This window comes from Cohnella zeiphila, assembly GCF_014212055.1.
Taxonomy (GTDB): Bacteria; Bacillota; Bacilli; order Paenibacillales; family Paenibacillaceae; genus Cohnella; species Cohnella zeiphila.
Map to the genome: position 1 here is coordinate 1 of NZ_JACJVO010000048.1, position 56,535 is coordinate 56,535.

Sequence of the window (56,535 nt, forward strand, 5' to 3'; positions counted from 1 at the left end):
CCGCCGCTCCGCGGGCGCCGCGGCGGCGGGAACCCCCGGCCGCCTCCGCAGCCGGCCGGGCGAAAGCGGTCTTGACCGCGGGCTGCTGGACGCGCACCTTGTCGACGATCTGCACCGTGAACCGCTTCACCTGGTTCATGAACTGCTCCGCCGACGCCTGCCCGCGCGCGATCTCGTTCAGCCGGCGCTCCCACTGGCCGGTCATCTCCGGCGACGTGAGCAGCTCCACGCCCGCTCCGCGGATAAGCTCGACCGCCGTGCGGCCTTTGGCCGTGATGACGATCTTCTTGCCCTGCATGTCGATGTATCCGACATTCTTCAGCCGCTCGATCGTCGCCGCCCGCGTCGCGGGCGTGCCGAGCCCGCTGTCCTTCATCGCGTCGCGCAGCTCCTCGTCCTCGATCTGCTTGCCCGCGCTCTCCATCGCCTTGAGCAGCGTTCCTTCCGTATACGCCTTCGGCGGCTGCGTCTCCTTCTCCTTCACTTCGGCGTCGGCGCAATGCACCGGCTGCGAAGCGTCGAGCTCGAAAACGCCGTCCGTCTCCTCTTCCTCGTCTTCTTTCTCCTCGGCGTCGGCCTTTTTGCGGCTCCCTTTCCTTTGGGCCGATCCGCCGCCCTCATCCGCTCCGCCCTCGTAGATGACCTTCCAGCCGAGCGAGAGCAGCTGCTTGATCGTCGTCTTGAAGCGCTCCTCCTCCACGAGGGTCAGCACCGTATGCACCTTATACTCCGCCGCCGGATAGAAATGCGACAGGAATCGCCGCACGATCAGGTCGTAAATTTTGCGCTCGTCCGGGCTGAGCGCGCCCGCCCGCTTCATCGTCGGCAGGATCGCATGGTGGTCTTCGACCTTGGCCGGGTTGCACACCGCCTTGTTGTTCTTATGGACGAAGCGCTTCTCGGCCTTCTCGCAGATGGACGCATACTCCTGCGTACTCCGAAGCGAATCGAGGATGCGGTGCATCTCGGGAATGTTCTGATCGTTCACGTAGTTGCTGTTCGTGCGCGGGTACGAGATGACCTTGTGCTTTTCATAGAGCGCCTGAGCCGTGTCGAGCGTCTTTTTGGCCGAAAAACCGTACTTGCCGTTCGCCTCCCGCTGCAGCAGCGTCAGGTCGTACAGCCGGAACGGATATTCCTTCGTATCCTTGACCTCGTAGTTCTCGACGACGCCCGGCTTGTTCTTCACCTTCGCCGCGATCTCCTCGGCTTTCTTCGGCTCGGTGATCCGGTCGCCCTGCCACAGTCCGCGATAAATCGTCGTTCCCTGCTCGAAAACGCCGCGGACCTCATAAAACTTCTGGGAATCGAACGCCTCGATCAGCTTCTGCCGGTCGTAGATGAGCGCCAGCACCGGCGTCTGCACCCGCCCGACCGACAGCAGCTCGTTATGCTTCGTCGTAAAAGCGCGCGAGCCGTTCATTCCGACCAGCCAGTCCGCCTCGCTGCGCGCCCGCGCCGCCTCGGTCAGGTTGGCGTACTCCGTCTCGTCCTTCAGCTCCTCGAAGCCCCTGCGAATCGTCTCCGCCGTCAGGTCGGAGATCCACAGCCGTCTCGCCGGATGGCGAAGCTTCAGATGCCGGCGGATAAGCGAGAAAATATGCTGCCCCTCCCGCCCGGCGTCGCATGCGTTGACGAGCGAATCGCACCGCTGCGCCAGCTCCTTGATGATCGCCAGTTGATCCTTCGTTTTCGGATTCGGCAGCAGCTTGAATTCCTCGGGAATGATCGGCAGGTCTCCGAAATTCCACTTCTTGTACTTCTCGTCGTACCGGTCCGGCTCGGCCAATCCGATCAGGTGGCCGATCGCCCACGTAATGATGTACCGCTCGCCTTCCAGGTAATTCCGCTTGTTCTGCGCCTTCGGCTCGATGACCGACGCGATGTTCCGGCCCATGTCCGGCTTCTCCGCGATGACCAGCGTTTTCACGGGCATGTTCCTTTCGGGTTCCTCTTTTCTATTATTCTACCATACCGTTCTTGCATTCGGCCTGTCCTGCTTTACGGATCGCCGATCCCCCGGCTGCCGTTCGCCGCCGCGTATCCCCAAAGGGACCGACGGGCAAAATGAGGCAAACGTTCCGGAACGAAGGGGATGGGCCATGGAGACGATCGGGATCACGACGCTCCGGACGCTGCTCGGATTCGCGTTCCTGCTGCTGCTCACGAGAATACTCGGCAAGAAGCAACTCGGGCAGGTTACCTATTTCACCTATATCACGGGGATCGCTCTCGGCAATATCGCGGGCGAGCTGGCGGTCTCCCACAGCATAAGCGTCCTGGCGGGGATGACCGGACTCGCGGTCTGGGCGATGCTGACGCTGGCGATCGAGCTGATCAGCCTCAAATCTCCCAAGGCGCGGGTGCTGCTGGACGGGGAACCGGCAATCGTCATCAAGAAGGGCCGGATCGAGGAGAGAGCCCTTCGGAAAAGCAAGCTGAACATGGACGACTTGACGATGCTGCTGCGGGACAAGGACGTGTTCAATATCCGTGAGGTCGATTACGCGATTTTTGAGCCGAACGGCCGGCTCAGCGTGTTGAAGAAGCAGAAGGAGGAGTCCGTCAAGAAGAAGGACCTGCAGATCGCGCCGCAGCCCCGCCCTTACCTGCCCACCGAGCTGATCGTCGACGGCAAAGTCGTCGCCCGGAATTTGCAGGAATGGGGCCTGAACCGCGAATGGCTGGATCGCCAGTTGGAGAAGTCGGGAGCTCGTTCGGTCGAAGACGTATTTTACGCGGAGCTGGAGAGCGACGGCAGCTTGTTTGTCGCAGAGAAGCGGCAGGGTCGAGGAAGCGGCGGCCTGTAGGGTACACCCCCTTAACGTTCCCCTTCGGTTACGAAGACTCGGATCTCATCGACGTCCCTTCTCCGCCAAACTCGTACCGGATTCGGCCTGCTTGCGATGTTCGTTCGCATCAGCTTCACGCTGTGCGAATGCGAATTTCGGCTACGATGTTTCAGTATCGGCGTCCCTGACGGGCGTTCGACCGGCTTGCCGCTGGCCGAAATCAAAGAATACACGGAGCTCTACAAAATCGGGGATCGTACGCTGCCGCAAAGGAAGAAGCTGCCGGCGCGCCAGAAAAGCAAAGTGGAGGATCAAATCTCGCTGCTCCTGAAAACGCTGGAAAAGCTCAATTACAAGCTGGCGTTAATCGAAATGCAGGAAAATCAATTTGAAAAGCTGCCGTGAGGTTTCATTCGTTTGCGCATACGAGAAAAGACGCCGTCGCGATGACATCATCGCAACGGCGCCCCGGATCGCCACCTGCGCAATCCTGAATTTTCGTTCGTGCCTCCCTAAGGCCCAAACGCGTACTTTCCTCCCCGCCTTACTCCCCGTCGTCCAGGATCGCCTGAACCCGGCCGACCTGGCCGTCCGTCAGGCGAACCTTGATGCCGTGCGGGTGAAATGCCGAGTTGGTCAGCAAATCCTTGACCGTTCCGCGCGTCAACGCACCCGTCCGCTGATCCTGCTTGAGAACGATGTCCACCCTCATGCCCGGACGGACGTCCGCGCGATTTTTTCCGCTGCCTGCCATGCTGCCTTGCTCCTTCCGTTACCCTTTCCCCAAGTGTAACATGCGGCCGGCGGAACCCCAAACGTACGATGCCGATTAGAAAAGGTTCGTCATGTCGCTTGCGTTCAAACTGATCACTACGGCGTTCAGGACGGCGAACACGAGTGCCGGCGACGATTTGCCGATCGGGTCCTTCGCGTTGACATGCACGAAAAATGCCGCCAGCATCGTGATCCCGAGCCAGATTCCCGCCCAGGCGTTCGCACCTGCGTACCAGTAGCCGACGACGAGCGCCGCGGCGCCGAGCAGTTGGACGAAGCCGGTGACGACGCGGAACCATTGCGGCAGCCCGAGATGGGCGAACATATCGGTCCAGTATTTGGCCCCCGCGACCTTGGCCGATCCGGAGAATACGTAATACGCCACCAGCAAAGATTGCACAACGATCGAGACGATAGTCATTTGAATGTCCTCCTTATTCGAAATGGCTTTTTCCTGTCATTCGCTCAAAACGGCCAGTTCGAGCTGCCCCAAGCGAGCCGGATCGGCGATTTGGTCGATTCGGACGATTTTACCGTCCGCGTAAGTCAGAGCCAGCACGATCATCAGCTGCCCGCGGGGGGCGATCACGATGCCGACGTCTCCGTTCACGAGCACCGCGCGAGCGGCTTTGGCGCGTCCGTACGTCAATCTCCGGGCGACGTCCTCCGAGCCGCGGACTTCGCCCGAAGCGTCTCCGGCGGCGGCGCGGTCGTCCCGAAGCACGACGTCCGGCGCGAGCACCTTCAGCAGCGAGTCGATGTCGCCGGCGCGGGCGGCGGCGAGGAAGGAGTCGACCAGCGACCTCTGCATGCCGAGGTTGGCCTTTGAGGCCGTCTTCGCTCCTTGCACGCGGCGGCGCGCCCGGCTGGCCAGCTTGCGGGCCGCCGCTTCGTTACGCCCGACGATAGGCGCGATCTCCTCGAACGGCACGGCGAAAACATCGTGCAGCACGAACGCGATGCGCTCGGCGGGATTCAGCGTGCCGAGCACGACGAGCATCGCGAGGCCGATGGAATCGGCCAGCAGCGCTTCCTGCTCGGGATCGCCTCCGGCCTTGCGGTCCGCGGCCTGCTTCGCCGCATGAACCTCCATAGACTCTTCGCGCCGCGCCTTCCGCGAGCGTAGAAAGTCGAGGCACACCCGCGAGACGACCGTCGTCAGCCATCCGCCGATATTTCCGATCTCGCCGGCATCCGTCCGGCTGAGCCTCAGCCACGCCTCTTGGACCGCGTCGTCCGCATCGCTCAGGGATCCGAGCATTCGGTATGCCAGCGCCTGCAGTCGGGCCCGGTTGGCCTCGAACTGCTCCGCCAACGCTTTGTGTTCGTCCATGGGCTCCAGCTCCTCTCTTAGTGGGGTCTTGCATGCATGACGGATGTGACCGCGCCGATGTGACCGGTCGGCGAAAAAAAATTTTTTCGGCTGTGCGCCCCTGCGTTATTTCTCTTCCAGAAGGAGCCCGAACCGCTTCAACTCTAGAAAAATACCTTCCAGCCGCTTGCCCAGCTCCGTCAACGTATATTCCACCCGGGGCGGAACTTCGGCATATACGGTCCGCGACACGATGCCGCGGTCCTCCAACTCCCGGAGCCGGACGGACAGCGTCTTCGGACTGATGCCGTCCATAGCCCTCAGCAAATCCCCGAACCTTCTCGTACCTTCGAGCAACAATTCTCGCAGAATAAAAAAAGTCCATTTCGTTCCGATGACCTCAAGCGCCGAGACGATCGGGCACAATTCGTCGGAGTCGTCATGGTCCAAGGTGATCGTTTCCTCCCATGCGTTCATCCCGGAAAACCCCTTCCGCTTCAATACTTTCCTTTCGGAAATAATGTGAACTTTATATCACTACTTCCCAGAGTGAATTAATATGATTACAATATCGTCAGACAGGGCAACATGCAATAGAGACAAGAGGAGGAGAGAAAAATGGCGGCATCCGCTTTATCCAAGGCTTTCTCGATCGGCAGCCTGCAGCTCAAAAACCGGATCGTCATGGCGCCTATGTGCCAATATTCCGTCGACGCCAAGGACGGCGTTCCGAACGAATGGCACTACGTTCACTATGTATCCCGCGCGGTCGGAGGCACCGGGCTCATTATCGCGGAGATGACCGACGTCGAGCCGGACGGCCGGATTTCCGACTACGATCTCGGCCTGTGGTCCGACGAGCACGTGCCCGCTTTTCGCCGAATCGCGGATGAAGTTCATCAATACGGGGCCAAGTTCGGCATTCAGATCGCCCATGCCGGACGGAAGGCGGAAGACGCGCCCGTCCCCGTCGGCCCGTCCGACATCCCCGCAGGAGGCCGGTATAAGAAACCTCGGCCGCTGACCACGCAGGAAGTACGTGAAATGGTCGGCAAGTTCCGCGACGCGGCTCGGCGGGCAATCGAAGCCGGCGTGGACATGATCGAGCTTCACGGCGCGCACGGCTACCTGATTCACCAGTTCCACTCGCCCGCCATCAACAACCGCAGCGACGAGTACGGGCAAGACTTGGCGCGGTTCGGAACGGAAGTCATCCAAGCCGTCAAAAGCGTCATGCCCGCCGGCATGCCGCTGTTCCTGCGCATTTCCGCGATTGAATATATGGAAGGCGGGTACGATCTCGCCCACAGCCTCGAGATCGCTAAGCGTTACCGCGACGCGGGCGTCGACGTGTTCCACGTCTCGAGCGGCGGCGAAGGACCGCCGGCCGGCGAGCGGAAGCCCGGCAACTATCCGGGCTACCAGGTTCCGTTCGCGCGCGCCTATAAGGAGACGCTCGGCGTGCCCGTCATTGCCGTCGGCATGCTGGAGGACCCCGCGCTTGCCGAGGCGACCGTCGCCAACGGCGATGCGGACCTCGTCGCCGTCGCCCGCGGCATGCTGCGCGATCCATACTGGGCGCTGAACGCCCTCCGCGCCACCGGCGCGCAGACGGCGCCTCAGAAGCAATACGAGCGGGCTTACTGAGCGCGCGCGAAAAGGCCGATTCCGGGAGTTTTTCTCCCTGGGGTCGGCCTTTTTGGCCGTATACCGACTGTCCGGATAGGTAGGGAAAGCCGAAAAAACGGCTAACGGGCTCTCGTGGTTGAACGAACTGGGAGAGATAACCGCTAATATCGGCTAAAGGAGCCGTATGGCTGCCCCTGTGGTCGGTTATAGCCGAACATTTCGGATAACGGCACCTCTTTGGAAGCCCACGTGGGCGGAGATAGCCGAGGAAATCGGTCAACTGAACGCGGTGACAGATCGGACGGGCGAGGATAGCCGAGATAATCGGTTAAAGGTACCGTGCGAATGTCCGATCAAGTGGAGATAGCTGCAAAAAATCGATTAACCAAACCTCGCAACAGATGGGACGGGCGAGGATAGCCGAGATAAACGGTTAAAGCTACCGTGCGAATGTCCGAACAGGTGGAGATAGCTGCAAAAAATCGATTAACCAAGCCTCGCAACAGATGGGACGGGCGAGGATAGCCGAGATAAACGGTTAAAGCTACCGTGCGAATGTCCGAACAGGTGGAGATTGCTGCAAAAGCCGATAACCATACCTCGTGACAGTTCGGACAGGCGAGGAAACCGAGAAAATCGGTTGAAGGAACCGTGCGAATGTCCGACCCTGGTGGAGATAGCCCAAAGGATCGGTTCATGAGACCAGTGGCGGCCCAACCGAGCCCTAACGAATCTGAGCGGCGCTATTTGGTCCAAATCGGCCGTTTGCAGAATGTAACGAAACCAGATGACCTTATGGAGCAAAATGCCGCCGCCTTTCTGACATTTTGGAGCCAATAAGGTCGTTTCGTTTCGTTACAGTGAAATCCAATGGCCTCCTAGCCAAATAAGAACGCTAGGATTCGTTAGCGCGAGGGAGACTTTGGGGACACGAGGTGGGAATGGGTGCAGGATAAGCGAACTTGTCGCATCTATAAATACAAAAACCCCCCGACCATACGTCGGAGGGTGCAAATACAGCCGGCCTAGCGCGAGCGCCCGCGCCCGCCGCCGCCACTTCCCGGGCGCCCCGGCTTGCCGGCGCCCGAACGGCCTCGGCCCGCGGCGCCGGGCTGGCCGCCGCGGCCGCCAGTCGCGGGCCGCCCGCCGTCGCTGCGGCCCCGCACCCCATTGCGGCCGCCCGGCGCGCTCTCGCGGCCGCGCTCCCCGGGCCGCGCCGCCGTATCGCCGGCGGCGCGTGCCCGACCGGCCGGGCGCGTCCACTCGCCCGGCCCTCCGCCTTCGCCGCCGTGCGTCCGCGCATCGGCGGCACGCTCGCGGCGGCCCGGCCCGGCACCGCTGCCGCGGCCATACTCGCCGCCGCGCGGCGATGGCTCGCCTGCGGGCCGCTCGCCCGGCCGGCGCGTGCGGCCATGGGCGGCCGTCGCTGCCATGCGGCCGCCCCGGCTCCTTGCGGCGCCGAATCCCTGCTCGCCGCCGCTCAGGCTCCTCTCGCTGCCGAATCCTTGCCCGCGGCCGCCCTGCCCCCTGCCGCCGTCGGTGCTCGGCCCGCGGTCGCCTCTGCCATCGCCGCTGCCAGCTCTCGGCTCGCGGCCGTCCTGGCTCCTTCCGCCGCCGAATGCCTTCCCGCGGACGCCCGTGCTTCTTCCGCCGACAGATCCCCGCTCGCGGCCGCCCTGCCCCCTGCCGCCGTCGGTGCTCGGCCCGCGGCCGCCCTTGCTTCTGCCGCCGCTAGCTCCCGGCTCGCGGCGCACCGTCCCCTCGCCGGCCCCGAGCGGTGAGGAACCGATCGTGCGGCGTTCGAGGGCCATGCCGATGCCGCTCTCGATATTCGCCAGCTCCGGACGGTCCTTCGGAGCGGCGAACGTGATCGCCATGCCGGATTCGCCGGCCCGGCCGGTGCGTCCGATGCGGTGGATGTAACTCTCCACATCGTGCGGTATGTCGTAATTGTAGACGTGGGTGACGCCTTCCACGTCCAGTCCGCGCGCCGCGATGTCCGTCGCGACGAGCAGCTGCAGCTTCGCCTCGCGGAACCGCTTCATGACCTGCTCCCGCTTCGCCTGCGACAGATCGCCGTGCAGCTCGTCGCACGAATAGCCGGCGCTCTGCAGCGCCTCGTTCAGCGTGCTCGCCCGCCTTTTGGTCCGGCAGAAAATCATGCCGAGATACGGCCGAGTCTCGTCGATCATCGCCTTCAGCGCCGCCTGCTTGCCCCGGTCGGTCGTCTCGACGACGAGCTGCCGGATGTCCTTCACCGTCACCTGCGGCGCGCGTACGGTCACTTCCTCCGGCTTGCGCAGAATGCGCGCGGCCAGCTCCCGGATCTTCGCCGGCATCGTCGCCGAGAACAGCAGCGTCTGGCGCTGAGACGGCGTGTTCCGGAGAATCTCCTCGACCTCGCCCAGGAAGCCCATGTGCAGCATCTGGTCCGCCTCGTCCAGCACGAGCGTCTGGACGCCGTACAGCTGCACCGTTTCCCGGCGCAAGTGATCGAGCAGCCGCCCCGGCGTCGCGATGACCAGATGCACGTTGCCTTTCAGCTTGGCCAGCTGGGCTTCGACGTCCTGACCGCCGTACACGGCCAGCACGCGAACCCCCTCCTCCTCGCCGATAAGCTTTTTGACTTCCGCCGTAATCTGCAGCGCCAGCTCCCGGGTCGGGGTCACGATCAGCCCCTGCAGCTTGTCGGATCGCGTATTGATTTTTTCCAGCATCGGCAGCACGAACGCAAGCGTCTTCCCCGTCCCCGTCTGCGCCTGGCCGATCACGTCCTTCCCTTGCAGAACGAGCGGAATCGCCGCCTTCTGGACCGGAGTCGGCTCCTTGATGCCGAGAGCGGACAGCCTGGCCGTTCGATCCTCCGATATTCCCAATGATGCAAAGCCTGACACGTAAGCACCTCATTTGAACGGTTTCCATTTTCAGAAAACCTTAATGCCCCTATCGTACCACAACGGGAGCCTCCGGAAAATTCGCGTCTCCGGGCACTTAAAATTGTCTGGATGATTTCCCTTTTCGCGATTGACAGATGGGCCATGACGTCCCTATAATCAGTTAGAGTGAGAATCATTATCAAGTACGGCTTTTTGCTGCGATGGGCTTGGAAGGAGGCATCTCCATGACGGGATCCAGCCGCTCGATTTCGAGGATCCTTTTTGTTTTGACGATTTGGCTTGCGGCGGTATGCTCGGTATCCGCGACGGCGCTGCCCGGCACGTCTTACGCGGCTGCGTCGGATGCGGACACCGAGAAAGCATCCGCCGATATCGATATGCTTCTTCAGCATCTGGATGCGGGGGATACCGCTTCGGCGAAGCAGGACTTCGCGGCGGTCAAGAAGTGGTGGACGGCGGACAAGAACGACGCGAAGAGCCGTTCGCTCGACCTGGCGATGGAGATCGACGGCCAGATCGCGGCCATCTCGCTTGCGCTCCTCGGCGAGAATCTCGACGAAGCGAAGGCTCAGGCCGGCAATCTCCGCTTCTCGGTGACGAATCTGAAGGACGGCGCCTATACCGATAACAACGGGAAAAGCCAGCTGACGCTCTCCACCTACATTTTAAAGCTGAGGAGCGCCGCGGATCTCGCGAAGAACGGCAAGTGGGACGACGCGAGAAACGAGGTCAAGGTGCTGCAGCAGCAGTGGCTCACCGTCGAAGGAGACGTCGTCAGCCAGTCGCAGAGCGTCTATAACGATTCCGAACGGGATCTCGTGCTGCTCGACGGTTATTTGAGCGATCCGAACAAGCGGGAGCAGGCGGGGCCGATCTTCGACCGCATGATCGATTCGCTGGCTCCGCTTGCGGATGCGCACTATTCTTGGTGGGATGCGGCTCTCATTCCGATCCGCGAGGGCATCGAAGCCTTGCTCGTTATCGGCGCTCTGCTGATGTACGCCAAAAAGGCCGATTCCAAGCCCGCGAGACGCTGGGTCGTCGGCGGCTCGGCTCTGGGCCTCGCAACTTGCGTCGCGGTCGGATCCGTCGTCGCCTTGGCGTTGTCCTCCGCCGCCTTCGGCCGCAACAACATGCTGATCAACGGCTGGACGGGAGTTTTGGCCAGCGTCCTGCTGCTGTACGTGAGCTACTGGCTCCATCGCAATTCGGACGCGAAGCGCTGGAGCAGGTACTTGGCCTCGAAAAGCTCGCAGGCGTTATCCGGCGGACGCATGTTCTCGCTCGGCTTGCTCGCTTTTTTCGCGATCGTGCGGGAAGGACTCGAGACCGTCATCTTCCTCATCGGCATGGCCGGCAAAATGCCGGGCGCCCAGCTCGCCGCCGGCATCGCGACGGGCTTCGGCATCCTGGTCGCCGCCGCGTTGGTGATCGTGAAGGCCGGCTCCCGGCTGCCGATTCGTCCCGTTTTCCTGGTATCGAGCCTGATCGTCTTCTATCTTTGCTTCAAATTCATGGGCACCGGCATTCACAGCTTGCAGATGGCCGGCGTTCTGCCCGCGACGATTCAGGACGGCCTGCCTGATTTCGCATCCTTGAGCTTGTATCCCTCGTGGTACAGCACCCTGCCGCAGCTCTTGTTCTTGGCCGCAGGGATCGCCGCCGTGATCGTCTCCATCTGGACGGGCAAGCGCCAGCGCCCGGTATCCCATTCATAGGCAAAATTTACGACCCATCGGAGGTTCCTTTCTATGTTAAAATCGTCTTTGAGCGTTCTTAGCTTGGCCGGCTTGCTAGCCTTGACCGCATGCGGCAGCAACTCGAACGATCCGGCAAACGCCGGTTCGGCTTCGCCTTCCGCGTCATCCTCCCAGGGCGCATCGGCATCGGCTTCTGCCTCGACCGCTTCGGCGTCGGCTTCGGGCCCGTCCAGCGCGATTCAAGAAGGCGCGGCCAGCATGCTGGATGCCGTAAAGCAGCTGCAGGACGCGATCGGCAAGCAGGACGCCGCGAACGTCAAGACGCTCGGCAAGTCGATCAACGACACGTGGCTTTCCTTTGAGAATGCCGTTCGCCAATCGTTTCCGCTCGAATATACCGACGTGGAAAAGTATGAAATGCCGATTTTCTCCGCATCCGCTTATGACAAGATCGATTTTGACGAGCTGAAGGCGAACGCGGACGGCTTGACCGACGCTTTAACGAAGCTGCAGAATGCCAAACCGACGACCGAGAGCTCTTCCGAGCTGCTGAACCAAGCGGTCGTGAAATACCAGGATTACATCGCCGATCAGACGAGCAAGCTCGTGACGCAGACGCAGGCGTTCGTCGACGCCGTCAAAGCCGGCAATGCCGACCAAGCGAAGACGGAGTATGCGAAAGCGCGCGTCTATTACGAGAATATCGAACCGGTCGCGGAGAGCTTCGGCGATCTCGATCCGAAGATCGACGCCCGCCTCGCCGACGTCGACGATCCGAATACGTGGACCGGCTTCCACCGCATCGAGAAGGCGCTGTGGCAGGACAACTCCCTGGAGGGACAGGACCAGTACGCCGATCGGCTGATGACGGACGTGAAGGATCTGCAGGCACAGATGAAAACCGTCAAGCTTGAGCCGAAAGCGATGGTCGCCGGCGCCATGGAGCTGCTGAACGAAGCGGCGACGTCGAAGATCACCGGCGAGGAAGAGCTATACTCGCACCTCGATCTTGTCGACCTGGCCGCGAACGTGGACGGCTCCAAAACGGTGTATCTGGCCATCATTCCGGCTTTGAACGAGAACAACACCGACCTCGCCGACAAGCTCGACCAAGCGTTTATGAAGATGGAGCAGTCGCTCTCGAGCTATGTGAAGAACGGGCAATATGTGGCGTACAACGAGTTGACGACGGATCAAATTCGCCAGATTAGCGACCAGCTGAGCGAGCTGTCCAATCTGATGTCCCAAACCGCCGCCATCCTCTAAGGAGGAGAATAAGTTGGAATCCAAGCAAACGGGCATCACGCGCAAAGACTTCATCAAGATGTCGGTAGCCGCCGGCGCGGGAATCGCGCTCGGCGCTTCCGGCTTGGGCGCGATTCTGGGGGCGACAGGGAACACGCTGTCGGCTTCGAAGACCACGGCCTCGGCCGAATCGGGAGACGACGTCATCCCGCTCTACGGCGAGCATCAGCCCGGCATCATCACCCCGCAGCAAACGTATTTGTATTTGGCCAGCTTCCGCGTGTCGACCGACAGCAAGTCGGATCTGGTCAGCATGCTGAAGGACTGGACCAAATTTTGCGACTTGAGCGTATCGGGCGGAACGATGATGACGGGCGACAATCCGCTCGTTCCCCCGACGGATACGGGAGAGTCGCTGGATCTGCCGGCTTCGAAGCTGACGGTAACGTTCGGCTTCGGGCCTTCGTTCTTTCGGGACGGAGGCAAGGACCGCTTCGGCATCGCCCGGCTTGCGCCGCAGCATTTGAAGGACATTCCGCGCATGGCGCGGGACAATCTCGACCCGTCGATCTCCGGGGGGGATATCGTTCTGCAGGTTTGCGCGAACGACCAGCAGGTCGCTTTCCATGCCGTGCGCAACCTGATTCGGCTGTCCGTCGGCACCGCCTCGCTGAACTGGATGCAGGAAGGGTTCGCCAGCGGGACTCCCGGCAAGACGCCTCGCAATCTGTTCGGTTTTAAGGACGGAACGGCGAACAGCCTGCATGATTCCGCGGACGGCTACGACCGCATCGTCTGGGCTGGCGACGGAGAGCCGGATTGGATGAAGGGCGGCTCCTATCTGGCTTACCGCAAGATTCAGATGAAGATCGAGACGTGGGACCGGACCTCGCTCTCCGACCAGGAGGCTACGTTCGGACGCTTCAAGGTGTCCGGGGCCGCATTCGGAGCGAAGGGCGAGTTCGATGCCGTCGACGCCTCCAAGCTGCCGGCCGATTCCCATGTCGCCCTGGCCAAGCAGACGAAGCAGCAGATTCATCGGAGAGCGTATTCCTATACGGATAAAGTCGACCCCCGAACGGGCAATGTCGATGCCGGGCTGCTGTTCATCAGCTATCAGCGCAATCCGGACGAACAGTTCATCCCGATGCTCCGGCTGATGCAGAGCAAGGACGCGCTGAACGAATACGTCTCGCACGTGGCGAGCGGCATGTTCGCCTGTCCGGGCGGCCTTCGCGAAGGGCGTTATATCGGTCAGAACATTTTGGAAGCTTGAGCGGACTTATGAACAAATCCCCCAAAAGTGAAGTGATGCTCTGAAGATAAATCCGATTCCTTTTGGGGGAGCCCCCGGTTATCCACAGGAAATTTAATCGCATAATTTCCTAAACAACAAAAAAAGGCCCGTGCTGCGATGTCTAAGATCGCAGCACGGGCATTCTTCTTGCCGTTCGATTGGTTAAGCTGCTGCCTTGCCTTATACCCCGGCCGCCGCCGGAACCGGCTTGCCGCCCCACTTCTCATTCTGCTTGACGCCGGCCAGAAGCTTCTCGTAAATGTCCGGGCGCCAGTCGGGAATGCCGGTGATCGGGTTGTCGGAGTACAGGGTGAGCATCTTGCGCGTCTTGTCGGCGATGGACAGGTCCAGCGTCGCGATCAGCAGCGCCTCGTCGTTCTCCACCGGCTCCGCATAGTACTTGGTGCCGAACGGAGTGACGCTCGGGCCGACGATCAGGCTGCCGCCCGGGAACTGCAGATCCTGGTCGGGGCCGGCCAGGTTGGAGCTTACGACGAAGGAGCCGTTCTCCAGCACGCGCGCTTTGAGCAGCGTATAGTAGAGCTCGTTCCAGCCCGGGACGTCGGATACGGCGGTCGGGTTCAGGTAGAGCCGCGAGCCGAGCGCGGCGTAGTAGCGGAACAGTTCCGGGAAGCAGTACGTGTCGTAGCAGATGCCGACGCCGACCGGTCCCCACGGGGTGTCGAACATCAGCGGCTCGCTGCCTTTTTTGGCCCACATCGATTCCTTGCCCGCCGGGTGGATCTTGCGGTAGCAGCCGATGATCCCTTCCGGCCCGACCACGAGCGCGGAGTTGTACACGTCGCCGGTGGCGGCGTCCCGCTCCGGCATGCCGATGACGGCATAGACGCCATACCGGCGGGTCAGCTCCGCCAGCTCATTCGCAACCGGCCCCGGCACCGTCTCGGCGTTCGCCAGCTGCATCTCGATCGAATCGCCCTTGACGTTGTAGCCGGTCAGCGCCGTCTCCGGGAACAGGATGATGTTCGCTCCCCGCTCGCTCGCGGACTTGATGTAGCCTTTCATCCGGGCCAGATTGCCCGCTTTGTTGCCCCACTCCGCGTTGAAGTTGATCGTGGCGACGTTGACGATGTTCTCGTAAGCCATGGTTCCTTCATCCCTTCTACTTTTAGTTGAAAGCCGCTGCCGCAAGAACCTGCGAATCTGCAGGTTTTGCATAGGCGACGGGTTCCGTGAATTTCGGAAACTGCAAAAATACAGGCTTTTCGGGAGAAAATCGCCACTTTGGGTGTGTTAGGGGTGAATTGCCTGCATTTTTGCAGGAATTGGCGCAACAGACCGGCGAATCGCCTGAAATTCCTGCATTTTTACAGGTTTGCGCGGGTCGAATGGTGCAGTCTCGGGTTCGGATCTGACGGCCTGAGTCGGACAACCCGCGTTTTCGCAACTCGCGTCTAGCGCCCGGCGTCGGGGCCTCGCATCGGGCCGCCCGCCCTCCTACGCGGACTTGCTCTCTTCGATCAAAAGGCACGCCGCCTGATGGCCCGGGCCGACTTCGGTCAGCGCCGGCGTCTCCCGCGCGCAGCGCTCGGTGGCGAGCGGGCAGCGGGTGCGGAAGCGGCAGCCCGACGGCGGGTTCAGCGGGCTGGGCAGCTCTCCGGCCAGAGCCGGCGCGCCGCTGCCGGCGTGCTCGACGTCGAGCGACGGAGCCGAAGCGAGCAGCGCCCGCGTGTAAGGGTGGGCCGGATTGCCGAAAATGCGCTCGGTCGGCCCTTTTTCCACGACGCGGCCGAGGTACATGACCATCACTTCGTCGCTCATATACTCCACGACGTGCAGATCGTGGGAGATGAAGATGAGAGACAGGGCGAACTCCTTTTTCAAGTCCTGGAACAGGTTCAGCACTTGCGCCTGTACGGATTTGTCCAGCGCGGACACCGCTTCGTCGGCGATGACGATCTCCGGCTTCAGGATGAGCGCCCGGGCGATGGCGACGCGCTGCCGCTGGCCGCCGCTCAGGCTGCCGGGCATGCGATCCGCGTGCGTTCGCGACAGGCCGACCGCGTCCAGGTACTCGTAAGCGGCCTGCCTCGCCTCGGCCTTGCCCGAGCCGTTCGCCCACAGGGAGAAGGCGACGTTGTCGAGCACGGTCATCTGCGGGTCGAGCGACGAATACGGATTTTGGAACACCATTTGGATTTGACGGCGAACTTCCTTCAACGGCCCGCCGGAGAGCGACAGGATGTTGCGATCGCGATAGTTCACTTCGCCGGTGTCCGGCTCGATCAGCCGCATGAGCAGCCGGGCGAGCGTCGACTTGCCGCAGCCGGACTCGCCGACGATGCCGAGCGTTCCTTGAGCGCCCAGAGAGAAGGACACGCGGTCGACCGCGGACACGCCGCCCTTGGTGCGGCCGATGAAGTTGCGGATCGGGAACGTTTTGCCGAGGTTTTTCACTTCGAGGATCGTTTCCATGCGGCTGGGCCCCCTATCGTTTAAGTTCGAGCGCGTCGCTGAGCGCGTCGGAGACGAGGTTGAGCGAGAGCGACGTCAGGAAGATGAAGATGCCGGGCACGATCGTGACGACCGGGTTGACGAAGATAAGCTGCTTCAGGTTATTCAGCATGAAGCCCCATTCCGGCGTCGGCGGCGACACCCCGAGGCCGAGGAAGCTGAGCCCGGAAGCGACCATCAGGCAGACCCCGATCTGCGACGTGCTGAACACGAAGATTTTGCCGAAAATGTTGCGAAGCACGTGGGACCGAACGATCAAGCCGGCTCCGGCTCCGCTTGTTTTGGCCGCTTCGATGAACTCTTCCTTCCGTACTTCCTTGGCCGCGCTCTCGGCGATCCGGGCGATGGGCGGGATGAAGACGACCGTCGCGGAGATGATGATGTTGCTGATGCCCGGGCCGAGCGCCGCGGAGATGCCGATGGCGAGCAGAATGGCCGGGAACGAGAAGACGATGTCGAGCGCCCGCATGATGATCGTGTTCGTCCAGCCGCCGAAGTAGCCGGCGGCGACGCCGAGCCCGCCGCCGATGACGCTGGCGAGGAGCACCGGCAGCACGCCGGACAGCAGGCTGAGCCGGCCGCCGTAGAGAATGCGCGACAGAATGTCGCGGCCCTGCTCGTCGGTGCCGAGCACGTGCCCGGCGCTGCCGACCTCCTTCAGCCGGTCGGTGACGGCGCCGTCATTCGGCCCGTACGGGGCGACCCAGGGAGCGAGCAAGCAGGCGAGGACGATGAGCAGCAGTACTACGAGCGCGGCCAGCGCCACTTTGCGCCGGGAGAACGACTTCCAGATTTGCGCCGCGCGGGAGGGTTCCCGGCCGGCGGTGGCCAGCGCGGCCGTTCCTCCGGCCGTTGGGGCGTTTATCGCCATAGGGATTCTCTCCTTCCTGAGATGAGGGGATTCTGCGAAGCGGTATTACGCATGACGGACCCGCGGGTCCATGGCCGCATGCACCGCGTCGACGATCAGGTTGAGCAGGACGAACGCGATGGCGATGACGAGCACCCCGGCCTGCACGACGGGGAAATCCCGCTGACCGATCGCCTGATAGATGACCTGCCCGATGCCGGGCCAGGAGAAGACGGTCTCGACGAGAACGGAGCTGGCGAGCAGCGCGCCGAATTGCAGCCCGGTCACGTTCAGGATGGTCGGCATGCCGTTGCGCAGCACGTGGCGGAGTATCGTCCACCGCCGGACTCCCTTCGCCTGGAGCGCGAAGATAAAGTCCTGCTTGAGGATGCCGGACACGGTGCTCCGCACCATTCGGGTCATGATGCCGACGCTGGACAGCGCGGTGGCGGCGGTCGGCAGCACCAGGTGCTTGATCAGGTCTCCCGTTCCCGAGCTTCCCGCCGTGTTCATGCCCGACGAAGGAAGCCAGCCCAGGGTCACCGAGAAAATGCCGATCAGGATCAGCGCCGCCCAGAAGTTCGGCAGCCCGATGCTGGCGAGGCTAAGCCCGTTGAACAGCGCCGCGATTCGCGAGTTCGGATAATAGGCGCTGTAGACGCCGACGACGAGCGCGATGATAAAGGCGGTGACGGCGGCGGCCGCGGTCAGGATGACGGTGTTCTTCAGCGCCGGGAGCAGCATCTCCGTCACCGGCAGGCGGCGGGTGACCGAGTCGCCCAAGTTGCCTTGGACGACCCGGCCCAGCCAGATGCCGTACTGGGCGATCATCGGCTTGTCGAGGCCGAGTTGGGCGCGCACCGCCGCCCGTTCCGCTTCGGAAGCGTCCGGGGGGACGATCGAGTTGACCGGATCCCCCGGGACGATCTTGAGCATCAGGAACACGATGATGGATACGCCGAGCAGCGTCGGAATCATGAGGGCGAGACGTTTGAGGACGAACGATGCCATGCGCGATCCCTCCTTGATTTATTGAATGGAGACGGTAGTCAAGTCCGCGAACCAGGATTGCGGCTGCACGAAGCCCTTCACCTTCGGCGACAGCGCCCGCAGGTTGAGGTCGTGAACCACGAAGATCCACGGCGCGTCGTCGGCCAGAATCTTGGACGCCTGCTTCAAATATTCGCTCTGCTTGGCGGTATCGAACTCGGCCATCGCTTTGTTTATCAGGTCGTCGTACTGCGGATTGGAGTAGCCTCCGATGTTGATGCCGTTCGGGAAGATCGCCGACGTCGCGAAGAACTGGGAGTAGAACGAAGGCGAGATGGTCGGCAGCGAGATGTTGTACGCGCCCACTTCCTTGTCTTTCGGAAAGCCTTGAATGTAGGAGGTGAGCAGCGTCTGCCATTCGATCGACTCGATCTTCACGTCGATGCCGACGGCCTTCAGGTTTTTCTGGACGTATTCGTTCATTTGCAGCGGCCACATATTGCCCGAGCCGCTCGTCGGCACGAGGAACGTCGTCTTGAAGCCGTTCGGATAACCCGCTTCCGCGAGCAGCTGCTTTGCCTTTTCCGGATCGTACGTGTACGGCTCCGCGTCGTCGCTGTACCAGGCGTGGCCTTTGTACATCGGCTGGGTCGCCGGCGTCGCCGCTCCGCTCAGCAGCGCGGTGCTCATTCCTTCGCGGTCGATCGCATAGTTGGCGGCCTGGCGCACCCGAACGTCCTTCCAAGGTCCGTCCTGGAGATTCAACACGTACGGCCAAATATGCGGGTACGGATTCGTCATGATCTGGAAGCCCGCGCTTTTGAGCTGTTCGATCGATTCCGTCGGCGGCACCTCCGCCCAGTCGATCTCTCCCGATTGCAGGGCCGCGAGCCGGGCGGACGGATCGCTGATCGGCCGCAGGACAAGCTTATCCAGCTTGGGCGCGCCGCCCCAATAGTTCTCGTTCTTCTCCAACACCATCTCCTGGCCTTGCTTCATGCTGACGAACTTGAACGGGCCGGTGCCGACCGGATGGTTGGCGTAATCCTTGCCGCTCTTCTTGATCGCGTCCGGGCTGCCGAACAGAATGTTGGTCAGGTCGTACAACAGGAAGCTGTAAGCCCCTTTGGTCTTGATCGTGATCGTGTAATCGTCCACTTTGCTGTAAGAGTCGACGTAGCGAAGTCCCGACCCGCTGTTGCCCGCAAGCTGGGCGTCGTAATTTTCCGATTTGGGATTCATGATCCGGTCGAGGCCGAAAATGACCGCGTCGGCGTTGAACGGAGTGCCGTCATGGAACGTCACGTTCTTGCGCAGATGGAACGTCCAGAGCGTCGGATCGGTCGCCGACGTCTCCCAGGACTCGGCCAATCCGGGCTTGATCGAGGCCGGCTGATCGGACTTGGTCAAATCCCAGTCGACCAGGCCGTCATAAAGCTGGAAGCCGACGAACCGGAAGCCTTCGTACCCTTCGGTCGGGTACGTGTCGGGCACCGGAATGTTGGCGGCCGTCATGCCGATGATCAAGGTTTGATTCTTCCCCGACGATCCGGAGGACGACCCCGCGGACGCGGAGCCTCCGGCCGCCGCGTTCCCGCCCCCGCCTCCGTCTCCGCAGGCGGACAAGACGAGCAGCGCGGCGATCAGCAAAAAGGCGGTCCATCGTTTGACATTCGCGAGTTCGAGCATGCGTTTCATGTTAACCCCTCCAAAGAGAGCGCAACGGCTCTTTATTTATCTGATTTTTCTGACTTATTTTGTTCTGACTGCTTACCGTTGCGCTGGCGACGATTACTGAGCGACGGGTTGCTCCTCTTCCAACAGATAGCAAGCGGCGATATGGGCCTCCCCGTAATGAGTGAAAGCCGGCGTAACTTCGCGGCACGAGCTGCGGGCCATCGGGCAGCGATCCGCGAACGAGCAGCCTTCGGGCATCGCGGTAATGAGCGGCGGCTGCCCCGGGATCGCGGAGAGCTTGCCCTTCTGGCCCCGCTTCGGCGTCGCTTCAATTAGCCCGACGGTGTACGGATGCGCCGGCGCGGACAGAATCTGGCGGGCGCGGCCGTACTCGACGATCTTGCCGGCGTACATGACGGCGATATCGTCCGCCATCTCGGCGGCGACGCCGATGTCGTGCGTGACCAGGACGATCGACATGCCGTATTCGGCCTGGATCTCCTTGAACAATCGGAGAATCTGCGCTTGGATCGTCACGTCGAGCGCAGTCGTCGGCTCATCCGCCAGGAGCAAGTCGGGCTTGCAGGCAAGCGCCATCGCGATAACGGCGCGCTGCCTCATGCCGCCGCTCATCTCGTGCGGGAAGGCCCGCATCCTTTCTTCCGGCGAAGGAATGCCGACCTTGCCCAGCAGCTCGGCCACTTGGCTCTTCGCTTCGGCCTTGCCGATCTTCCGGTGCGCGGCGATCGTCTCCACGATTTGCTCCCCGACCCGGTACAGCGGATCCAACGCGGACAGCGCGTCCTGGAAAATCATCGCGATGCGGTTGCCCCGAATACCTTCCATCTCCTTGGGAGATTTGGTCAGCAGCTCCTCTTCCCCCAGCTTGATCGAGCCCGAAATTCGCGCTCCGGCCGGCTTCAGGTTTAAGATCGATCGGAGCATCACGCTCTTCCCGGAACCCGATTCCCCCAGGATGACCAGCGTTTTTCCTTTACGTACCTGAAGCGATACGCCTCTGACGGCCGAAACCCTCTTCTTCTGAATGGAGAACTCCGTGACCAGGTTGTCGATTTTCAACAGTTCTGTCATCCCCGCTCCCTCCTTCCACGTTGTCAAACCTTTTGTGTCACCAATACTAACATAAACTTTGCGAATGGAGGATATTGAAACATTCTATACCCTTCCCATGGGTGCAAATCGAGGATTTTATGTTATATTTCTTCACACAAAGAGTCTTGATTGGCTGCGGGCGGCCAAAGCTCACATGCAGTCGTCCGCCCGTCAGCCCTTCAAGATTCTGAAATCCAATCTATCGAGGAGGCCGACGTCTTATGAAAACCATGCATCCCGAACTGACCTACGCCACCATCCACGAGCTGTCCGGTCGAATCCGCAGCCGCGAGATCTCGCCCGTCGAGCTCGCCGAACAGGCGGTCGCGCGAATCGAGCAAGTCAACCCGTCGCTGAACGCGTTCGTCACCGTTACCGCCGAGCTCGCGATGGAGCAGGCGAAGCAGGCCGAGCAGGAATTGATGAAGGGAAACTACAAGGGCCCCCTTCACGGGATCCCGATCGTGCACAAGGACTTGTACTACACCAAAGGAATTCGCACGACGGCCAGCTCGAAGATTCTGAAAGACTTCGTGCCGGATTACGACTCCACGGCCGTCGCCAAACTGGCGGAAGCCGGAACGGTGCTGCTGGGCAAAGTGCAGACGCATGAATTCGCTTCGGGCACGACCACGAACAGCGTCCACTTCGGCCCTTGCCGCAATCCTTGGAACCTGGAGCGCGTTCCCGGAGGCTCGAGCGGCGGAACGGGAGCGGCGGTTGCGTCCGGCATCGCCTATATGGGAACCGGATCCGACACGGGCGGTTCCATCCGCATCCCGGCCGCCTGCTGCGGCGTCGTCGGCATGAAGCCGACCTACGGAAGAGTCAGCCGCTACGGCATCGTGCCGATGGGCTGGTCGCTTGACCATGCCGGCCCCCTGACCCGAAGCGTCCTGGACGCCTCCCTTTCCCTTGACGCCATGTCCGGCTTCGATCCGAAGGACGAATCGACCGTGAACCTGCCCGCTCCCGGCTTGAAAATGGAGTATGCGGAGAGCCTGAAAGGCGTTCGGATCGGCATCCCGACGCGTTACTACTACGACAACGTCGAGGCCGACGTCCTGACCGCCGTGCAAGCCGCCATCGCCAAGTTCAAGGAGCTGGGGGCGGAGGTCGTCGAAGTCGAGCTGTCCAAGATCGGGTACGCCCGCAGCGCCGCGTCGGCCATTCTGATGGGCGAACTCGTCGCCTACCACGAGCCGTGGCTGGAATCCCGGCCGGAAGACTACGGCGCGGACGTCCGCATGATGCTCGAGAGCGGACGGAACCTGCCCGCCTCTACTTATCTTCAAGCCCAGCGTGCGCGCCACCTGGTCGTGCAGGATTTCCTGGACGCGCTGTCCGGCGTCGACGTCCTGCTGACGCCGGCCACGCCGCTGACCGCGCCGACGGCCGAAGATTTCAGCCGAACGCTGCGTCTGGCCGAGTTCACGATGCCGACCAATCTGACGGGGCTGCCGAGCCTGTCGATGCCGTGCGGCTTCTCTCCGGAAGGAATGCCGGTCAATCTCCAGCTGATCGGCCGTCCGTTCGACGAAGCGACCGTGCTCGGCATCGGCTACGGCTACGAATGTAACACGGAGTGGCACCTGCGTCATCCCGAGCTCTAATTCCATTATTTCGATCAGGGGGTTATCAACCATGGAACAGCACCAAAACGCCTCGCAAGCAGCGTCCGCGGCAAGCGATGCCGACGCGAAGAACAAGGAAGTATTCGAGCGGTTCATGTCGGCTTTCAACGGGCTGAAGGAATTGGATCTGACCGATATCGAGCCGCTGCTTCCTCCGACTTACAAGGAGAGCCGCTATCGTACGAAGGAATAACCGAGAGCCGGCGCTCTCGGCGGAGGCCGGTGTTACCCGGTATGGTAATGCCAAGCGTTACCCGGTAATCGCAAGTTGGAGAATCCCGAATTCCGCGATTTCGTCCGGCTTCAGCCCCCGGCGGATGCGGCGGCGAGCTTCGGATAGAGGGTGTCCAGGCGGCTTCGCAGACGAGAGTAGACCGCATCGGCCAGATCGCCGATTGGGTGGAGCGAACCGCCGGCGGCGGTCGAGTAGGTCAGGTAGAGGGGCAGGCGCAGCAGGTCCAGGTCCATCAGCACAACGCGAAAAGGGAGCGGTTCATCCAGCAGCTGCAGAATGCTGACGACGGGAAGGAACGTATAGCCGAAGCCCCGCGCCACGATGTCCAGCGTCACGTCCACGTCGTTCACGATGTGAAATCGCTCCGGCACCGTCCCGAAAAGCCGCATGAATGCCGGTTGGGTGATCTCGCGGAACACCAGCAGCGAGGTTTTGTCGAAGAGGACGAACGGCTTATCCAGCAGTTGGCTTACGCCGGTCATGTCTTCGCCGATCGGCTCGAAGCCTTCCTTCGGATACAGCAGCACGAACCGGTCCTCGAACAGCTCTCGGGAGATCAGATGGGGCTTCTCCGCGCCTCTGTACCTGACGCACAGATCCAATCCGTCGCAATCGATCAAGTTCAGCAGGAGATCCGACGTCTTGTCGACGAACCGGCATTCCGCTTCGGGCGCCACCTGCTGAACGCCTTCGATCATGGAACGCGTGAGCGCCGGATACAGGAACGATTCGACGCCGATCCGCAGCCTGCGCGCATTGGTGACGGCTTCGATCGGGCCGTCCGCCTCATGGGAGTCCCGCTTGCGCAGCAGCGTCGCGGATTCCTCCAACTCCTGGAACAGCTGCAGGGAGTAGGAGAGAAAGAACCGCCCCTCGGTCGTCAGACGAATGCCGTCCCAGCTTCGCTCAAGCAAGGTGACGCCCAGATCGTCCTCCAGCTTGCGCAGCCGGGCGCTGAGCGTGGGCTGGGTAACGTGAAGCGCCTGAGCCGCGCGGGAGATGCTTCGTTCCCGGGTGACCACGATAAAAGAGTGCACGCCGACCGTATCCATGGCCATGACCTCCATTCGCTTTTTGACATCTTGTATGCATTCGCAACCAGAACCTTCAAGGCCCCTTAGGAGAATCGCCCCTCGATCCGATCGGACAATCGGCTGCGGATGCTCTCGATCAGCGCCGCGATCGGATGGCGGGCCGACAAAGCTTCCGAGTAGCTGATATAGACGGGGGAGACCCTGAACGGCGCCGGAATCGTCACCCGGCGGAACGGAAGCGGCCTGCCCGCCAGGTGGGCGATGCTGGAGCCGGGCATGAAGGTGTAGCCGAAGCCGCTGGAGACGATGTCGATCGTAACGGAGACGTTGTCGACGATGTGGAACCGTTCCGGGATGCGGCCGAACAAATACAGAAACACCTTCTCGGTCACGTCGCGATACAGCAGGAGCGGAGAGTTTTCGAACAGGACGAACGGTTTATCGAAAAGCAAGCCGACGTTGCCGAGATCGTCTTGAATGTCCGGATAGTCTTGGAACGGATACATCAGCACCGCTTCGTCGTCCAGGACCTTGACCGACTGCAAATTCGGTTTCGGATGGTAAATGTAGCTGACGCACAGATCGAGGCCGTCACTCTCCAGCATGTTCATCAGCAGATTGGAGGATTTGCTGACGAAGTTGCATTCGGCTTCGGGATCGACCCGCTGAATCGCCTGAATGACCGGATTCATAAAAGCCGGGTACAGGAACGATTCGACGCCGATCCGCAGGCGGGTATCCTTCGTCGCCGCTTCGATCGGCTGATCCAGCTCGCGTGCCGCCCGCTTGCGAAGCAGAGCCGCCGCCTCTTCGAGCTCTTGGAACAACTGCACGGAGTAGGTGAGGAAGAAACGCCCCTGCTTCGTGAGACGAACGCCTTCCCAGCCCCGCTCCACCAGGGCGACGCCCAAGCTGTCTTCCAGCTTGCGAAGCCTCGCGCTGAGCGTCGGTTGGGTGACATGCAGCGATTGGGCCGCCTTGGAGATGCTCCTCTCGCGGGCTACCGCAATGAAGGAGTGCAAGCCTTCCATATCCATGGTCATCCGCCTCCTCGGTATATGTCATATTTTATTACACAAATGCTCGGGTGAGTAGTCTTCAGATGCTGGAATCCATGTTTTCTGAACACAATCTTCGTAAAAAATTTAAATTTTCGGGAGGAATTCGAATGAATACTTGGCTAAATGCAGAGGAAACGGCACTTGTCATTATCGATATGCAGAACGATTTTTGCCATGAGGACGGCGCTTCCGCGAAGGGCGGCATGGCCGACATCCCCGCTTTTCAGGCGTGCGTGCCCAAGATCGAAACGTTGATCTCGTCCGCCCGCTCGTCCGGCGTCCCCGTCATCTTTGTTTACATGACATTGGAGGAAAGTACGAAGTCGGAGGCGTGGAAAAACAAGTTCGGAACGGAAATGTCGATCATCGAGAAAGGAACGTGGGGGACGGAGTTCTACAAGCTTGTCCCTCAGGAAGGCGACGTGCTCGTGGAGAAGCACCGGTTCAGCGCGTTTATCGGCACGAACCTGGACCTCATCCTGCGTTCGATGGGACGCAAGTCGATCGTGCTCACCGGCGTTCTGACCAACGTGTGCGTCGAATCGACCGCCCGCGACGGCTTCATGCTGGATTACAACGTGACGATGGTGTCCGACGCCGTCGCCGGATCGAATCCGGCCGCCCATCAGGCGACGCTGGATAACTTCGCGAACGTGTTCGGCAAAGTGCTGACGTCGGAAGAGATTGCTACTTACTGGACGGAAGCGAGGGACCTCGCGGTTCGATGAGCCGATTCGCCCGGATAGCCCACAGCCCATTGCGCTCGGTCGGCTCCAAGCTGTTCCTGGTCGTGACGGGCGGCATTCTTGCTTGCGTCGTGACGCTGGGCTGGTTCTCCTACGACACCTCTCGCTCCGTCATCGAGCGGAAGGTGACGGACTCCAGCCTGGCCACGACAACCCAGACCGCCGCGCGGCTGGATCTGATTCTGGCGGGTTACGAGCGGCGAACGACCGAGCTGCTCAACGACAGCCGGTTCCAGGATCTTCTCTCGCGGGCCAACGACGCCGTCGCTCCCGAGGCCCGCTCGGCGGCGCGCCAGCTGTCGAGCCTGCTCTCGTCCGAGCTGCAGTACGACAACCTGCTGTCCGGCATCTACCTGATTCCGGCCGACGAGAAACGCGAGACGATCGGAACGGTTGCCGGTTCCGCGGCCCAGCGGCTCCGAAGCGTCTCCCTTCCGCTGCTGGAAGCCCGGCAGGGCGATCCGATCTGGCTGCCGACGCTGAGCAAAGGTTTGTCAGGGATCGAGAACCGGCCGACTATCGTCGTCGCCCGGCCGCTCTCTAACATGAGCTCCAGCAAGCCCTACATGTGGCTCACCTTCGAGATCGACGTGCTGGCGCTGGAACAGGCGCTGGGCACGATTGATTTGGGCGAGGGAAGCGCGGCATACATCGTCGCGGACGACGGCCGGATCGTCTATTCCCCAGTTGCCGGCGAGCTTGCTTCCCCGTACCCGTTCGATCGTCCGCCTTCCGGAGGCTATGCGACCGGTGACCAGAACGGGCGGGCAACGCTGACCGTCGGCGCGGGACTGGCCGAACCCGGCTGGCAGCTCATCGGCAATATTCCCGTGTCCGTGCTGCATGGCGCCTCGGAGCGCATCCGGAATCTGACGGTCCTCCTGTCGCTCGTCTCCGTGGCGGTCGCCGCGGGAATCGGCTTTTACATTTTCGCGTCGGTCTCCCGGCCGCTGCAACGACTGCGCCTGCTGATGAACGACGGGGAAAAGGGGCGGCTGAACGTCCGCTCCGCACTGCGCCGCAAGGACGAGATCGGCGAAGTCGCCGGCAGCTTCGACCGCATGATGGAGCAGATGGCCGAGCTCGTCCGGCAGACGAACGGCTCCGCGGACGAGGTGCTGCAGACCGCCTCCTCGCTCGCCGACGCCTCGCGCCGCACGGCCCAAGCGGCGCGGGAGATCGCCGCAGCGACGCAGGAGATTGCGTCCGGCGCGGTCCACCTGGCTGCCGAATCGGAGCGCGGCAGCGAGATGACCGAGAATATCGGCGCGCGGGTCCGCTCGGTCGTCGGAGACAACGAGGCGATGGGACTCGCCGTATCGGAAGTCGAAGCGGCCGGAGAACAAGGCTCCGCTTCCATGACCGGTCTGATCGGTACGACCGAACGGACGGAAGAGAGCATCCGCCAACTGGTCTCCAAGATCGACGCGTTGCAGGAAAGCGCCGCGGCGATCCGCCGCATCCTCGATCTGCTCGGGGACGTGGCCGCCAAGACGAACATCCTGTCGCTCAACGCCGCCATCGAGGCGGCCCGTGCCGGGGCGGGAGGCAAAGGCTTCATGGTCGTCGCCGACGAGATCCGGTCGCTGGCCGACAAGTCGAAGCTGGCCATCGCGGATGTCCGGACGATCACGGATTCGATCCGGCGAGAGATCGGCGAGACCGTCAGCGCTCTCCGGGAAGTGAATCCCCTGTTCCGAGAACAGACCGCGGCGGTACGCGACGCGGACCGGATGTTCCGGGACGTCCGGGAGCGGATGAGCGGCTTCGTCATCCGCATCGGCAGCGCCTCCGACTCCGTCGACCGCCTCGGAGAAGCGCAGTTCGCGCTGGCCTCAGCCATGGATACTGTCAGCTCCGTCGCCCAGCAGGCCTCCGCCACTTCCGAGCAGGTCGCTTCCCTGAGCAACGAGCAGCTCTCCGTCAGCGATAACCTCGTTCGGCTGGCCGATCGGCTGGAGTCCGTCTCCGGCGAGCTGCGGACGTCCTTATCCCGCTTCGTAGTTTAACGACGTCAAAAGGCTGTGTTCCCTGCGGGAAACTTTCGCGGGAGACACGGCCTTTTTGGGGTTCGAGCCGGAGCGGTCGGTTAGCGATATGGTAATAAACGTAACGAAATACAAAAATCCGTCGATATAGTAACTGTTAAAAGGATTGATCATGAACCAATAGGGGATTTCAAATTGGCTTACTCCATCATGGCGTTTCTTCTTTTACTATGGATTATCATCCGGTTCGTACCCCTTATGATCTTCATTGCATTCCCCATAGCAGCGATTTTCTACTATGTTTTCATAGCTGCATCCTTTGGGTACGCCATCTACTTGTTTTCAACGAGCAAAAGGTGGCTGTCTTTCAGGAGAGTTCTCGCCATGGTTTTTCTGATTCCCGTCGCCGTAGTTATATATGCTGAGATTCGGGAAGATTTGAAGCCCCGCTATGTAATGCCGGATAAAAAATTAATAGAATCCTATATCAGTCGAGAATACTTCACTTCTTCAGAATCATTGGATTTGAATGATCTTGAGGTAACATACAGCAAGCCAACCAAAGAACTGCAATTAACTTTGAAAACCAAGTCAAACGATTTCCTTGCAGGCTTGGAATACAATTTAACGGCTCAAACTTTCCTTGATCGTCTGTATCAAGAATATATCGAAATTCCAAAAAACCTTACAAAGGCATCGCGCATACCCCAGTCGATTACATTGAACGGATATTGGGGAGAAGCCCGGTTGTTCATTGCGCATTTTCAAAAGAAGGACAATCACTTTCAACTTGTTGCGCCGTATCCCTACTTAAGACTGATAAGCTCCAATAACAACTGGTACTTGGAGTATCGCGACGATAACAGCGGAGAGACAAATCGATTGCTGGTAAAAGAATTCAAACGATCAAGCGATTACCAAGTTGACTTCTTTGCCGCCGTAGCCGATGAGACGTGATGCTCGTCCGGCGTTTACGGAGCATCAATCAGCACCTCTCTTCCGAGAAACAAGCGAAAAAAAAGGGACGGGAATAACCAATGCAGAAGCGTCCAAAGCTCCAAAAGATGATGTATCTGTTGCTGGCCGTATGGCTCGCGGGAATTTACCTGAACTTCTCCGAACCCAACATCCTCTTCACCATTGTCTTTACTCTCTACACCATTCCGGTTGCAGGCGGTTCGCTAGCCTACTCTCTTATGTTTTTCAGACGGGACAAACCAAAAAAGCTCAGCGATAAAGCAGCGGGAGTTGTGTTCCTGGTTCCTTTTCTTGTACTAATGTTCCTTGCTCTTCATCAGTCGCTTGCTCCCAAACCGACTCCAAACGAAGATCAGATCCATGCTCTCTATGAAAGTTATCTAAAGGACGATGCAGTGGTAATAGCCTCAAATTTGTCCAATTATAATGCCGAAAAGAAAAGCCTTATCCTGGATATTGCTCTAAATTCTGATTCGTTTCTCAGTCAAACAGAAAGGAACCCGCAAACGCAACAAGCGCAATCTTTCATGCAATTGCTCCAGCAAATTTATATTGAAATCCCTCAAAGACTAAATGAAGTTTCTAAAAAGCCAAAAACCATCACCGTCTATGGCTACTGGGATAGACAGCAAATTGTCGAGGCAAATTTCGTGATGTCCCATGACCGTTACGTACTGAGCGCACCTTATCCTGATCTAAGATTAGCAGGTTACAACCGCGAAATTTACTTAAAAACAGGAACGGATGTCGCTATCAAAATTCCTCTGCGCTTCGAGTCGCCGTTTGCCTTATACCTCATCTAACAACATCATCTTGCCAAAGCAAAAGAAGCCTCGCCCTGAAGACTCGTTTCGTCTTGGAGAGGCGAAGCTTCTTTGTTCTATCGACCGTGATTACGCGCTTAGCACCGCCGTGCCACCGCCGGCTTGGAGCTGGTACATGCCGTAGTACCGGCCCTTCAGCTCCATGAGCGTCTCGTGGTTGCCGCGCTCGACGATCTCGCCGTGGTCGAGGACGAGAATCTGATCGGCCTGCCGGATCGTCGACAGCCGGTGGGCGATGACGAACGTCGTGCGCCCTTTCTTCAGGACGTCGAGCGCCGCCTGGATGATCGCCTCGGTCTCGGTATCGATGCTGGCCGTCGCTTCGTCCAGGATGAGAATCGCCGGGTCGTAGGCGAGCGCCCGCGCGAACGAGATGAGCTGCCGCTGGCCTGCGGACAGCGTGCTGCCCTTCTCGATGACCGGCTCGTCGATGCCTCCGGGCAAGTTCCGGAACATATCGTAGGCGCCCACGTCACGCAGCGCCTGCTCGACCTTCTCCCGGCTGATGGCCGGGTTATCCAGGCTGACGTTGGACGCGATCGTACCGGTGAACAGGAACGGATCCTGCAGCACGATGCCCATATGCTGGCGCAGGAGCTGCTTCGGAATGTCCCGCACGTCGGTTCCGTCCACCCGGATCAAGCCGTGTTCCACATCGTAGAAGCGGAACAGCAGGTTCAGAATCGAGCTTTTGCCCGAGCCCGTATGGCCGACCAGCGCGACCGTCTCGCCCTGGCGGGCCTGGAACGAGATATTCTTCAGCACGTTCTCCCCGGCCTTGTACGCGAACGTGACGTTCTCGAACGACACTTCGCCTTTGTAGCGCGGCAGCGTTCCGGTCGCCACGTCGACGCCCGGTTCGTCCAGCAGCGTGAACACCCGTTCCGCGGATACGCGCGCCGTCTCCAGATTCGCGAGCTGGTTGACGATGCCGACGATCGGCTGGAACATCCGGTTCATATAGTCGACGAACGCGTACAGCACGCCCACCGTCACCGCGCTTCCGAACAGGTCCCCCCAGAACAGCCACACGACTCCGATGAAAATAATGTTCCGCAGCACGTTCACCAGGTTGTGGGACGTGATCGAGTTCAGGCTGAGCATCTTGTTCTGATACGTATAGAACTCCTGGTTGTGCCCGTCGAACTCCTCCATCGTCTGCCGCTGGCGGCGGAACGCCTGGATGATCGGCATCCCGTTGATCGACTCGTTGATCATCGCGTTGATGTCGCTCAGCTTCGTGCGGATGACATGGTTGTAACGGGCCGCGTACTTGCGGTAGACGATGATCCAGACGATCAGGATCGGCACGAGCGGCAGCGCGATGAGCGCGAGCGTCGGGCTGAGCACGAACAGCGCTCCCAGAATGGCGGCCATGTACACCGCCCCGGTGAAAAAGTTCGCCAGCACCGCGACAAACAGCTCCCGGATCGCCTCCGTGTCGTTCGTGATGCGGGAGACGACCTTGCCGGCCGGCAGGTTGTCGAAGTATTGCACCGGCAGCCGCTGCGTATGGGCGAAGACGTCCTCGCGCATCCGCTGCACGATCCGGTTCGCCGACGTCTGCAGCAGCAGCCTCTGGCCGTACGTGAACACGGCCGCGAGCAGCAGCAGGCCGAAGTAAGAAGCCGCCAGCGTCAGAAGGCTCGGCATCTCCGGCTTATAGAAGCGGTACAGCTCGGACGCGCTCAGCTTCGTGACCGGATAGGCCTGCTCGCTGCCGTCCTTGGCCTTCACGGTCAACGTGCCGTCCGATACGCTGCGAGCGCCGTCCGCGAAACGGGCGGCATCTTCACCGGCCAGCCAATAGTAACTGCGCCCGACCTGCAGCACATGGGCCGCCGCTCCCCGCGGCTCGCCTGCCGAGAAGCGGTCCTCCCGCTTGTAGAACTTGCCGTCGTACTCGGCCGTCATCTTGCCGCTCGCCGAAGTCTCGTACCAGGTTTTCTCGACGCCGAGGATGTTCTGGTCGATCATGCGCTTGGCGATGAACGGACCCATCAGCTCGACGGTCACCGAGAGCGCGAGCAGAATCAGCGCCAGAATAATCGGCTTCTTATAAATAAGGGCGTATTGAAGCAATCGCTTGCCTGTTTTCCCCACGGATTCGCACCTTCAATCTTTTTCGGAATTCGATCGGTCCGGTCAGGCCGGATTAAGGATTAGGACGCCTCGACCATCGCTTCGAGCTGCTGGCGGTCGTACTGCTCCTTGTACCAGCCGCCGAGACTCAGCAGCTGCTCATGCGTTCCTTGCTCGACGATCTGTCCTTCGTCCAGAACGACGATCCAGTCCGCGTGCTGTACCGCCGACAGGCGATGCGTCGTGATGAGCGTCGTCTTGCCCGCCCGCTCGGTGCGGATGCCCTCGATGATCTCGGCTTCCGTCTTGGCGTCGACCGCCGACAGCGCGTCGTCGAGCATCAGGATCTCCGGGTCGGCGATGAGCGCCCGGGCGATGCTCACCCGCTGCTTCTGGCCGCCGGACAGCGCCACGCCCTTCTCGCCGACGAGCGTCTCGAGCCCGTCCGGGAGGAACCGGATGTCCTTGGCGAACGAAGCCCGGGCGAGCGCCCGCTCCAGCTCGTCTTCGGTCGCGTTCTCGCGGCCGAACAGGATATTCTCGCGAATGGTGCGCGAGAACAGAATCGGCTGCTGCGGCACGTACCCGATCCAGCCGAGCAGCCGGTCGATCTCGACCTGCGCCAACGGGACGCCGGAGACGGAGATCTCCCCGCTTCCGAGAGGGTATTCGCGCAGCAGCTGCTTCAGAAGCGTCGTCTTCCCGCTGCCGGTCCGCCCGACGATGCCGAGCGTCTGCCCGCGCTTCAGCGCCAGATCGATCCCTACCAGATTGTCGATAGACGAGCTCGGGTAGCGGAAGGTGACGCTGTTGAATTCGACGCTCTCCGGCGTCTCGACCGGAACGAGCCCGTCGCCGTCGTCGACGTCCGGCTTGTAGCCGAGCGTCTCGTTGACGCGGTCGAGCGAGGCGTTGCCCCGCTGCATGATATTGATCAGCTCGCCGATGGCGAACATCGGCCAGATCAGCATGCCGAGGAACACGTTGAACGAGACGAGCTCGCCCAGCGTGATCTCGCTGCGGAACACCAGATAGCCGCCATAGCAGAGCCCGATAATGTAGCTGAGGTTGACCAGCACTTTATTGGTCGGCTCGAACAAGGCGTCGATCTTCGCGACCGCGATATTGCGCCCGAGCACTTCGTTCGTTTTCTCATGGAACCGGTCGCGGTCGGCTTCTTCCTGAACGTAGGCGCGGATGACGCGGACGCCGGAGACCGATTCCAGCACCTGGTCGTTCAGCTCGCCGAACGAGTCCTGGGCCCGCATGAAGCGGTCGTGGATCTTGCGGCCGAACGTCGTCATGAGCAGCGCCAGGATCGGCAGCGGCAGCAGCGCCGCGAGCGTCAGCTTCCAGCTGATCAGCACCGCCATCATGAACAGCAGCGTCAGCATGAACAGAGACGAGTCGATCAGCGTCAGGATGCCGAAGCCCGCCGTGTTCGAGATCGCCCACAGGTCGTTCGTGGAACGCGCCATCAGGTCGCCCGTCCGGTTGCGTTCGTAGAACGTCGGCGTCATTTTCAGAAAATGCCGCATGAGCCGCTTCCGCAGCAGCCTCTCCAGCACGAAAGCCCCGCCGAACAGCTGATACATCCACACGCAGGTGATTCCGTAGCTGATGACCGTAAGCGCGCCCCAGAGCACCAGCGTCTGGGCGAATGCGCCGCCCGACATCGTCCCGTCGTGGATGCCGTCGATCGTAAAACCGACCAGCTTCGGCGGGATGACGTCCACGATGCCGCAGATGATGAGCAGCCCGATCGCGAGCGAGTATCTTCGCCAATGCATTTTGAAGAACCAGCTCAGCTTTTTCAATACGATGAACATTCTTCTCTCCCACACCTTTCTGTCTATCGAAATTTCGCCATTCGGAAGGTCCAAAAAACAAGAGGCATACCGCCGCAAGCGATACGCCTCTTGTCATCGGACCGGAACACACGTTCCCTTCCGTCCGTGTAAGAAAGGCGCACGATTACGGTAACGTAACCATGCGCCTGGGATAGTGAACCCGATTAGATCCGCGCGGATGGATTACGTTCATGCGATTGGCGAGTGCGGCGGGTAAAAGTTGGAACAATCATGTCGTTATGCATGGAACGCAATCCTCCTTTCCAAATGTGAAATCTATTTGACACTTTACACTGGGCAACGCGTGCTGTCAATCGGTTCGGCAGAGATTTTCTGGTTTTTTTCGGAGAGCTCCTCCAAAAGGGATCGAACCCCTCCTTGAAGCATCCTCGACCCGGGGATCGAGGCGGTTTTCGGCAAATTCCTCCTGCTTACGCCCCTTGGGTCCCGGGGTAAAGGGAGAATACAAGCATCCCGTTGAGCGGAACCGTTCGGGCCTCGCCGCGGCCAGGTCCCGACGGTCCGGGAAAGGCGGAACGCCATGGCGATCATCGCGGTCTATCTGGCCATCGTTATGCTGGTCATCGAAATCTCCGTCGTTCTCGTGGAAGCGACCGGGCTCGAGCGGCGGGTGGCGAGGTTCCAGGTCGTCTCGCTGCTGACCGGAACCGGCTTCACCACCCAAGAGTCGGAGCTCATCCTGGGGCACCCGGTCCGGCGCCGGATCGGCATCTTTCTCATCCTGTTCGGCGCGTTCTCTCTCGCGGTCGTCATCTCGATCATGAGCAGCCTGCTGATCCGGGACTTCCGGCTCGCGCGGCTCGCCGCGGCGGCGGCCGTGCTGCTGGCGGCCTTGCTGGGGCTGCGGACTCCCGCGGCCGGACGCTGGCTGAACAACCGGATGAGCGGCCGGTTCCGGATGACGTTCGAGATTCATGAGCTGTCGGTGGAGGAAGCGCTGCTGTTCTCGGGCGACGACGCGTTCCTGGACATTCCGATCGGTCCCGACTCCCCCCTGCGGGGCCGAACGCTCTCCGGCCTGAGCGAGAGCCAGGGCGATCTGAACGTGCTGGTCCTCAAGCGCGGAACGGTCATGATCCGAGATCGGAGACTGGACACGGAGCTGGAGGCCGGGGACGTTCTCTATGTCTACGGAGACCGTGCGGCGATCGCGCAGGCGTTCGAACGGGATATCGCCTACAAGAAGAAGCTGCAGGAGGACGAGAAGCAGGCGCAGACGCCGCTGTAAACAGAAGGGAAGTGCGGAAGATGAACGACAAGCTCGACTTGCGGGACAAAAAGCTTCGCGAAGCGCAGCTGCAATTCCTGTTTCCCTTCTCGCTCGAAGCGAACGGCCAGCGGAAGATGCGGGACGTGCTGCTGGGCGAAGGGTACGACGCGTTCAGGCTGGACGAGCTGGCGCTCGAGCGCCGCTATTACGGGAAGCGGCGGGTGTCCCACCGGGAGATGGAGAGCTACTATTTGCCGTTCACCAGCCACATCCTCTACCCGGACGACGACAATCCCGAATGCTTTCAACGGCTGAGCAAAGCGCTGAACGCCGAAGCCGAACTGGCTTCCCCGTCGGCACGGTGGCGGTTCGCCATTCATTCCACGGACGTCGTGCTCACTCCGTTCGACACGGGTTTCCTGACTCTCCGGGTCGGGCTATCGGGGGAGGGGCTGTCCCTGACCCAAGCCGTCGAATTCGCCAAGCGGTTCCGCGTGCTTCAGCATCCGGCCGGGGAGCAGCCGGAAGACCGCGTCGTGTACGAAGGCCGGACGTACGACCAAGTCGAATCGTTCCTGTTCGAGGCGCTCGTCCCGCGAACGATGCCGTTTCTGGACCGGTCGTCGATGAACGACACGTACTTCGAGAAGCTCCCCCTGCTGATCGACGAACGCATGTACGTGATCGCCTTGTACTTGTTCGACGAGCAGGAGGACATCTCCCTGATCGACCGCTACCGGGCTACCCGCCTGGACGGCATGGACGAGGAGGGCAAGCCCTACGTGAGCGCCAGCCATCTTCCATACATCCGGGGCTATTGCCGGGACACCGGCTACGACCGCTGGGCGCCGGACACGTTCTATCTGGCCGACGAGAGCAGCTTCTGCTGCCTGACCCGGGCTCCCGACAAGCTGGCCGACCGGCTGGCCGGGAAGATGTACGGCGAGTACTATTACGGCTTGCTGCTGAACCTGTTCCATCGCATCGTCCTGCTCAAGCTGTCCACTTCCTACTCCAAAGTCCAGCTCGAACGGAATCCGGAGGAGACCGCCCTGCTCATCCGTTCCATCACCGCCTTCTCGGCCAAGTACTATTTCCTGGAGGTGGCGTCTCAGTCGCAAGGGCGCGAGATCTTCCTCCAATTGCGCCGAATGTACGGCAACGACGAGCTGTTCGAGGACGTCAAGCAGACGCTGAACGATCTGTTCCAGTACCAGGAGAACTCCACTTCGAAGCGTTCCAGCTACTTGCTGACGGTGCTCACCATCTATACCGTCATCAGCGGCATCTACGGCATGAACCAGGTCATCGACGATTTGAAGGGACGGATCCGCTGGTCGGTCGTTCTCTCGTATTCGCCGTTCCAATGGATCGCTCTCGTCGTCACCGTGTCCGGGCTCGTCGTCGCCTTCGGGCTGACCGTCAACGTCCTGTGGAAGTGGGCCGCCGATTGGTTCCGCCGCCGAATCCGTCCGCTGTAAGCGCGAAAAGCGCTCCCCTCTAGGAGCGCCCCTCTTCAAAATCTTCGATCGGTCTTCATGGGCACGACGTCGGCCGTTTCCATATAGAACGTGAGCAGCCTCTCCTTGAGAGAAGCCAGCACGCCCGCAAGCTCCGGATCGTCGATGCGGTTGTCCGTCTCGCGCGGATCGCGGCGCAGATCGTACAGCTCGTCGCTTTCGTAGAAGCGCCTGACGTACTTGTAGTCGCGCGTTCGGCACATGACAGCTTTCGTATGCTCGGGCCCTTCCTGCTGCTGCAGGCCCACCCGGGGCCAGTACAGACCGGCGGATGTCCCCATCGACGTGCTCTCCAGCTCCATCGCCTGCGTCTCTCCGTGCAGCCGTCCCCCTTCGGAAAATACCGCGTCCCGGTGCTCGTCGCGTTCCCCGGCCAGCACCGGCAGCAGCGAGCGGCCGAAATGGGTGTGCCCCGGCGTCAGGCCGACGAGCGCCTCCACCGTCGCGGGGAAGTCGATCAGCTCGACGAGCGCATCGCTGACCCGCGGCTGAACGTCCACCCCCTTCGGCGGCTTGATCAGGAACGGGACGTTGGTCAGACAATCCTCGAACGTGTTTTGCGTCTTTTCCACCAGTCCGTAATCTCCCGTAAAGTCCCCATGGTCGGAAAAGAAAAATACCGCCGTGTCGTCGTAAAGACCCGCTTCCTTGAGCGCGTCGAGCAGCAGCCCGAACTGGTGGTCGACGCGCGCGCACATGCCGTAATACGTCGCCCGCAGCTCCCGCCAGCGATCCTCGGTCCATCCTTGCAGCTTCTGGCGATCGTAGATGCCTTTGAGCAGGCTCGGCTTCTTCTCCCAATCCGGCGCGGGCGTCCGCTCCGGCAGCCGATCCCGGTCGATCCGGCCGAACCACGGCTCTTCGACCCCGTAAGGGGGATGGGGGTACAGAAGCGGCAAATAGATGCACATCGGCTTGTCGTGCGGCGCGTTGCGGATAAAGTCGATCGCGCCGAGAACCATCGCCCAATCTCCGTCGTAGTAGGCTTCCTCGTCCGGCGCTTTCTCCAGGCGGCCGGCATAGAACGAATAGTAGTTGTCTCCTTCGGGATCGCCGCGCCAGCCGTCGGCGGCATGCAGGTTCGTCTCCGGGCGCGGCAGCTTCTCCGGCTTGTACTTGATGTCGCAGTAGGCGTCGAAGCCGTTCTGGGCCGGCACGAGGTCGTTCTTGCCGCCCCACCATACCTCGTAGCCGTTGTCCTTGAGCGTTCGCAGCAGAACCGGCTCGTCCTCCTGCATCATATGGAACATCGTGCGGTGGCCGCGCACGTGCGGATACCAGCCGCTCATGAACGAGCAGCGGCTCGGCGTGCAGACGGGATTCTGGCAGAACGCGTTGCGGAACGACACGGCTTCCGTCCCGGCGAGCCGGTCCAGGTTCGGCGTGACCGCGGCTTCGTTGCCGAGATGCCCCATGACGTCGGCGCGCCATTGATCGGGGTTGAAGATGACGATATGCGGTTTGCCTGACATGCTGTTTCCTCCTTCGGCGATCGGATTTGTCTACTTGCGCCGGATAAGCCGCGGCGACGCCGGACGCGCCCGCGGCGGTTCGTCCGGCTCGCGTTCGCGGCCCGCCGCCGGTCAGCCTTTGACCGAACCGGCGATGCCGTTGATAAAGTAGCGCTGGAACAAAATGAAGACGACCATGACCGGGATCAGCGAGATGGAAGCGCCGGCGGCCATGCCCGACCAGTCGACCGTGTTCTCCCCGGTGAACGAGAACATGCCGACCGCGAGCGTCCGCAGCTCGGGCTTGTTCAGCGTGAAGATCAGCGGGACGAAGAACGAGTTCCACGTCCAGATGAACTGCATGATGACCGTCGTGGACACGATCGGCAGCGAGAGCGGCAGCATGATCTGCCGGAACGTCCGGAAGAACCCGCTGCCGTCGATCTCCGCCGACTCTTCCAGCTCCTGGGGAAGCGACCGGAAGTGCGCCGTGTACAGCAAAATGAACAGCACGTGGGCGCCGGACGATTCGGCCAGAATGACGCCGGGCATCGTGTTCAGCAAGCCAAGGTGCTTGATCAGCTGATAGACCGGCAGGATCGTGTACCCTTTCGGAATGAACATCGTCGCCGTGAACGCCGCCAGAAGCACCCGGGCGCCAGGGAAGCGGACGCGTCCGAGCGCGTAGCCGGCGAGCGCCGACAGGACGACGACGATGACGACGGTGGCGGCCGTGACGATCGCCGAGTTGGCGAAGTACGCCGAGAAGTGGCCGACCCGCCATGCCCGGGAGAAGTTGCTCCACTGGGCGCTCTCCGGCAGCAGCCGGATGCCGGAGGCGATATATTCGGTGTTCGTCTTCAGCGAAGAGAACAGCATCCACACAAAAGGATAGACCCACAGCGCGCCGAACGTCAACAAAGCCAAGTGCAGCAGCGCGTTCGTTCCGCGTCTCGCGACGAGTCGCCTCATTCGCGCCCGCCTCCTCTCGCGGCGGCGGCGCGGCGAGGCCGCTCCCCGCGTTCCCTGGACGCCTGCACGAGCCAGCCGAGCAGCAGCGTCAGCAGGAAGATCGCGAGACCGAACACGATGCCGGCCGCGGAAGCGTACCCGATCCGCGGGAAGCCGCTCGTGTTGAAGGCATAATTGTAAATATACAGATCGACCGTCTCCGTCGCGTAGAAGGGTCCTCCGCCCGTCAGCGTCTTCACCAGGTCGAACACGTGCATGCTGTTCACGACGGTGAGCAGCAGCACGACGGCGGCCACCGGCCTCAGCAGCGGCAGCGTGACGTATCGCAGCACCTGCGCGCTTCCGGCCCCGTCGATCCGGGCCGCCTCGAACGCTTCGCCGGGAAGCGACTGCAGGCCCGCCAGCCAGTAGACCATCGCCATGCCGAAAAACTTCCACGACCCGACGAGCACCAGGACGCCCATCGCCGTTCCCGCCTGCCCCAGCCACGGCACGGGCTCCGAAAGCAGCCCCAGCTTAAGCAGCAGGCCGTTCACGAGCGCGTTCTCGTTGCCGAAAATGAACTTCATGACGATGCCGACCGTGGAAGCCGCGGTCACGACGGGCAGGAAATAGACCGTCCGATAGAACACTTTGCCCCGGAAAACGGCCCGATTGAGAACGAGCGCCAGCAGCAGCGACGACGGGAGCAAGATCGCCGCCGTCGCGCCGATGTAGATCAGGCTGTTGCGGAAAGCGTTCCAGAACGCAGGATCCCGCAGCAGCTCGGAGAAATTGCTCCATCCGACGGAATCCTCCAACGGACCGATGCCGCTCCATTCGTAGAACGAATAGACGTAGCTCATCGCGATCGGATAGATCGTGAACGCGGCGAAAAAAACGACCTGCGGCAAAACGAACAGATACGCCCACGCGTACCGCGTTCTTTTCCGGCGGGAAAGCGTCACAACGGAGCGAGACGCATCGGTCCGGACCGTCATCGCCTCGTTGGCTCCCAAGGACATGGCGCGAACTCAACTCCTTTCCTCCAAACGGTACGGCGGGCGGGAACGCGGACGCCGGATGCCCCGACCGCCTCCGTTCTCCATGCCCGCGGCCCCGCTCATTTCGCCAATTCCGCGTATTTGTCGCTCGTGTACGGCTCGAACGGCGTCCAGTTCGGGAATTGGTAGTCCGTCGCCGAGATTTTCGCGCCCGACCGGCTCACTTTGTCGATCGATTCCTTGAGCGCCTGATTGTAGCCCGCGCTAAGCTGGGCCAGCTGCCCTTTCAAGTCCGTCACCTGTCCCGCCAAATATCCTTCGACGATCTGCCCGACGTTCTCCTTCGGCTTCTTGCCGTTCAGCTCCGTGTTCACCTGCACCGCCGCTTTGTTGCGCGTATACGGATGGGGCGACAGGATGAACGCCTTGTCCTGAATGTCCTGCGCCTGCAAGAACTGAGGATTGTCGACCTGGGTCGTCTTGTTCTGTTCGACGATCGGCGAGCCTTCCACGCCGAGCTTGAGCTGGTTCACGTAGAAATGATCCATGTAATAGTTCAAGAACAGCTTGACTTCCTCGTAGTGCTTCGTGTTCTTGCTGACGTGCACCGTCGCCTTCGTCTCCCCTTGGAACGCGTAGTAGGAGGGCTTCCCGTCCTTCGTCGGAAGCGGCGCGACGCCGAAGTCGTTAAACTTGTTGTTCTGCTGAAGCTCCGAGGACAGGAACGTGCCGTCGATGACGAACGCGGCTTTGCCTGCGGCGAACAGGCTGGAAGCTTCGCGGTAATCGATGACGAGGCTGTTCGGGTGAAGCAGCTTCTCGTCCTGCAGCTTCTTGAGAAATTCGACCGATTCCACATAGCCCGGAGAATCGAATTCGTATTGCCCGGTCTTCAGGTTGAAGCCGTCGTTCGGGACAACCTCCGGCTTGATCGCCGTCGCCATCTGCCCGATATAGCCGGTGACCAGCCAATCCGTCTTGATGCCGAGAATGAGCGGGTAGACGTCGCTTCCGACCTGGCGGATTTTCTCGCCGACCTTCTCCAGGTCCTCCCACGACTTCGGAACGTCGTTCTCCGTCAGCCCCGCCTTGGCCAACACGTCCTTGTTGTAATAGAGCATGTGCGAGTACCGGCGCGGCGTGAAGTGGGGCAGCGCGTAGACGCTGCCGTCCAGGGTCGTGTACCCTTCCGTCCACGTTCCGTCGTAAAATTGCTGCTTCCGCTCGTCCGTCAGCACGTCGTCGAGATTGTGGATCAGCCCGAGACGGTTCAGCTGGTCGATCGGCACGGCGTTGGAGTTGGCGAAGATGTCCGGCAGGCTGTTGCTGGAGATCGCGGCCTGAAGCTGGGCGGGATACTGCGAAGAGACGATATCGGGAAAATCGACGTGAATGTTCGGATAGTCCTTCTCGAAGTCGGCGATCGTCTGTTCGATCGCCTGCCGCGATTCGGGCCAGCGGCTCCAATAGGTAATGGTGACCGGCGCTTTCGATCCGGACGCCGTGTCGGCGGCGGCTGTGCCGGATGCGGTGCCGGATGACGTTCCGGATGCCGTAGAACCGGTCTGCTCGGAGGAGCAGCCCGTTAACAGCAAGGAAATGGCGGCGGCCGAAGACAACAGGCCGAAGGCGATTTTGTTCATGAGGACACTCCCTTGAAGGTAAAGTAGGCTCGTCTTCGCTTCTCCGGTCGTCCGGTCGCCAGCGGCATATCTTTAAATTCGGATCGAGTAACTCGGATTAGACTTGGCGCCCATCCGTCTTGCCGCTCGATCTCTCTTCCCCGCATTATACCGTAGCGCCGGTTCGGCGGCAGCGGGAATGATTTAGCGCCTTGGGCGAACTTTTTAGCGCGGCCCGCCGGATCGTGTGCCGTGCAGCCGGCGGTATTCGCCCGGCGTCATGCCGAACGCCTGCTTGAACAAGCTGCCGAAATAGCGAAGATCGGCATATCCGACCGCCTCCGCCACGTCGGCTACCGGGTCGTTGCCGGCGAGCAGCAGGAGCCGGGCTCTCTGCATTCTTCGTTCTACCATATAGCGGACGAACGGAACCCCGACCCGCTGCTTGAACAGGCGGCTGAACGTCACCGGATGAACGCCCAGGCGGGAGGCCGCTTCCTCGAGCGATAGACCCGGGCCCTCCCCGTTCTCGAGCAACCCCAGCACTTCATCCCAAGCTGTCGCCGCAACCGGCCGCGGGGGCAAGTACGCATCCAACGCTTTCAGCATCCAGCCCCGCAGCTCCGGCCACGTTCGCAAGACCGCCAGCTCCGCCGCACGGTCTTCCGTCCGGCTCCCCAACCCGGAAGCCGGAGATTCCGCGAACAGTCCCTCGTCCAGCCAATTCAGCAGCTTCTCGCACTCCCGCTTCAACGCCTCGGCGCGAATCCCCTCCAAGGCGCCCAGCCAGTCGGCGGCGGAGCGGTTCAACCGTTCCCGGTCCCCTTTCTTCGCCGCCAGCAGCACCTGGCGGCGAGCGGCAGCGGCCTCCGGGGGGACGGCATAAGGATGGAGCCGGGCGGCTCCGCTCGCCGGCGGTCTCCCATAGAACCGGCGGTCTTGCCACCGCCCGAGCTCGGCTTCCCACGCCCCCGGGAATTCGTCCGGCCGGAAGAAGACCGTTCCGGACGGCCAAGACGCCGCGGGGACGATGTCGGCCTCGACGTCCCCGTTCCGGACGCTCCCGATCGCGAGCGCCTCCGCTTCTTCTCCGGACTCGCGGAACCGGACCGTTTTGCCGGCGCGCTCGTCGAACCAGAGCGACAGATTCCCGTCTCGGCGGACGATTCCGCTTCCCGCATCCCCGCGGAGCCGGACGCCGACCTGCTCCGCGAAACGGGCCGACATCCCTTCGTATACCCGGGCGACCCTCTGCCGCAACTGCTCCCGGTCCGCCGGCTTCAGCATATAATCGAGAGCTCCTCTTTGAAGCGCCGTTCGCGCATAGTCGAAATCCTCGTAACCCGTCAGAACGATCGCCTCCGTCATCGGCCGCAGACGCTTCGCTTCCTGCAGAATCGACAGGCCGTCTAGCTCCGGCATCCGAATGTCGACGAACAGAAGATCCGGCCTCACGGCGACGATCCGCTCGAGCGCCTCCTGACCGAACCCGACGTCGAACACCTCTGCGTAAGGATGGCAGCCCCTCAGCTTATGGACGATGCTTTCCCGTACCCGCTGCTCGTCGTCGGCCACGCAAATTTTCATGGGAGATCCCCCTCAGGCTCATTTTCGTGTACAATATCATATTAAACCCATCAAATTAATCGGGAGAGTTGCCATGTTGCCGCAGCCCGGAGGTCTTCCCCGCCGCCGACTCCGCCTATCCCTCAAGCTGAAGCTGCTCGGCGTGCTGATTCCGCTGTCGATCGCTCCGATCGCTCTCGCCAGCGTCGGCTGGTACGAGACGATGTTCCGTTCCAGCATGAGCCATTCCGCCGCCATCACTTCCCAATATTCGCAGCTTGTCGCCGAGAACATTTCCCAATACACGGACGGCGTCAGCCATGCGCTCGACCCGCTTCTGATCGATCTTAACTTCCAGAAATACTTGAAAACGCCCGCCTCCGACATCGTCTCGCAAGCCCGCTATTCCCTGGCGTTCGAGCCGCTGATCCAGAGCTTCATCCAGTCCCATCCGGAGCTGCTCGGGGTCGTGTACACCGACCGGAAAGGCAAGATACTCTATCAATCTTATCAGAAAAGAATGAATTACATCTATCCTTTTGACGCCGACCCGTTCTTCGCCGCCCTGCCGCAGATCCGGGAAACGACGCTAAGCCCGCCTCATTCGGCTTCCTATCTGCTGGACAAGCCGGAAGAGATTCTGTCGGTCGTCCGCCCGGCGTTCGATCTGTCCAGCGGGCAAATCTCCGCTTGGTTGATCGTCGATATCCGCGCCGAGTATTTCCGGGAGCTGATGAGAGGGGCTTACCCCGACAAGGACGGGCAAATCCTGCTCTACCATCCGCAGAGCGGAGCGGTCGTCGCCAACCAGCAGATGGATCGCCCGCTTCTGGAACGGCTGCGCGGCGCCGTTGCCGAGCACGATCCGCAAGCACGGGAATGGACATTCACTTCGGAGCGCGCCTCCTATCAAGCCGTACTCGAGGATGTGAAGATCGGCGGCTGGAAGCTGGTTTGGGTCGCTCCGCTCGACGCGATCACCGACGGGGTGAGGAGGTCGCTTCGCTGGACGCTGATGATCGCGGTCTTCGCGCTCGCACTCTGCTGCTTCATCGCCTTTCCCGCCATGCAGGCGGTTCTCCGGCCGTTGGACAAGCTGGTCGGCGGCATGCGCAAGCTGCCCCGGGGCCGCTACGAGCCGATTCCCCAGCCCGCCGGTCACGACGAGATCGGCTTCCTCGTGCAAACGTACAACCGGATGGTCGTCGAGCTCGAGCGGATGGAACGGGAAGTGTATCAAAGCAAGCTGCGCGAACGGGAGAAGGAAGTGCTGCAGCTGCAGGCGCAGACCAATCCGCATTTTTTCTTCAACACGCTGGAGACGCTGGATGCTTATGCCGCTCTGAACAAGGCGGAAGCCGTCAGCGACATGGTGCAGACCGTGTCGCGAATGATGCGCTACAACGTCCGCAACGACGACGGCTGGGCTCCGCTCCGGGAGGAGATCGCGTACATTCGCGATTTCCTGAACATTCATCGCCACCGCAACGGCAAGGAAGTGCGGACGGAGTGGGAGATCGATCCGGCGCTAACGGACGTTCCGGTAATGCGGCTGTCCATCCAGCCCTTCGTGGAGAATGCGCTCAAATACGGGTGGAGTCCGGCGTTGTCCGCGGAGGAGTTCCGCTTGACGGTCTCCGCCGGCCGGATAGGCTCGGCCCTGCGGATCGCCGTTCGCGATACGGGCGTCGGAGCCGATCCGGCAGCGCTGGCCATGATCAGTCGCCTGCTGGAGCAAGGAGTCGACGAAGCCGATCCGTACTTCAAGCGGCATACGGGCATCTACAACGTTTATCGAAGGCTCGTCCTCGTTTACGGCCCTCGGGTGCGGGTCGCTTTCCGCGGCGGTCTGCTTAGCGGAACGGAAGCGGAGATCACGATCGAGGACGGATGAGAGGGCATAAAATAACCCCACAAAGTGGGGCTTAGCTTCGAAGCTTATTCAGGTACTTTGCGGGGACCCCGGGAACTTATAAATTCTTATTGGTTAACAAAAGCCCCCGGCTCCTTCCTTCGGAACCGGGGGCTGGCGCTCGCCCGTAAGCCGGGCGGCTAGACGACAAGAATCGCGGCGGGAGCGTCGCACCACTCGCAGCGCTCCGGCGGAGTCCAGCCGGTAAACCGGGTCTCCGCAAGATTGACGAGATCCGGCGCATCCTCGTATTCGTCCACGAACTTGTCGATGGCCAGTTCTACATGCTCTTTGCACACACAGTACATTCGGTGAGCGATCCTTCTTTCCTCATCATTCGTCGTCATCGTCGGGAGGCTCAGCCAGCTTCACTTTAAGCTCTAACGGTTTCCCGTCGCGATAAAGCGAGACGGCCAGCGTATCCCCGATTTTCTTGGAACCGTACAAATACTTGCGAAGCGCCAGCATGCCGTCGATCGGCTTGCCGTCCAGCTTGACGATGATATCGTTCAGCTGAATACCTGCGTCCTTCGCGGGACCGACCGCCTCCAGCACGACGACGCCGTCCTTTACGCCCTTCGGAACGACGAGCGGGTCCTCGTCCTGGCCGTCCGAGGACGAATCGCTCCCTCCGGAGCTCCCGTCCTGCGTTGCCGAAAGTCCCGCCTGATAGACGGATAGATCCATCGAGTAGATGCCCAGATAAGGACGGAGCACCTTGCCGTGTTCGATCAGCTGGTTCACGATCGGAGCCGCGTCGTCGATCGGAATCGCGAAGCCGATTCCTTCGACGCCCGTGTCCGCCACCTTCATGCTGTTGATGCCGACCACGTCGCCGTTCAGATTGACCAGCGCGCCTCCGCTGTTGCCGGGGTTGATCGGCGCCGAGATCTGGATGACTTCTTCCTCCCAATCGTAGACGCCGTTCTGATTGATCGACACGGGAAGCAGGCGGTTCAGGTTGGAGACGATACCGTCCGTCAAGGAATCGCTAAGGCCCAGCGGATTGCCGACGGCGATGACCGTCTCGCCTTCCCGCAAGCCGGAGGACTTGCCCAGCGTCGCCACGGCGCCGACGCCCTTGTCGTCCACCTCCAGCACCGCCAGGTCGGAGATCGCATCGGCTCCGACGATCTTCGCCGTCTTCTGGTCTCCGTTCACCATGACGACCTGCACGCTGCCCGAATCGGCCACGACGTGCGCGTTCGTAATGATGAGCGCCTTTCCGTCCTTTTTCTGAAAAATGACGCCCGATCCGAGGTTTGCGTTCTCCAGCGAATCGTCGCCGCTCGGTGCGTCCGCGCCGTCTCCTCCGTCTTCCTGCTTGGGCCGGTTGATCACGCTGACGACGGCCGGACGTATCTTGGCCGCGGCGTCGATGATCCGTTCCGACGTCTCCACGATCGGCTGGCCCGACGCCAGCGCGGGGACGCTGCGAGGCTCCGAGCCCCGGTCCAGGAAAAGGGTGAAGAGCACGGCGACCAGCAGCGAGCTGACAAGCGAAGAGAAGAGCGCGACGCGGAAGACCGAGCCTTGGCGCATGGAGCTTCGGCCGAAAGACGGCTCTCTCCGTCTGTCAAGGCCTCTGCGGGTCTTCCGCGGTACCCGCGTGGAGTAAAAATCGTCATCGAAAAAACTCATGGCCGCACCATCCTTTTCTCCAGGCCCCTGAAAGCCCCCCACGCCGCCGCGCTCTATGAATATCGCTTAGATCGCTGGAATGATCTTCGCACGTTTTGACTAAAATACTAATAGAATTGCCGAACCGAAGCAAGAATAGACTTCTCATAATTCTTATGTAATGAAAGGAAGAGATGTCAATGCCGCCATCCGCCTGGACAGGCTCGTTCCTCGACGTCGCCGCCAAGCTCTCCGACTTGAGAGAAGACAATTACCGCCAGCTCCTTGCGCTCAGCACGCTGATCGAACTGCTGGTCGAGAAAGGAATCGTATCGCCTGAAGAGATGCGGATGAAGGCGGCCGAGATGGAAGACGAGCTGGACGCTATGATTTGACCAGATCCCATTCGGTCGGACGGTCGTAATAGGTCTCGCAAATCGAGAATTCGTCCCGTTGATAGAAAAAACCGTTGTCTTCCAATATCGTATTCACCGTCAGCTTGGCCAAATCCATCAGATTGTGCTCTTGGCTCAAGTGGGCCAGATACACCCGTCGCATGCCGCCGGACAACAACCGGCAAAGCGCGTCGCCCGCGGCTTCGTTCGACAGATGTCCGGTATCTCCCAGAATGCGTCGTTTGATGTTCCAGGGATACCGGCCCATCCGCAGCATGTTGACGTCGTGGTTGGACTCCAGCACGAGCACGTCCGAATGCTTCAGCTGATTCATGACTTTGTCGCTGACATAACCGAGATCGGTCGCCAGACTCAACTTCGCTCCGCCGGAACGGAAGCAGTAGCCGACCGGTTCGGCGGCGTCGTGCGAGATGGCGTACGATTCGACCCGCAGATCGAAAATCTCCATCTCGCTGTCCGCCGGCATGATCCGCCGCTGGCTGTCCGCCAGCTCGCCGATCGACTTCGCCATCGCGGCCCACGTCTTCTCGTTCGCGTAGACGGGCAGCTCATACTTGCGGGCCAGCGCGCCCAGCCCTTTAATATGGTCCGAATGCTCGTGCGTCACGAAGATCGCATCCAGATCGCGTCCGGACACGTCCCGCTGGTTCATCAACTCTTCGATCTTTTTGCCGCTTAAGCCCACGTCGACCAGCACCGTCGCCGCGTCCGAAGACACGACCGTCGCGTTGCCGGTCGACCCGCTGGCCAGCACCGTAAACCGCAGTCCCATGATGTTGTCCTCTCGTTTCCCCGTTCTCCCATGCTTCTTGCGCTACCCGCCGATCCCGGCAACTCCGTCCGCCGCGGGCTTCTCTCCCGACGGATCGGCCCGGTCGGTGACAACTTCGCCGCTGTTGGCATTAACATAATAAACTTCGCCGTCCTCCAGCAAAACCCTCCAAGAAGGAATCGACACTTGCGTCTCCGAGTCGAACATTTGCCCGTGATAGCCCAGCTCGATCTCCTTGATCGCCGAACCGGCGGGCAAGTAATTTTTGATCAGCTTGTCGACCGCCTGGGTGGCGGGCAGAACCTTCTGCGGCTTCTCGCTGCCGAACGTCACGGAGTCTATGCGGTCTTGCCGGTAGCCGGTTATTTTCTGATTCTGATAGTACAGTTCGACCCGCACGTCGAAGATAGGCCAATCCCCTTCGACCCGATTCAGCACGAACATCTTCTCGTTGCTTCCGGGATTGTCGAAGCGGTATTTCGCCAGCTCCGGGATCGTTCCGCCGAGCGACTGCTGAAGCTCCTCTTCGGAGAAGACGATCCTCGTGTTCGGCGGCGGATCGAGCGGAGTCGGTTCGCCTTCGGCGGAAGCCGGAGAATCCTTCAGGCGGTAGGTCAGCTCCCGCATCAGGGGCATCTCGGTCGGAATCTCGGAGTCGATCCGGATGCCCTTGTTCGTCATGAGCTGCCGCGTCTCCGGAGAGAGCGAAGTCCAGTCGACGGCCGAATCGATCCGTTCCCGCCATTCCATCCAGAGCTGGTAGCCGAGCACGGCATTCAGCAGCAGGAAGGCGAGAATGAGCACGCTTTTGGCCCGTCCCCAATCCACTTCGCATCTCTCCTTTCGGGTGGGATTCTCCTTGGAGCTTCTTCGAGCTTCTTCGAACTTCTTCAGGCCGATCAAGGAACGGCCCGAATTTCGCCGCTCGCTAGCCGAATCGCCCAGACGGGCTCCATCCTGACGGAATCCTTCTGGAGCGTCGGCCGGAACGCCGGGAAGATCGACTCGACGACCTCGGCTCCCGCCGCCGCCTGGACCTTATTGCGCAAGGAGCTGCCGGCGGACAGCTGCCGCGGAGCCAGGTCCTTGCGCTCCTGCTCGTTCAGAACGAGCAGCGACCGCTCGTAGGAGGAGACGAACCCTTGCTGGATCGTCAGTTGAATGTAGCCGAAGCGGAAGCCGCTTGCAGGCAGGATCGGAAGGCCTTTGTAATACTGCTGGAACCGGATGACGCTGTCGGCAGACGTGCCTTCGCCTCGCACGAACCGGTGGCTGCCGATCCAGCCGCCGTGCTGGTTCACGAACTGAACGGCGCTGGCGATATTGTCGCCGAGGTCGTTCTGGCTGTCCGTCGGGGCGGCCGGGTCGGTATAGGACATCCATCCGCCGGCCTGCTCGATCTGCAGCCCTTTTTTGCCGTCCGTGTAAATCTGCGTTCCGTCCTGCCGGTCCTGGATCATGCGCGTCGTGCCGGGATCGAAAAACAGGTTGCGCTCGATCTGGTCCGGCGTGTAGCGGGTGAACGGAACGTCCGCGGAACCGTACGACCTCGGCTTCTCCGGCACGTAAACCCCGTTCTGCCAGTACGAGAACGGCGTCCAGTACTGGCCGAAGCCGGTATACTGGTTGACGTCCTGCACCGTCAAATCCGCGCGCAGCGCTTCATAGACGTTGCGGCCGTCGGCGCTGAAGAAGAACGTCCGCACCTCGTCCCGGTCCTTGCGCGCGAAGATCCAGATGCGGCTGATCGAGTCGGCCGAGAACAGGAAGTTCGAATCGATCTTGAAAACCCGCTGCAGCAGCTCGAACGGAATCGCCCGCGCGAACCGCACCTCGATGCCCGGGTCGTCGCGCCGCACCTGGTCCCAATCGATCGAATCGACCGAATCGCTTTGGAACCCCTTGAACTCGCGGGCCACCAGCTTGTCGAGCACCCGGTCGTAGAAGGAATCGTTCGGATAGAACACGGTGTGCTTGTCCCCGCCCATATGGACGACGAGCTCCTCCGGCAGCAGCAGCTGTTCTACCTTCATCTCCGGGCCGAGCGAATCGGTCTTCACGTAGTCCTGCTCCGTCCGCTCGTTCGCTTCCATGCTGGGCATGCTGTATGCGAGAAAATAACTCTGGATCAAGCTGATCAGCACCAGTGCGGCGAGCAGAACCGTCTTGCCCTTCTCGATCACGGATGCTCACTTCCTTCCTGCGCCGGAGGAAGCATCACCGTCACGGTCGTTCCGACGCCCGGCTCGGATTCGAGCGAGATGGTTCCCCCGTGCGCCCGCACGATTTCCCGGGCAATGGACAGGCCGAGGCCGGTCCCGCCCATGCTGCGCGAACGGGCCTTGTCGACGCGGTAGAACCGGTCGAAAATGCGGCCGAGATCTTTCTTCGGGATGCCGATCCCGGTGTCCCTCACCGCCACGGCCAATTGGCCGGCTTCGTTCAGCCGGGCCGAGAGCGAGATCGAGCCGCCGTCGAGCGTGTACTTGATCGCATTGGAGACGAGGTTGTCAAGCACCTGGTCGATGCCGTCGCGGTCCAGCCACGCTTTCTGCAGATCGGGCTCCACCTGCACTTTGACCGTGATCGCTTTCTGCCGCAGCTGCAAGGAGAAGCGGTCGACCACTTCCTCCATCATCTCCGCCATGTCGGTCTGCTGCCGGCGAACCGGCGCCTGGCGCGAATCGAATCGCGACAGGTGGAGCAAGTCCGTCACGAGCCGGATCATCCGCTCGGTCTCGCTCCGGATGACGCCGACGAAGCGCTCCGCCAACGGCGGCTCCTCGAGGGCGCCGTCGTCCAGCGCCTCCGCATAGCTCTTGATCGTCGTCAGCGGCGTACGCAGCTCGTGGGAGACGTTGGCCACGAACTCGCGGCGGGACTCCTCCAGCTTCTCCGACTCCGTCACGTCCTGAAGAACGGCGATGCTGCCGACCACCCCTTTGTCGCGGCGGCGAATCGGCGTCAGCGTCACGCGGAAGACGAGCGGGTCCTCATCCTCCCCGAGCGAACGCTGCAGGAGCAGCTGCGATTCCGTTCCCTGCAGCGCTTCCGCCACCGGCTGCTTGTCGATGTCCAGCGTCTCGGACACGGTCTTCCCTTCGATGTCGTCGAGCCCCAGCATCGTCCGCGCGCGGCGGTTGGCCACGATGACCCGGCCGATCTCGTCGGTGGCCAGCACCCCGTCGCTCATGTTGGCGAGAATCGAAGCGAGCTTCTCCTTCTCTTCCTCGTTGACGGACAGCGCCTCGCTGAGCCGGTCGGTCATGTCGTTGAACGCGGTGCTGAGCTGGCCGATCTCGTCGTTGCCGAGCACCGGCACGCGCTCCTCGAAGCGGCCTTCCGCGACCGCCGCGACCTGCCGGGTCAGCGCCTTGATCGGCTGGGTGATCGTCCCCGCGATCAGAATGCCGAGCAGCGCCGTCATGCCGAGCGCCAGCAGCATCCCCGTGACGAAGATGCGGTTTACCCGCTCCACCGTCACGTACAAGTCCTTCATCGAAGCGACGATGTAGACCGCCCCGACGATTTTGTCGCCGCTCATGACAGGCTTGGCGATGACCTTCTTGCGAATGTTGTCGGAATCGATGATCTCCTCGGAATTGTCGCTAATGCCCTGCAGCGCGCGGCTGACCAGCAGCGACGTGTTCTTGCGCCCCACGTACGACTGGTGCTCTTCCAGCGACGTAGCCAGCACGCGGCCGCTCGAATCGAGCACCTGCGTCTCGGTGCCGCTGCTGCCGAACAGGCTGCCTACCAGCTGGCTCAGATAGACGCTCGTCCCTTCCTCCACGTTGCCGGCGTTGTCCTGTTTGGGGATTTCCGAAGCGGCGAGCACCGTCAGCAGCCGCGCCTGATCGTTCAGGCCGCTCGTGAAAGAGTTGATCAGCGAGCTCTTCATCGTGCTGATAAAATAAACCCCGATCAATTGCAGCGCGATCAGGATAAGAAGCAGCACCATAATGATGAGCTTCGCCTGTATCGTGCGGAACGGCTGAAGCAGCTTCATCCCCCATAACCGCCCGGCGCCATCTTCGGATTGCGCATCAAGTAGCCCAAGCCGCGGCGGGTCAGGATGATGTCCGGCTTGCTCGGGTCGTCCTCAAGCTTCTCCCGCAGCCGGCGGATCGTCACGTCGACCGTGCGGACGTCGCCGAAATATTCGAACCCCCACACCGCCTGCAGCAGGTGCTCGCGCGTCATCACCTTGCCGCTGTTGCGCGCCAGGTAATGAACGAGCTCGAATTCGCGGTGCGTCAAGTCCAGCGGCTGGCCGTTCTTGTACACGACGTACATGTCCGTGTCGATGAACAGGTTGAACATCCTCAGCCCTTGCCGTTCCGGCTCGCCGCCGGACTCTTCTTCCGCTCGCGGCGCGTCCAGCTTCCGCTGGCGGCGCAGATGCGCCTTGACGCGGGCCAGCAGTTCGCGCGTGCCGAACGGCTTCGTCACGTAATCGTCGGCCCCCAGCTCCAGGCCGAGCACCTTGTCCAGCTCCGTGTCCTTCGCCGTCAGCATAATGATCGGCGTGGACAGCCTTCCCCGCACCTCGCGGCAGACGTCCATGCCGTCCTTGCCCGGCAGCATCAGATCGAGCAGGATGAGATCCGGATCCAGCTCGAACGCGAGGCGGACCGCCGTATCGCCGTCGAACGCGCAGACGACCTCGTAGCCTTCCTTCTCCAAATTAAACTTCAGAATATCCGCAATCGGCCGCTCATCGTCGACCACCAATATTTTCCCAGGCATTGCAAGAAGCCTCCTTGAGGGGAAGCGATTTAAAATTCTCTTCTATTCTAACATAATGCCCGTTCAACGCGAACCGCCGCTATCCTTATTCAAGACAAGCAAGGCGCTTCTATGCCTTCGATGAGGCTGTTGGCGAATGTATTCTTCCTTCCACTCCAGTTCCATGGCATTCCACGTGATCCCGCTATCCGCCGACCGGTAAAGCCCGCGGTTGTTCAAGGCATAGAACACGCCCGGTTCGGCAGGGTCGGCTGCCAAATTGGCGACCATCGTTCCTTGCGCCGGCGGAAGCCCCCGTTGGACTTTCCGCCAAGGCCGGCTGCCTTGTTTTCGATAGATAACGGAATGGGCTGCCGAATGATCGTAAGCCGCACGGGCATCCTCGGAAGCGGAAACGAGCAGGATGTCCGGATCATGGGAGTCGACAGCCATTCCGAACAGATAGCGATGCTCCAAACCGTCGCTGTCGGGCGCCCAGGTATTGCCGCCGTCCAGACTTGCGAGAACGCTGCGACCGGGAACGGCCACGCCATCGCTGCAGGCCGCATGCACGCGGTTCGGCCTTTTCGGATGGGTGATCAGCGCATGCGCGTCCAGCGGATGACCCGGCTCCGTATCGATCCATTCCCCGCCGCTGTCTCTCATCCGGATCAACGCGCCGGCTTCGATGGCGACATAAAGACCGCCTCTCGCCGCATCCTCCGCGATGGTTCGAACGTTGTGAGTTTCGGGTTTCGGAGGAAAGGACCATTTTGCATAAGAAGAGAGAGAACGGATGTCGCCGCATTCCGTCCACCGGCTTCCGCCATCCTCCGAGACGTACACCGAACTTAATTCCGTTCCCGCATAGACGACCCCGAACCGGCCGTTCCTTCGCGACGGGCTAACAAAGACGGATGTGATCGTGCCGTCGGGAATCCCATCTTGCAACGAGGTCCAATGATCTCCTCCGTCATCGCTAACCCATAGTCCTTGCCCGTCCGTTCCGCAGTACAGCCGATCGGACGCGAAGGGATCGGCTGCCGCGCAAGTCGGCTGCATGCCCCGCAGCATGTACTGAAGCCGATAAGCGCCGCCAAGATCATCCGCGACAACCAACTCTTCCGGCATACACAGCAAAAAACGTTTCATTCCATTCCCTCCTTGGCCGTTTCGATTCGATCCGCTTCCTTCTCCACCCATTCGATATCGGCGAGGATCATGTGCTTGCGATGATCCAACATGCGCATCACCTGATAGAGTTGCTTGTCGTCGATCTTTTTGGAAGCTATCATCTCGGATAAAGAGTTGACGTATCTCAGGTTATTCCGAAGATACTGGATATACTGCCTCAGACAGGCAATCCGGGCTTCCTTGGGAACAAAATGGAGATAGGCGAGCCGAAACTGAAACGTAAGCTCGGCGTCCGTGTGGTTCTCAATTGGGGAGACGATCAGCGTGTGAAACCGTTCGCGTCCTAGCTCGGTGAGACGATAACTCTTTCGCGCCCTGCCGCCTTCGTTCTGCTCGCTCTGCGTGATCCACCCGTTCTCCTCAAACCGGGTAAGGAGCGGATATAACGTGCCCGCACTGATCTTTCGGTTCGGTCCTACCGCGTATTGCAATCTTTCCTGCAAAACATAACCGTGCTTATCCTCTGCCATCAGTTCGCCAAGGACAAATAAATCATACATTCCGGCACACCGCCTTTCTATATCGATCCGTTACATCGATTCGATATAAATAATACATCGAATCGATGTATCCTGCAATTGACTCTCGATGTTCACTGCGCCGTTAAACGTAAGAGACCGGCAGGGGCCCCTGCCGGTCTCTTACGTTTGCTCTTCTGTTCCGCTTAACCTTACAAGTAACTCGTCGGATTGCGAAGCTTCCCGTTCAGATGAATCTCGAAATGCAGATGGATGCCGGTGGCGTCGCCCGTCTCGCCCATAATGCCGAGGACGTCGCCCTTGGAGACGACCTGTCCCTCCTTGACGTTGAAGCTCTTCAAGTGGCCATACAGCGTCTCGAACCCGTTGTTATGATTGATAATGATGCAATTGCCATAGCCCGTCTTCTGGCCGACGAATTCGACCGTGCCGTTGTCGGCGGCCATGACGTTCCGATTGCCGACAATGTCAAGACCTTTGTGCATGCGGCCCCAGCGCGTGCCGTAGTAGCTGGTAATCTTGTGTCCCGATACCGGCCAAGCGAACTTGCCCGTGCCTTCGCTCGGAATGACCTTGGTCCCCTTCAGAATGATGGTGGAGACAGGCGCCTGCAGCACGGTGGAGGACAATTGCTCTTCCTCGATCATCGTCCCGTTGCGCTTGAGCAGCCGGTAAGTGACTTGGCGCTTGCCGTTCGTCCCTTCCCGCAGCGTCTTCTGCTGCCCCGCCTTGATGTCGTCGCTTTTGCGGATCTCGACGGGCGGGTCGATGACTTCGATCTGGGTCACTTCTTCTTCCGACTGAATGTTTAGCACAGGATTATTCTGGGTAATATCCAGTACATCGCCGACTTGGATATAGTCGTCCTGGATCCACGGATTGTTCGCATAGATGACGGAAGTGGGCACCTTCGTCTTCTGGGCGATGCAGCCGATGCAATCGCCGGCCTGCACCGTGTATGTCTTCTTGTTCGGATTGCCCGTCGTCAGCTTCTTGTATACGTCTTCCGGATCGCTCAGATCGCTTGCGTTGATCTCGGCCGGAATCGTCTGCACGTCTTCCTCGAAGCTGACCGACTTGACGACGCGGGACGGCTGGGCTTCCTTCGCCGCGTTGTACGACAGCGCCTGGACCGACAGCTTGGAATTGCTCTTCTCGGATGAGCCCGGTACGAACTTCTCCTTCACCCGCTCGAGAATGTCGTCCGCGGTCTCCTTGTCCTTGACGATCGCGATCGTCTTCCCGTCCACGACCAGTTTGACGCCGACCGCATGCGACGTCAGGGAGCTTTGAAGCGCCGCGAGCGTTGCCTGGTCGTCGGGCTGTTTTTTGTAAGCACTTACAGTCTCGTATGTAACCTTATGGTCATCCAGCTCATAATGGACATTCGAGTCTGCTTTCGCCAGCGCTTCCGATTTGGCCTTCACGGCGTCCTCGACCAGCTTCTGGCTGCTGATCTCCCCGATCGGCTTGCCGTTCAGCATTACTTGGTAGTACGTATTCGTATGGGCTTGAACGTATTGGTTCGTTCCGAAGGCGGCTCCCGCAAGGACGACGATAGCGGCGGCCGATAGGATCGCCGGTGTCCGATAGCGGGCAATGCCGGTTTTTGTCGAAACATGGGTCTTTGGTTTGAAGGCGTTTAGTCCTTTCAAGTACCCTGATCGAACGAGCGAAAGACCTCGACGCAGGACGTTTCGGGTCTTGCCGGTCCGATCCGTATTCTTGAAAACGGCCATGAGCTTCTCCTTTTCGTTCCCGTTTAATAACGTAATTCCGGTTCCGGTCGGAGCCTGTTTTTAACTTTAGCATATCTTTAACGAACCTATCAATAAATCCAAGATGAAGAATATCTCATAAAAAGGAAAAAACCGCCGAGTCTCGGCGGTTTTGCTCGAATGGATAGGACTATGGAACTAGCGCATCCGACGTCGGCTGGAGCTTCTCCATCACCTGATTGTACTCCTCTTCCGTCAGGACGCCCTTCAGCAGCTTCTGTACCTGGATCAGCTCGTCCGCCGTCAATCCGCCGTCCAAATAAGAGGATAGCTGCTGCAGCTGATCGGCGTTAAGCTTGGACACCACTTCGGCGAAAAGCTTCTGCCGGTCCGCGTCGCTTAGGGAGCCCGCTTCCCCGGCCGATCCGGCGTTCCAGACGGGTACCGCGCCATCATCCGTTCCGGAGTCTCCGGCCGCCCCCGCCTCGGTCCCGCTGTCGCCTTGCGGGGCCGGGGAACCTTGGCCCTCCGTTTCGTCGCCCGTTCCCGAAGAGATGGATCCGGATGCGTCGTCCGAGGCTTGCCCGGTTCCGTCTCCCGAATCCGCGGGAGTCGGGGTCAGGGTCGGCGTAGGCAAATCCGATGTCCAATCGCTTCCGGCGGAATCGTCGCCCTGCGTCTGACCGCTATCCGGCGTGCCGGACGGCAAAGGCGTCGGCGTCGGCTCGGCCGACTCCGATGGCGAGACCGATTCCCCGCTTGCCGACTCGGCGGTTTTGGGCGGCTCGTGCACCCCCCACAGCTTGCCCCAAACGCCGGACAGCGCGAACGGCTGCACGTCCAGCGGAATATCCATCTCCTGCAAGACCGTCTGTACGTAGCTGTTCACGATGTAGCCGGTGGTCCAGACGCACAAGAAGCTCAGCAATACGGCGCCGGCCACCAGCCGGGCGGCCCACTCGACCCATTTCCACATCCTCCGTTGTCCTCCTGACACTCGTTTTCTAGTATCAGTATGGGCAAACCTCTTAGCTCTCATTCTCTTTACGGCGAAATGAGATATTTCTAAGAGGGCTTCTCCAGACGCGTCGGATCTTTGAAAAAATAAGAGGCGGAATTCCCTTGCGTTGGGATCCTGAGCAACAACAGCAAAAACCAGCTAATGTTT

At 60.9% G+C, this 56,535-nt stretch carries 48 protein-coding genes; 16 read left to right on the plus strand and 32 right to left on the minus strand.

The annotated features are described in order from the left end of the window. Positions 1–1,930: DNA topoisomerase 3 (locus H7C18_RS31185; RefSeq protein WP_185133084.1), on the minus strand; the 1,930-nt coding region annotated here is incomplete at its 3' end. Positions 1,931–2,102: 172 nt separating this feature from the next. Between H7C18_RS31185 and H7C18_RS31190 the strand changes: the two genes are divergently transcribed. Together H7C18_RS31190 and H7C18_RS31195 are read left to right on the plus strand one after the other, a co-directional pair. Continuing rightward, positions 2,103–2,810, plus strand: a complete 708-nt coding sequence (locus H7C18_RS31190) for a DUF421 domain-containing protein (protein WP_185133039.1) — start codon at positions 2,103–2,105, stop codon at positions 2,808–2,810. 96 nt (positions 2,811–2,906) lie between these two features. After that, a complete protein-coding gene (locus H7C18_RS31195) occupies positions 2,907–3,197 on the plus strand; it encodes a MerR family DNA-binding protein (protein ID WP_337913967.1) in 291 nt (96 codons plus the stop codon). A gap of 139 nt (positions 3,198–3,336) precedes the next feature. On the opposite strand, the gene H7C18_RS31200 is transcribed toward H7C18_RS31195, so the two are convergent. The 4 genes from H7C18_RS31200 to H7C18_RS31215 form a co-directional block, all read right to left on the minus strand. After that, the gene (locus tag H7C18_RS31200; RefSeq protein WP_185133041.1) at positions 3,337–3,546 is read right to left on the minus strand and encodes a YwbE family protein; all 210 of its coding nucleotides are present in this window, start codon (positions 3,544–3,546) and stop codon (positions 3,337–3,339) included. 75 nt (positions 3,547–3,621) lie between these two features. Beyond that, positions 3,622–3,987 (minus strand): DoxX family protein, encoded by a 366-nt coding sequence (locus H7C18_RS31205; protein ID WP_185133042.1) that lies wholly within the window; start codon positions 3,985–3,987, stop codon positions 3,622–3,624. Between the two features lie 36 nt (positions 3,988–4,023). Next, positions 4,024–4,899 (minus strand): sigma-70 family RNA polymerase sigma factor, encoded by an 876-nt coding sequence (locus H7C18_RS31210; protein WP_185133043.1) that lies wholly within the window; start codon positions 4,897–4,899, stop codon positions 4,024–4,026. Positions 4,900–5,004: 105 nt separating this feature from the next. Further along, a complete protein-coding gene (locus H7C18_RS31215) occupies positions 5,005–5,355 on the minus strand; it encodes a winged helix-turn-helix transcriptional regulator (RefSeq protein ID WP_185133044.1) in 351 nt (116 codons plus the stop codon). Positions 5,356–5,496: 141 nt separating this feature from the next. Here H7C18_RS31215 and H7C18_RS31220 point away from each other — a divergent pair, with 141 nt between their 5' ends. After that, positions 5,497–6,525: an NADH:flavin oxidoreductase/NADH oxidase gene (locus H7C18_RS31220; protein ID WP_185133045.1), complete on the plus strand. Its 1,029-nt coding sequence runs from the start codon at positions 5,497–5,499 to the stop codon at positions 6,523–6,525. 1,007 nt (positions 6,526–7,532) lie between these two features. Here H7C18_RS31220 and H7C18_RS31225 read toward each other — a convergent pair. Further along, entirely contained in the window at positions 7,533–9,401 is a 1,869-nt protein-coding gene (locus H7C18_RS31225; protein ID WP_185133046.1) for a DEAD/DEAH box helicase, read from the minus strand. Between the two features lie 269 nt (positions 9,402–9,670). Here H7C18_RS31225 and H7C18_RS31230 point away from each other — a divergent pair, with 269 nt between their 5' ends. The 3 genes from H7C18_RS31230 to efeB are packed head-to-tail and all read left to right on the plus strand — an operon-like array spanning position 9,671 to position 13,625. Next, positions 9,671–11,122 carry an FTR1 family iron permease gene (locus H7C18_RS31230; protein WP_185133047.1) on the plus strand — a complete coding sequence of 484 codons (1,452 nt, stop codon included), beginning with the start codon at positions 9,671–9,673 and terminating at the stop codon, positions 11,120–11,122. Positions 11,123–11,155: 33 nt separating this feature from the next. Then, the gene (gene efeO / locus H7C18_RS31235) at positions 11,156–12,370 is read left to right on the plus strand and encodes an iron uptake system protein EfeO (RefSeq protein WP_185133048.1); all 1,215 of its coding nucleotides are present in this window, start codon (positions 11,156–11,158) and stop codon (positions 12,368–12,370) included. Positions 12,371–12,383: 13 nt separating this feature from the next. Beyond that, positions 12,384–13,625, plus strand: a complete 1,242-nt coding sequence (gene efeB / locus H7C18_RS31240) for an iron uptake transporter deferrochelatase/peroxidase subunit (RefSeq protein WP_273388463.1) — start codon at positions 12,384–12,386, stop codon at positions 13,623–13,625. Between the two features lie 201 nt (positions 13,626–13,826). Here efeB and H7C18_RS31245 read toward each other — a convergent pair whose 3' ends face one another. The 6 genes from H7C18_RS31245 to H7C18_RS31270 all read right to left on the minus strand — a co-directional run bounded on the left by H7C18_RS31245 (position 13,827) and on the right by H7C18_RS31270 (position 20,730). After that, positions 13,827–14,753 (minus strand): carbon-nitrogen hydrolase family protein, encoded by a 927-nt coding sequence (locus H7C18_RS31245; RefSeq protein WP_185133049.1) that lies wholly within the window; start codon positions 14,751–14,753, stop codon positions 13,827–13,829. Positions 14,754–15,104: 351 nt separating this feature from the next. Next, complete coding sequence (locus tag H7C18_RS31250) at positions 15,105–16,082, minus strand: ABC transporter ATP-binding protein (RefSeq protein ID WP_185133050.1); 978 nt, start codon at positions 16,080–16,082, stop codon at positions 15,105–15,107. 13 nt (positions 16,083–16,095) lie between these two features. After that, positions 16,096–16,992 (minus strand): ABC transporter permease, encoded by an 897-nt coding sequence (locus H7C18_RS31255; protein ID WP_185133051.1) that lies wholly within the window; start codon positions 16,990–16,992, stop codon positions 16,096–16,098. Between the two features lie 45 nt (positions 16,993–17,037). Beyond that, positions 17,038–17,982 carry an ABC transporter permease gene (locus H7C18_RS31260; protein ID WP_185133052.1) on the minus strand — a complete coding sequence of 315 codons (945 nt, stop codon included), beginning with the start codon at positions 17,980–17,982 and terminating at the stop codon, positions 17,038–17,040. A gap of 18 nt (positions 17,983–18,000) precedes the next feature. Beyond that, a complete protein-coding gene (locus H7C18_RS31265) occupies positions 18,001–19,659 on the minus strand; it encodes an ABC transporter substrate-binding protein (RefSeq protein WP_202887688.1) in 1,659 nt (552 codons plus the stop codon). Between the two features lie 93 nt (positions 19,660–19,752). Then, positions 19,753–20,730: an ABC transporter ATP-binding protein gene (locus H7C18_RS31270; protein ID WP_185133053.1), complete on the minus strand. Its 978-nt coding sequence runs from the start codon at positions 20,728–20,730 to the stop codon at positions 19,753–19,755. Between the two features lie 242 nt (positions 20,731–20,972). Here H7C18_RS31270 and H7C18_RS31275 point away from each other — a divergent pair, with 242 nt between their 5' ends. Next, on the plus strand, positions 20,973–22,364 hold the full coding sequence (locus H7C18_RS31275; RefSeq protein ID WP_185133054.1) for an amidase: 1,392 nt from the start codon (positions 20,973–20,975) through the stop codon (positions 22,362–22,364). Between the two features lie 31 nt (positions 22,365–22,395). After that, positions 22,396–22,578, plus strand: a complete 183-nt coding sequence (locus H7C18_RS31280; protein WP_185133055.1) for a hypothetical protein — start codon at positions 22,396–22,398, stop codon at positions 22,576–22,578. A 110-nt stretch (positions 22,579–22,688) separates the two neighbouring features. Here the strand turns inward: H7C18_RS31280 and H7C18_RS31285 are convergent, their stop codons facing one another. After that, the gene (locus H7C18_RS31285) at positions 22,689–23,672 is read right to left on the minus strand and encodes a LysR family transcriptional regulator (protein WP_185133056.1); all 984 of its coding nucleotides are present in this window, start codon (positions 23,670–23,672) and stop codon (positions 22,689–22,691) included. 65 nt (positions 23,673–23,737) lie between these two features. After that, positions 23,738–24,691, minus strand: a complete 954-nt coding sequence (locus H7C18_RS31290) for a LysR family transcriptional regulator (protein ID WP_185133057.1) — start codon at positions 24,689–24,691, stop codon at positions 23,738–23,740. Between the two features lie 131 nt (positions 24,692–24,822). Between H7C18_RS31290 and H7C18_RS31295 the strand changes: the two genes are divergently transcribed. The 4 genes from H7C18_RS31295 to H7C18_RS31310 all read left to right on the plus strand — a co-directional run bounded on the left by H7C18_RS31295 (position 24,823) and on the right by H7C18_RS31310 (position 29,230). Next, on the plus strand, positions 24,823–25,443 hold the full coding sequence (locus tag H7C18_RS31295) for a cysteine hydrolase family protein (RefSeq protein WP_185133058.1): 621 nt from the start codon (positions 24,823–24,825) through the stop codon (positions 25,441–25,443). Beyond that, entirely contained in the window at positions 25,440–27,470 is a 2,031-nt protein-coding gene (locus H7C18_RS31300) for a methyl-accepting chemotaxis protein (protein ID WP_185133059.1), read from the plus strand. Before H7C18_RS31295 ends, H7C18_RS31300 begins: the two co-directional genes overlap by 4 nt. Before the next feature lie 363 nt (positions 27,471–27,833). Then, positions 27,834–28,406: a hypothetical protein gene (locus tag H7C18_RS31305; RefSeq protein ID WP_185133060.1), complete on the plus strand. Its 573-nt coding sequence runs from the start codon at positions 27,834–27,836 to the stop codon at positions 28,404–28,406. Positions 28,407–28,486: 80 nt separating this feature from the next. Beyond that, positions 28,487–29,230 (plus strand): hypothetical protein, encoded by a 744-nt coding sequence (locus H7C18_RS31310; protein WP_185133061.1) that lies wholly within the window; start codon positions 28,487–28,489, stop codon positions 29,228–29,230. A 90-nt stretch (positions 29,231–29,320) separates the two neighbouring features. Here the strand turns inward: H7C18_RS31310 and H7C18_RS31315 are convergent, their stop codons facing one another. Both H7C18_RS31315 and H7C18_RS31320 read right to left on the minus strand, forming a co-directional pair. After that, entirely contained in the window at positions 29,321–31,354 is a 2,034-nt protein-coding gene (locus H7C18_RS31315; protein WP_185133062.1) for an ABC transporter transmembrane domain-containing protein, read from the minus strand. A 59-nt stretch (positions 31,355–31,413) separates the two neighbouring features. After that, complete coding sequence (locus H7C18_RS31320) at positions 31,414–33,162, minus strand: ABC transporter ATP-binding protein (RefSeq protein ID WP_185133063.1); 1,749 nt, start codon at positions 33,160–33,162, stop codon at positions 31,414–31,416. Between the two features lie 562 nt (positions 33,163–33,724). Here H7C18_RS31320 and H7C18_RS31325 point away from each other — a divergent pair. Together H7C18_RS31325 and H7C18_RS31330 are read left to right on the plus strand one after the other, a co-directional pair. Then, entirely contained in the window at positions 33,725–34,432 is a 708-nt protein-coding gene (locus H7C18_RS31325; protein WP_185133064.1) for a TrkA C-terminal domain-containing protein, read from the plus strand. Positions 34,433–34,452: 20 nt separating this feature from the next. Beyond that, positions 34,453–35,895, plus strand: a complete 1,443-nt coding sequence (locus H7C18_RS31330; protein ID WP_185133065.1) for a magnesium transporter CorA family protein — start codon at positions 34,453–34,455, stop codon at positions 35,893–35,895. A gap of 35 nt (positions 35,896–35,930) precedes the next feature. On the opposite strand, the gene H7C18_RS31335 is transcribed toward H7C18_RS31330, so the two are convergent. The 5 genes from H7C18_RS31335 to H7C18_RS31355 form a co-directional block, all read right to left on the minus strand. Beyond that, positions 35,931–37,406 carry a sulfatase family protein gene (locus H7C18_RS31335; RefSeq protein ID WP_185133066.1) on the minus strand — a complete coding sequence of 492 codons (1,476 nt, stop codon included), beginning with the start codon at positions 37,404–37,406 and terminating at the stop codon, positions 35,931–35,933. Between the two features lie 111 nt (positions 37,407–37,517). After that, complete coding sequence (locus H7C18_RS31340) at positions 37,518–38,357, minus strand: carbohydrate ABC transporter permease (RefSeq protein ID WP_185133067.1); 840 nt, start codon at positions 38,355–38,357, stop codon at positions 37,518–37,520. Then, the gene (locus H7C18_RS31345) at positions 38,354–39,361 is read right to left on the minus strand and encodes a carbohydrate ABC transporter permease (RefSeq protein ID WP_185133068.1); all 1,008 of its coding nucleotides are present in this window, start codon (positions 39,359–39,361) and stop codon (positions 38,354–38,356) included. The genes H7C18_RS31340 and H7C18_RS31345 overlap by 4 nt, the downstream gene beginning before the upstream one ends. Before the next feature lie 98 nt (positions 39,362–39,459). Continuing rightward, entirely contained in the window at positions 39,460–40,983 is a 1,524-nt protein-coding gene (locus H7C18_RS31350) for an ABC transporter substrate-binding protein (RefSeq protein WP_185133069.1), read from the minus strand. Positions 40,984–41,187: 204 nt separating this feature from the next. Beyond that, on the minus strand, positions 41,188–42,549 hold the full coding sequence (locus tag H7C18_RS31355; RefSeq protein WP_185133070.1) for a response regulator transcription factor: 1,362 nt from the start codon (positions 42,547–42,549) through the stop codon (positions 41,188–41,190). Between the two features lie 73 nt (positions 42,550–42,622). Between H7C18_RS31355 and H7C18_RS31360 the strand changes: the two genes are divergently transcribed. After that, positions 42,623–44,422 carry a cache domain-containing sensor histidine kinase gene (locus tag H7C18_RS31360; RefSeq protein WP_185133071.1) on the plus strand — a complete coding sequence of 600 codons (1,800 nt, stop codon included), beginning with the start codon at positions 42,623–42,625 and terminating at the stop codon, positions 44,420–44,422. 158 nt (positions 44,423–44,580) lie between these two features. Here H7C18_RS31360 and H7C18_RS31365 read toward each other — a convergent pair whose 3' ends face one another. Next, positions 44,581–44,748, minus strand: a complete 168-nt coding sequence (locus tag H7C18_RS31365) for a CxxH/CxxC protein (RefSeq protein WP_185133072.1) — start codon at positions 44,746–44,748, stop codon at positions 44,581–44,583. A 25-nt stretch (positions 44,749–44,773) separates the two neighbouring features. After that, a complete protein-coding gene (locus tag H7C18_RS31370) occupies positions 44,774–46,081 on the minus strand; it encodes a S1C family serine protease (RefSeq protein WP_185133073.1) in 1,308 nt (435 codons plus the stop codon). A gap of 179 nt (positions 46,082–46,260) precedes the next feature. Between H7C18_RS31370 and H7C18_RS31375 the strand changes: the two genes are divergently transcribed. Continuing rightward, entirely contained in the window at positions 46,261–46,455 is a 195-nt protein-coding gene (locus tag H7C18_RS31375; protein WP_185133074.1) for a hypothetical protein, read from the plus strand. On the opposite strand, the gene H7C18_RS31380 is transcribed toward H7C18_RS31375, so the two are convergent. From H7C18_RS31380 to H7C18_RS31420, 9 genes are all read right to left on the minus strand, one after another. Then, positions 46,445–47,248: an MBL fold metallo-hydrolase gene (locus tag H7C18_RS31380; protein WP_185133075.1), complete on the minus strand. Its 804-nt coding sequence runs from the start codon at positions 47,246–47,248 to the stop codon at positions 46,445–46,447. The two genes, H7C18_RS31375 and H7C18_RS31380, sit on opposite strands and share 11 nt — an antisense overlap. Before the next feature lie 42 nt (positions 47,249–47,290). Beyond that, positions 47,291–48,076 (minus strand): two-component system regulatory protein YycI, encoded by a 786-nt coding sequence (gene yycI, locus H7C18_RS31385; protein ID WP_185133076.1) that lies wholly within the window; start codon positions 48,074–48,076, stop codon positions 47,291–47,293. A 71-nt stretch (positions 48,077–48,147) separates the two neighbouring features. After that, positions 48,148–49,431 carry a two-component system activity regulator YycH gene (locus H7C18_RS31390; RefSeq protein ID WP_185133077.1) on the minus strand — a complete coding sequence of 428 codons (1,284 nt, stop codon included), beginning with the start codon at positions 49,429–49,431 and terminating at the stop codon, positions 48,148–48,150. Then, positions 49,428–51,257, minus strand: coding sequence for a cell wall metabolism sensor histidine kinase WalK (walK, locus tag H7C18_RS31395; RefSeq protein WP_185133078.1), 1,830 nt, complete (start codon positions 51,255–51,257; stop codon positions 49,428–49,430). Before walK ends, H7C18_RS31390 begins: the two co-directional genes overlap by 4 nt. Beyond that, entirely contained in the window at positions 51,254–51,997 is a 744-nt protein-coding gene (yycF, locus tag H7C18_RS31400; protein WP_185133079.1) for a response regulator YycF, read from the minus strand. Before yycF ends, walK begins: the two co-directional genes overlap by 4 nt. Positions 51,998–52,060: 63 nt before the next feature. After that, positions 52,061–53,128 (minus strand): WD40/YVTN/BNR-like repeat-containing protein, encoded by a 1,068-nt coding sequence (locus tag H7C18_RS31405; RefSeq protein ID WP_185133080.1) that lies wholly within the window; start codon positions 53,126–53,128, stop codon positions 52,061–52,063. Next, entirely contained in the window at positions 53,125–53,670 is a 546-nt protein-coding gene (locus H7C18_RS31410) for a PadR family transcriptional regulator (RefSeq protein ID WP_185133081.1), read from the minus strand. The genes H7C18_RS31405 and H7C18_RS31410 overlap by 4 nt, the downstream gene beginning before the upstream one ends. 170 nt (positions 53,671–53,840) lie before the next feature. Next, positions 53,841–55,388 carry a M23 family metallopeptidase gene (locus H7C18_RS31415; RefSeq protein WP_185133082.1) on the minus strand — a complete coding sequence of 516 codons (1,548 nt, stop codon included), beginning with the start codon at positions 55,386–55,388 and terminating at the stop codon, positions 53,841–53,843. Positions 55,389–55,557: 169 nt separating this feature from the next. Beyond that, entirely contained in the window at positions 55,558–56,343 is a 786-nt protein-coding gene (locus H7C18_RS31420) for a hypothetical protein (protein ID WP_185133083.1), read from the minus strand. Between the last annotated feature and the right edge of the window lie 192 nt (positions 56,344–56,535).

Excerpts from the sequence above, each read along its gene's own strand:
- H7C18_RS31310 (WP_185133061.1), top strand. The coding sequence starts at position 28,487 with ATGCAGAAGCGTCCAAAGCTCCAAAAGATGATGTATCTGTTGCTGGCC.
- H7C18_RS31195 (WP_337913967.1), top strand. The coding sequence starts at position 2,907 with ATGTTCGTTCGCATCAGCTTCACGCTGTGCGAATGCGAATTTCGGCTA.
- H7C18_RS31335 (WP_185133066.1), bottom strand. The coding sequence starts at position 37,406 with ATGTCAGGCAAACCGCATATCGTCATCTTCAACCCCGATCAATGGCGC.
- H7C18_RS31340 (WP_185133067.1), bottom strand. The coding sequence starts at position 38,357 with ATGAGGCGACTCGTCGCGAGACGCGGAACGAACGCGCTGCTGCACTTG.
- H7C18_RS31360 (WP_185133071.1), top strand. The coding sequence starts at position 42,623 with ATGTTGCCGCAGCCCGGAGGTCTTCCCCGCCGCCGACTCCGCCTATCC.
- H7C18_RS31200 (WP_185133041.1), bottom strand. The coding sequence starts at position 3,546 with ATGGCAGGCAGCGGAAAAAATCGCGCGGACGTCCGTCCGGGCATGAGG.
- H7C18_RS31365 (WP_185133072.1), bottom strand. The coding sequence starts at position 44,748 with ATGTACTGTGTGTGCAAAGAGCATGTAGAACTGGCCATCGACAAGTTC.
- H7C18_RS31415 (WP_185133082.1), bottom strand. The coding sequence starts at position 55,388 with ATGGCCGTTTTCAAGAATACGGATCGGACCGGCAAGACCCGAAACGTC.
- H7C18_RS31410 (WP_185133081.1), bottom strand. The coding sequence starts at position 53,670 with ATGTATGATTTATTTGTCCTTGGCGAACTGATGGCAGAGGATAAGCAC.
- H7C18_RS31215 (WP_185133044.1), bottom strand. The coding sequence starts at position 5,355 with ATGAACGCATGGGAGGAAACGATCACCTTGGACCATGACGACTCCGAC.
- H7C18_RS31375 (WP_185133074.1), top strand. The coding sequence starts at position 46,261 with ATGCCGCCATCCGCCTGGACAGGCTCGTTCCTCGACGTCGCCGCCAAG.
- H7C18_RS31300 (WP_185133059.1), top strand. The coding sequence starts at position 25,440 with ATGAGCCGATTCGCCCGGATAGCCCACAGCCCATTGCGCTCGGTCGGC.
- H7C18_RS31190 (WP_185133039.1), top strand. The coding sequence starts at position 2,103 with ATGGAGACGATCGGGATCACGACGCTCCGGACGCTGCTCGGATTCGCG.
- H7C18_RS31320 (WP_185133063.1), bottom strand. The coding sequence starts at position 33,162 with ATGTTCATCGTATTGAAAAAGCTGAGCTGGTTCTTCAAAATGCATTGG.
- H7C18_RS31370 (WP_185133073.1), bottom strand. The coding sequence starts at position 46,081 with ATGAGTTTTTTCGATGACGATTTTTACTCCACGCGGGTACCGCGGAAG.
- H7C18_RS31245 (WP_185133049.1), bottom strand. The coding sequence starts at position 14,753 with ATGGCTTACGAGAACATCGTCAACGTCGCCACGATCAACTTCAACGCG.
- H7C18_RS31420 (WP_185133083.1), bottom strand. The coding sequence starts at position 56,343 with ATGTGGAAATGGGTCGAGTGGGCCGCCCGGCTGGTGGCCGGCGCCGTA.
- H7C18_RS31220 (WP_185133045.1), top strand. The coding sequence starts at position 5,497 with ATGGCGGCATCCGCTTTATCCAAGGCTTTCTCGATCGGCAGCCTGCAG.
- H7C18_RS31290 (WP_185133057.1), bottom strand. The coding sequence starts at position 24,691 with ATGGATATGGAAGGCTTGCACTCCTTCATTGCGGTAGCCCGCGAGAGG.
- H7C18_RS31250 (WP_185133050.1), bottom strand. The coding sequence starts at position 16,082 with ATGGAAACGATCCTCGAAGTGAAAAACCTCGGCAAAACGTTCCCGATC.
- H7C18_RS31210 (WP_185133043.1), bottom strand. The coding sequence starts at position 4,899 with ATGGACGAACACAAAGCGTTGGCGGAGCAGTTCGAGGCCAACCGGGCC.
- H7C18_RS31280 (WP_185133055.1), top strand. The coding sequence starts at position 22,396 with ATGGAACAGCACCAAAACGCCTCGCAAGCAGCGTCCGCGGCAAGCGAT.
- efeO (WP_185133048.1), top strand. The coding sequence starts at position 11,156 with ATGTTAAAATCGTCTTTGAGCGTTCTTAGCTTGGCCGGCTTGCTAGCC.
- H7C18_RS31285 (WP_185133056.1), bottom strand. The coding sequence starts at position 23,672 with ATGGATACGGTCGGCGTGCACTCTTTTATCGTGGTCACCCGGGAACGA.
- H7C18_RS31355 (WP_185133070.1), bottom strand. The coding sequence starts at position 42,549 with ATGAAAATTTGCGTGGCCGACGACGAGCAGCGGGTACGGGAAAGCATC.
- H7C18_RS31405 (WP_185133080.1), bottom strand. The coding sequence starts at position 53,128 with ATGAAACGTTTTTTGCTGTGTATGCCGGAAGAGTTGGTTGTCGCGGAT.
- walK (WP_185133078.1), bottom strand. The coding sequence starts at position 51,257 with ATGAAGCTGCTTCAGCCGTTCCGCACGATACAGGCGAAGCTCATCATT.
- H7C18_RS31255 (WP_185133051.1), bottom strand. The coding sequence starts at position 16,992 with ATGGCGATAAACGCCCCAACGGCCGGAGGAACGGCCGCGCTGGCCACC.
- H7C18_RS31295 (WP_185133058.1), top strand. The coding sequence starts at position 24,823 with ATGAATACTTGGCTAAATGCAGAGGAAACGGCACTTGTCATTATCGAT.
- H7C18_RS31275 (WP_185133054.1), top strand. The coding sequence starts at position 20,973 with ATGAAAACCATGCATCCCGAACTGACCTACGCCACCATCCACGAGCTG.
- H7C18_RS31380 (WP_185133075.1), bottom strand. The coding sequence starts at position 47,248 with ATGGGACTGCGGTTTACGGTGCTGGCCAGCGGGTCGACCGGCAACGCG.
- H7C18_RS31350 (WP_185133069.1), bottom strand. The coding sequence starts at position 40,983 with ATGAACAAAATCGCCTTCGGCCTGTTGTCTTCGGCCGCCGCCATTTCC.
- H7C18_RS31265 (WP_202887688.1), bottom strand. The coding sequence starts at position 19,659 with ATGAAACGCATGCTCGAACTCGCGAATGTCAAACGATGGACCGCCTTT.
- H7C18_RS31345 (WP_185133068.1), bottom strand. The coding sequence starts at position 39,361 with ATGTCCTTGGGAGCCAACGAGGCGATGACGGTCCGGACCGATGCGTCT.
- H7C18_RS31325 (WP_185133064.1), top strand. The coding sequence starts at position 33,725 with ATGGCGATCATCGCGGTCTATCTGGCCATCGTTATGCTGGTCATCGAA.
- H7C18_RS31260 (WP_185133052.1), bottom strand. The coding sequence starts at position 17,982 with ATGGCATCGTTCGTCCTCAAACGTCTCGCCCTCATGATTCCGACGCTG.
- H7C18_RS31270 (WP_185133053.1), bottom strand. The coding sequence starts at position 20,730 with ATGACAGAACTGTTGAAAATCGACAACCTGGTCACGGAGTTCTCCATT.
- H7C18_RS31330 (WP_185133065.1), top strand. The coding sequence starts at position 34,453 with ATGAACGACAAGCTCGACTTGCGGGACAAAAAGCTTCGCGAAGCGCAG.
- yycF (WP_185133079.1), bottom strand. The coding sequence starts at position 51,997 with ATGCCTGGGAAAATATTGGTGGTCGACGATGAGCGGCCGATTGCGGAT.
- H7C18_RS31205 (WP_185133042.1), bottom strand. The coding sequence starts at position 3,987 with ATGACTATCGTCTCGATCGTTGTGCAATCTTTGCTGGTGGCGTATTAC.
- H7C18_RS31305 (WP_185133060.1), top strand. The coding sequence starts at position 27,834 with ATGGTTTTTCTGATTCCCGTCGCCGTAGTTATATATGCTGAGATTCGG.